50 protein-coding genes and 1 pseudogene (2 of these 51 cut by a window edge) are annotated in these 57,671 nt (G+C 64.4%); 27 read left to right on the top strand and 24 right to left on the bottom strand.

All coding sequences use genetic code 11. The features are described from left to right. On the bottom strand, positions 1–146 hold the start of the coding sequence (locus tag EJ071_RS01345) for an FAD-binding oxidoreductase (RefSeq protein ID WP_245460148.1). The gene continues 922 nt to the left of window position 1, outside the view; 146 of the gene's 1,068 nt are visible here — the first part of the coding sequence; it begins with the start codon at positions 144–146; the stop codon falls past the left edge of the window. Positions 147–263: 117 nt separating this feature from the next. Between EJ071_RS01345 and EJ071_RS01340 the strand changes: the two genes are divergently transcribed. Together EJ071_RS01340 and EJ071_RS01335 are read left to right on the top strand one after the other, a co-directional pair. After that, positions 264–860: a TetR/AcrR family transcriptional regulator gene (locus EJ071_RS01340; protein ID WP_126096459.1), complete on the top strand. Its 597-nt coding sequence runs from the start codon at positions 264–266 to the stop codon at positions 858–860. After that, the gene (locus tag EJ071_RS01335; RefSeq protein WP_126096458.1) at positions 857–1,792 is read left to right on the top strand and encodes a haloalkane dehalogenase; all 936 of its coding nucleotides are present in this window, start codon (positions 857–859) and stop codon (positions 1,790–1,792) included. Before EJ071_RS01340 ends, EJ071_RS01335 begins: the two co-directional genes overlap by 4 nt. 125 nt (positions 1,793–1,917) lie before the next feature. On the opposite strand, the gene EJ071_RS01330 is transcribed toward EJ071_RS01335, so the two are convergent. Then, positions 1,918–3,720, bottom strand: coding sequence for a winged helix-turn-helix domain-containing protein (locus EJ071_RS01330; RefSeq protein WP_126096457.1), 1,803 nt, complete (start codon positions 3,718–3,720; stop codon positions 1,918–1,920). Positions 3,721–3,924: 204 nt separating this feature from the next. Here EJ071_RS01330 and EJ071_RS01325 point away from each other — a divergent pair, with 204 nt between their 5' ends. The 4 genes from EJ071_RS01325 (at position 3,925) to EJ071_RS01310 (ending at position 6,776) form a co-directional block, all read left to right on the top strand. Then, positions 3,925–4,206: a DUF4242 domain-containing protein gene (locus EJ071_RS01325; RefSeq protein WP_126096456.1), complete on the top strand. Its 282-nt coding sequence runs from the start codon at positions 3,925–3,927 to the stop codon at positions 4,204–4,206. A gap of 15 nt (positions 4,207–4,221) precedes the next feature. Further along, on the top strand, positions 4,222–4,737 hold the full coding sequence (locus tag EJ071_RS01320) for a hypothetical protein (RefSeq protein ID WP_126096455.1): 516 nt from the start codon (positions 4,222–4,224) through the stop codon (positions 4,735–4,737). Between the two features lie 78 nt (positions 4,738–4,815). Then, the gene (locus EJ071_RS01315) at positions 4,816–5,058 is read left to right on the top strand and encodes a DUF1127 domain-containing protein (protein WP_189521392.1); all 243 of its coding nucleotides are present in this window, start codon (positions 4,816–4,818) and stop codon (positions 5,056–5,058) included. Between the two features lie 125 nt (positions 5,059–5,183). Further along, complete coding sequence (locus tag EJ071_RS01310) at positions 5,184–6,776, top strand: peptide chain release factor 3 (protein WP_126096453.1); 1,593 nt, start codon at positions 5,184–5,186, stop codon at positions 6,774–6,776. A gap of 163 nt (positions 6,777–6,939) precedes the next feature. On the opposite strand, the gene EJ071_RS01305 is transcribed toward EJ071_RS01310, so the two are convergent. Continuing rightward, positions 6,940–7,410 (bottom strand): VOC family protein, encoded by a 471-nt coding sequence (locus EJ071_RS01305; RefSeq protein WP_126096452.1) that lies wholly within the window; start codon positions 7,408–7,410, stop codon positions 6,940–6,942. A gap of 241 nt (positions 7,411–7,651) precedes the next feature. Between EJ071_RS01305 and ilvD the strand changes: the two genes are divergently transcribed. Beyond that, entirely contained in the window at positions 7,652–9,496 is a 1,845-nt protein-coding gene (gene ilvD, locus EJ071_RS01300) for a dihydroxy-acid dehydratase (RefSeq protein WP_126102440.1), read from the top strand. Between the two features lie 204 nt (positions 9,497–9,700). Here the strand turns inward: ilvD and EJ071_RS01295 are convergent, their stop codons facing one another. Continuing rightward, entirely contained in the window at positions 9,701–11,455 is a 1,755-nt protein-coding gene (locus tag EJ071_RS01295; protein ID WP_126096451.1) for an ABC transporter ATP-binding protein, read from the bottom strand. Positions 11,456–11,622: 167 nt separating this feature from the next. Between EJ071_RS01295 and EJ071_RS01290 the strand changes: the two genes are divergently transcribed. Together EJ071_RS01290 and EJ071_RS01285 are read left to right on the top strand one after the other, a co-directional pair. Beyond that, positions 11,623–12,903: an amidohydrolase family protein gene (locus EJ071_RS01290; protein WP_126096450.1), complete on the top strand. Its 1,281-nt coding sequence runs from the start codon at positions 11,623–11,625 to the stop codon at positions 12,901–12,903. A 357-nt stretch (positions 12,904–13,260) separates the two neighbouring features. Then, positions 13,261–14,181 carry a DMT family transporter gene (locus EJ071_RS01285; RefSeq protein WP_126096449.1) on the top strand — a complete coding sequence of 307 codons (921 nt, stop codon included), beginning with the start codon at positions 13,261–13,263 and terminating at the stop codon, positions 14,179–14,181. Between the two features lie 11 nt (positions 14,182–14,192). Here EJ071_RS01285 and EJ071_RS01280 read toward each other — a convergent pair whose 3' ends face one another. Further along, positions 14,193–15,095, bottom strand: coding sequence for a phosphotransferase family protein (locus EJ071_RS01280; protein ID WP_126096448.1), 903 nt, complete (start codon positions 15,093–15,095; stop codon positions 14,193–14,195). A gap of 101 nt (positions 15,096–15,196) precedes the next feature. Between EJ071_RS01280 and EJ071_RS01275 the strand changes: the two genes are divergently transcribed. After that, a complete protein-coding gene (locus EJ071_RS01275) occupies positions 15,197–15,829 on the top strand; it encodes a class I SAM-dependent methyltransferase (protein WP_126096447.1) in 633 nt (210 codons plus the stop codon). A gap of 325 nt (positions 15,830–16,154) precedes the next feature. Here EJ071_RS01275 and EJ071_RS01270 read toward each other — a convergent pair whose 3' ends face one another. The 3 genes from EJ071_RS01270 to EJ071_RS01260 form a co-directional block, all read right to left on the bottom strand. Beyond that, complete coding sequence (locus EJ071_RS01270) at positions 16,155–18,596, bottom strand: FAD-dependent oxidoreductase (protein ID WP_126096446.1); 2,442 nt, start codon at positions 18,594–18,596, stop codon at positions 16,155–16,157. Beyond that, positions 18,593–19,492 (bottom strand): phosphotransferase family protein, encoded by a 900-nt coding sequence (locus EJ071_RS01265; RefSeq protein WP_126096445.1) that lies wholly within the window; start codon positions 19,490–19,492, stop codon positions 18,593–18,595. Before EJ071_RS01265 ends, EJ071_RS01270 begins: the two co-directional genes overlap by 4 nt. Before the next feature lie 138 nt (positions 19,493–19,630). Further along, positions 19,631–19,888, bottom strand: coding sequence for a hypothetical protein (locus tag EJ071_RS01260; RefSeq protein ID WP_126096444.1), 258 nt, complete (start codon positions 19,886–19,888; stop codon positions 19,631–19,633). Positions 19,889–19,892: 4 nt separating this feature from the next. Here EJ071_RS01260 and EJ071_RS01255 point away from each other — a divergent pair, with 4 nt between their 5' ends. The 8 genes from EJ071_RS01255 (at position 19,893) to EJ071_RS01215 (ending at position 28,473) form a co-directional block, all read left to right on the top strand. Next, a complete protein-coding gene (locus tag EJ071_RS01255; protein WP_126096443.1) occupies positions 19,893–20,657 on the top strand; it encodes a DeoR/GlpR family DNA-binding transcription regulator in 765 nt (254 codons plus the stop codon). 53 nt (positions 20,658–20,710) lie between these two features. Beyond that, entirely contained in the window at positions 20,711–21,622 is a 912-nt protein-coding gene (locus EJ071_RS01250; protein WP_126096442.1) for a LysR substrate-binding domain-containing protein, read from the top strand. 282 nt (positions 21,623–21,904) lie between these two features. Next, positions 21,905–23,059: an ABC transporter substrate-binding protein gene (locus EJ071_RS01245; RefSeq protein ID WP_126102439.1), complete on the top strand. Its 1,155-nt coding sequence runs from the start codon at positions 21,905–21,907 to the stop codon at positions 23,057–23,059. A gap of 193 nt (positions 23,060–23,252) precedes the next feature. Further along, the gene (locus tag EJ071_RS01240; protein WP_126096441.1) at positions 23,253–24,251 is read left to right on the top strand and encodes an ABC transporter ATP-binding protein; all 999 of its coding nucleotides are present in this window, start codon (positions 23,253–23,255) and stop codon (positions 24,249–24,251) included. Between the two features lie 226 nt (positions 24,252–24,477). Further along, entirely contained in the window at positions 24,478–25,443 is a 966-nt protein-coding gene (locus tag EJ071_RS01230; protein WP_126096440.1) for an ABC transporter permease, read from the top strand. Beyond that, positions 25,433–26,248: an ABC transporter permease gene (locus tag EJ071_RS01225; protein ID WP_125001297.1), complete on the top strand. Its 816-nt coding sequence runs from the start codon at positions 25,433–25,435 to the stop codon at positions 26,246–26,248. The genes EJ071_RS01230 and EJ071_RS01225 overlap by 11 nt, the downstream gene beginning before the upstream one ends. A 103-nt stretch (positions 26,249–26,351) precedes the next feature. Then, positions 26,352–27,779 (top strand): gamma-aminobutyraldehyde dehydrogenase, encoded by a 1,428-nt coding sequence (locus EJ071_RS01220; RefSeq protein ID WP_126096439.1) that lies wholly within the window; start codon positions 26,352–26,354, stop codon positions 27,777–27,779. A 208-nt stretch (positions 27,780–27,987) separates the two neighbouring features. Further along, the gene (locus tag EJ071_RS01215) at positions 27,988–28,473 is read left to right on the top strand and encodes an ester cyclase (protein ID WP_126096438.1); all 486 of its coding nucleotides are present in this window, start codon (positions 27,988–27,990) and stop codon (positions 28,471–28,473) included. A gap of 152 nt (positions 28,474–28,625) precedes the next feature. Here the strand turns inward: EJ071_RS01215 and EJ071_RS01210 are convergent, their stop codons facing one another. From EJ071_RS01210 to EJ071_RS01160, 10 genes are all read right to left on the bottom strand, one after another. Further along, the gene (locus EJ071_RS01210) at positions 28,626–28,940 is read right to left on the bottom strand and encodes a hypothetical protein (protein WP_126096437.1); all 315 of its coding nucleotides are present in this window, start codon (positions 28,938–28,940) and stop codon (positions 28,626–28,628) included. A gap of 43 nt (positions 28,941–28,983) precedes the next feature. Next, a complete protein-coding gene (locus tag EJ071_RS01205; protein ID WP_126096436.1) occupies positions 28,984–29,346 on the bottom strand; it encodes a nuclear transport factor 2 family protein in 363 nt (120 codons plus the stop codon). A 75-nt stretch (positions 29,347–29,421) separates the two neighbouring features. Continuing rightward, on the bottom strand, positions 29,422–29,895 hold the full coding sequence (locus tag EJ071_RS01200; protein WP_126096435.1) for a carboxymuconolactone decarboxylase family protein: 474 nt from the start codon (positions 29,893–29,895) through the stop codon (positions 29,422–29,424). Positions 29,896–30,003: 108 nt separating this feature from the next. Continuing rightward, a complete protein-coding gene (locus EJ071_RS01195; RefSeq protein WP_126096434.1) occupies positions 30,004–31,557 on the bottom strand; it encodes an alpha/beta fold hydrolase in 1,554 nt (517 codons plus the stop codon). 121 nt (positions 31,558–31,678) lie between these two features. Beyond that, positions 31,679–31,993: a formate dehydrogenase subunit delta gene (locus tag EJ071_RS01190; protein ID WP_126096433.1), complete on the bottom strand. Its 315-nt coding sequence runs from the start codon at positions 31,991–31,993 to the stop codon at positions 31,679–31,681. Continuing rightward, positions 31,983–32,807, bottom strand: a complete 825-nt coding sequence (fdhD, locus tag EJ071_RS01185; protein WP_126096432.1) for a formate dehydrogenase accessory sulfurtransferase FdhD — start codon at positions 32,805–32,807, stop codon at positions 31,983–31,985. Before fdhD ends, EJ071_RS01190 begins: the two co-directional genes overlap by 11 nt. Positions 32,808–33,189: 382 nt before the next feature. Then, positions 33,190–36,102, bottom strand: coding sequence for a formate dehydrogenase subunit alpha (fdhF, locus tag EJ071_RS01175; protein ID WP_126096431.1), 2,913 nt, complete (start codon positions 36,100–36,102; stop codon positions 33,190–33,192). A gap of 10 nt (positions 36,103–36,112) precedes the next feature. After that, complete coding sequence (locus EJ071_RS01170; RefSeq protein WP_126096430.1) at positions 36,113–37,669, bottom strand: NADH-quinone oxidoreductase subunit NuoF; 1,557 nt, start codon at positions 37,667–37,669, stop codon at positions 36,113–36,115. Next, complete coding sequence (locus EJ071_RS01165; protein WP_126096429.1) at positions 37,666–38,145, bottom strand: formate dehydrogenase subunit gamma; 480 nt, start codon at positions 38,143–38,145, stop codon at positions 37,666–37,668. Before EJ071_RS01165 ends, EJ071_RS01170 begins: the two co-directional genes overlap by 4 nt. 194 nt (positions 38,146–38,339) lie before the next feature. Further along, the gene (locus EJ071_RS01160; protein WP_126096428.1) at positions 38,340–39,239 is read right to left on the bottom strand and encodes a LysR family transcriptional regulator; all 900 of its coding nucleotides are present in this window, start codon (positions 39,237–39,239) and stop codon (positions 38,340–38,342) included. 159 nt (positions 39,240–39,398) lie between these two features. Here EJ071_RS01160 and EJ071_RS01155 point away from each other — a divergent pair, with 159 nt between their 5' ends. Both EJ071_RS01155 and EJ071_RS01150 read left to right on the top strand, forming a co-directional pair. After that, entirely contained in the window at positions 39,399–40,040 is a 642-nt protein-coding gene (locus EJ071_RS01155; RefSeq protein WP_126096427.1) for a DUF47 domain-containing protein, read from the top strand. A 3-nt stretch (positions 40,041–40,043) separates the two neighbouring features. Beyond that, positions 40,044–41,048 carry an inorganic phosphate transporter gene (locus EJ071_RS01150; RefSeq protein WP_126096426.1) on the top strand — a complete coding sequence of 335 codons (1,005 nt, stop codon included), beginning with the start codon at positions 40,044–40,046 and terminating at the stop codon, positions 41,046–41,048. A 28-nt stretch (positions 41,049–41,076) separates the two neighbouring features. Here EJ071_RS01150 and EJ071_RS01145 read toward each other — a convergent pair whose 3' ends face one another. After that, complete coding sequence (locus EJ071_RS01145; protein WP_126096425.1) at positions 41,077–41,454, bottom strand: VOC family protein; 378 nt, start codon at positions 41,452–41,454, stop codon at positions 41,077–41,079. A gap of 219 nt (positions 41,455–41,673) precedes the next feature. On the opposite strand from EJ071_RS01145, the gene EJ071_RS01140 reads away from it, so the two are divergent. After that, on the top strand, positions 41,674–42,861 hold the full coding sequence (locus tag EJ071_RS01140; protein WP_245460296.1) for an Mrp/NBP35 family ATP-binding protein: 1,188 nt from the start codon (positions 41,674–41,676) through the stop codon (positions 42,859–42,861). A gap of 35 nt (positions 42,862–42,896) precedes the next feature. On the opposite strand, the pseudogene EJ071_RS01135 reads toward EJ071_RS01140, so the two are convergent. Continuing rightward, positions 42,897–43,345, bottom strand: a pseudogene (locus tag EJ071_RS01135) (carbon monoxide dehydrogenase subunit G). Between the two features lie 150 nt (positions 43,346–43,495). Here EJ071_RS01135 and EJ071_RS01130 point away from each other — a divergent pair. Both EJ071_RS01130 and EJ071_RS01125 read left to right on the top strand, forming a co-directional pair. After that, complete coding sequence (locus EJ071_RS01130) at positions 43,496–45,301, top strand: IlvD/Edd family dehydratase (RefSeq protein WP_126096423.1); 1,806 nt, start codon at positions 43,496–43,498, stop codon at positions 45,299–45,301. 126 nt (positions 45,302–45,427) lie between these two features. After that, positions 45,428–45,826, top strand: a complete 399-nt coding sequence (locus tag EJ071_RS01125) for a hypothetical protein (RefSeq protein ID WP_126096422.1) — start codon at positions 45,428–45,430, stop codon at positions 45,824–45,826. 4 nt (positions 45,827–45,830) lie between these two features. Here the strand turns inward: EJ071_RS01125 and EJ071_RS01120 are convergent, their stop codons facing one another. Both EJ071_RS01120 and EJ071_RS01115 read right to left on the bottom strand, forming a co-directional pair. Then, a complete protein-coding gene (locus tag EJ071_RS01120; RefSeq protein WP_126096421.1) occupies positions 45,831–47,417 on the bottom strand; it encodes a trimethylamine methyltransferase family protein in 1,587 nt (528 codons plus the stop codon). 222 nt (positions 47,418–47,639) lie between these two features. Next, a complete protein-coding gene (locus EJ071_RS01115) occupies positions 47,640–49,133 on the bottom strand; it encodes a PLP-dependent aminotransferase family protein (RefSeq protein WP_040993852.1) in 1,494 nt (497 codons plus the stop codon). Positions 49,134–49,580: 447 nt separating this feature from the next. Between EJ071_RS01115 and pgi the strand changes: the two genes are divergently transcribed. Then, positions 49,581–51,188: a glucose-6-phosphate isomerase gene (pgi, locus tag EJ071_RS01110; protein ID WP_245460295.1), complete on the top strand. Its 1,608-nt coding sequence runs from the start codon at positions 49,581–49,583 to the stop codon at positions 51,186–51,188. A gap of 5 nt (positions 51,189–51,193) precedes the next feature. Then, on the top strand, positions 51,194–51,919 hold the full coding sequence (locus EJ071_RS01105) for an HAD family hydrolase (protein ID WP_126096419.1): 726 nt from the start codon (positions 51,194–51,196) through the stop codon (positions 51,917–51,919). On the opposite strand, the gene EJ071_RS01100 is transcribed toward EJ071_RS01105, so the two are convergent. Further along, a complete protein-coding gene (locus EJ071_RS01100) occupies positions 51,916–52,629 on the bottom strand; it encodes a methyltransferase (protein ID WP_245460147.1) in 714 nt (237 codons plus the stop codon). The genes EJ071_RS01105 and EJ071_RS01100 overlap by 4 nt on opposite strands. A gap of 2 nt (positions 52,630–52,631) precedes the next feature. Further along, a complete protein-coding gene (locus tag EJ071_RS01095) occupies positions 52,632–54,626 on the bottom strand; it encodes a long-chain fatty acid--CoA ligase (RefSeq protein ID WP_126096418.1) in 1,995 nt (664 codons plus the stop codon). Positions 54,627–55,104: 478 nt separating this feature from the next. On the opposite strand from EJ071_RS01095, the gene EJ071_RS01090 reads away from it, so the two are divergent. After that, positions 55,105–56,703 carry an ABC transporter substrate-binding protein gene (locus EJ071_RS01090; protein ID WP_126096417.1) on the top strand — a complete coding sequence of 533 codons (1,599 nt, stop codon included), beginning with the start codon at positions 55,105–55,107 and terminating at the stop codon, positions 56,701–56,703. A 47-nt stretch (positions 56,704–56,750) separates the two neighbouring features. Beyond that, positions 56,751–57,671, top strand: the 5' portion of a protein-coding gene (locus EJ071_RS01085; protein WP_126102437.1) for an ABC transporter permease subunit. Its footprint extends 87 nt past the window's final position; only the first 921 of its 1,008 coding nucleotides appear in the window; it begins with the start codon at positions 56,751–56,753; the stop codon falls past the right edge of the window.

Raw genomic sequence — 57,671 nt, 5'->3', positions numbered from 1 at the left:
TTGATCCAGGCGAAGGAATTCGGTGTCGCCACACCGCCGGCGCCGCTCCCGAAAACGATCGTCACCCGCGCGCCGGCCTTTGTCAGATGCCAGGCGATCGATGCGCCGATGATGCCGGCGCCGATGACGATGACTTGTTTGGCCACGATATTTTCCTCCTCGGCTTTACGTCCCGGACCTCCCCACTGCCATTTGCCGCGGCTCTTGCCAACGCAAAATTTTTCGTCGCTTGACATAAATACGTACGTACGTATTATATACGCGTGGCTAGACAATCACTCCGCGAAAACCTCCTCGAAGCCGGTTTCCAGACCATTTGGAATTCCGGCTATTCGGCGGCCGGCGTGCGCGACATCGTCGCCGCGGCCGGTGCCCGGCCGGGCTCCTTCACCAATCACTTCGCCTCCAAGGAAGAGTTCGCCGGCGAGGTGCTGGAACGCTACTTCGCCTATGTCAGCGGGCTGGTCGAAAAGGCGCTGGCGCAGGATGGCACGCCTCCGGCCGGCAGGCTCCGCCGCTATCTCGATGTCATCACCTCGAAGCTTGAAGCGCATGACTGGGCGCGCGGCTGCATGATCGGCAATCTCAGCCTTGAGACAGCGGTTCACAGCGAGCCGCTCAGGCTGCGGCTGGTTGACATTTTCGAGCGCTGGCGCCAGCCATTCGCGGCCTGCATTGCCGAAGGCCAGGCGGCGGGCGAGATCACCAACGCGTTCGATGCCGAGGACCTCGCCGATTTCCTGCTGTCGTCCTGGCAGGGCGCCATGCTGCGCATGAAGGTCGAGCGCGATCCGGAGCCGCTCGAGCGGTTCAAGAAAATCATCTTCGGCACCGTGTTTGGGAAGGAGACAGCGCGATGAATTCGAAAACCGACGGACAACAGACCGGCGCTGCCGCGCCGCGGCGTTCAGAGGTCGCGGTGCTCGATTCCACCATGTCCTATCTGGAGGCCGGCACATCCGGCCCGACGGTGCTGTTCCTGCACGGCAACCCCACCTCTTCCTACATTTGGCGCAACATCATTCCGCATGTCGCGCCGGTCGGCCGTTGCATCGCGCCGGACCTGATCGGCTACGGCCAGTCGGGCAAGCCCGATATCGACTATCGCTTCTTCGATCACGTCCGCTACCTCGATGCCTTCCTCGAGGCGCTCGACATCAAAGACCTGGTGATTGTCGCGCAGGACTGGGGCACCGCCCTTGCGTTCCATCTCGCGGCAAGGCGGCCGCAACGCATTCTGGGCCTTGCCTTCATGGAATTCATCCGGCCTTTCGAGCACTGGGAGGATTTCCATCAGCGCCAGCAGGCGCGCGAACTGTTCAAGGCGCTGCGCACGCCCGGCGCCGGCGAAAAGCTGGTGCTGGAGGACAACGTCTTCGTCGAGAAAGTGCTGCCAGCCTCGGTGCTGCGCACAATGAGCGATGAGGAGATGGCCGCTTATCGGGCGCCGTTCGCGACACCCCAATCGCGCAAGCCGGTGCTGCGCTTGCCAAGGGAATTGCCGATCGAGGGCCAGCCGGCGGATGTCGCCGCCATCAGCGAGCACGACCATCGGGCGCTGCGGCTTTCCTCTTATCCGAAACTGCTTTTCGCGGGCGATCCCGGCGCGCTGATTTCGCCGCAGGCGGCACGGCAATTCGCGGCCGGGCTGAAGAACTGCCGGTTCATCAATCTGGGGCCCGGCGCGCATTATCTGCAGGAAGACCATGCTGACGCGATAGGCAGCGCCATTGCCGGCTGGCTTCCTGAAACCGTTCAGGCGAACCGCATGGCTGAGCCGGCCCAAGCGTGATCCGGAAAGCCGGTTTCCCCTGGAGAGCCGGCCCTGATAACGTGACGGCAACCGGCATAGTCCTCGCCGCCGGTCTCGAGAGGTGCCGGGCAGGTCGCAAGACAGGTTTGACAGGGCTTTACGTGCTAGCCAAGCGCTTCTCTCTTCGCGCCTTCGAGCAGTCCGGTCAGCTCTTCATATCGCCGCATGAGACGCGGTGAGTCGACTTTCCTTGCGACAGCAAGCACGGTGCCGAGCTCCAGCTCCGCGCCGGCGCGATCGCCCAACTGGATGAGCAGCGCCGCGAGCGAAAGCCTGGCGTCGGCGACCTTGATCGGCGAGCCGATCTCATTCCAGCGCGAGCATGCGATCTGCAGTTCCCTAGCAGCTTCGGTGAGGCGCTCCTCCTGTATGAAAAGCTCTGCCTTGGCCTCCGCGGTCAGCGCCTGGATGGATGCCATCGGCCAGCGCTGCGGTTGCGTTTCCAGTTCGGCGATCACCTCTTTCGCGCGCTCAGGCCGATTGGTGCGCGCCGCCACCTTGGCGAGAGTGGCAAGGACCATGCCTCGCCGCTGCAGGGTCGGCCAGCCGTTCCCCACCATGGAGCGCTCAAGGGCGCTGAAAGCGGCCTCCGCTTGGCCCTGCTCGAGTTGCAGCAGCGCCAGGCCGGGCTGCGGATCCCAGCCCGCTGCATGCGAAGCGCGGTAGGCCGTTTCCGCTTCCGTGAATTCTCCGGCCGCGAGATGAATGTCGCCGAGCACACGTAAGGCATCGCCCGTCGCCCAGGGCGCGTCGAGCGCGAGCTGGTCGAGTGCCGCGCGCACCAGGGCCTCCGCTTCCTTCAGCGTGCCGTGAACGCCGAGCACCTCGGCGCGATGCAGCCGGCACGAGCCCGACAGTTCTTCCAGCCCGTGTCCCCTGCACCAGTCCTCGTAGCCGGAGGTCCATTGGTTGGCTCTCGCCCAGTCGCCGAAATTCCGGCAGGCCCACAGAATGTTGCAGTAGAGGATTCCGCCGACGACCGGGTCCACGTCGCTGGAAAGACCGAGCGCGGCGGCAAAATCCTGGTCTTCCTGCCCGGCCTTGGTTTCGCCGAGGCAGAGCTTGAAGAAGCCGCGATAGATCAGGCCGAGCGATTCCACGACCGGATCCTCGAGGTCTCTGCCGACGGCAAAAGCCTGCTCGGCGAGCGCAAGCGCCTGCTCCGGCTCGGCTTCCGCGCCCATGATGCGCGCGCCCATCCAGCACCACAGGCCGTGCTCCCTGCTGTCGGCGGCGTTGTCGATCAGCTGCGCGGCGCGCTTGTGCCAGCCCTTGGCGACGGCAAGCTCGCCCCTCTCGAGATGGATCCTGGCGAGGGTGATTGCCGGGGAAGCCGCGCGCAAGCGCTCGCCGGCCACGCCGTAAGCCGTCACCGCGCGCGCCAGGAGCGGGATGGCTTCAGCCGGCCGCCCCATGCATTCCAGCGCCAACGCCCATTCTTCCAGATCGGCAGTCAGCAGCTCGTCGGCGGCATCCGCTTTTGCGAAAGAAGCCGCGGCCTCATGCCATCTTCTGCCCGCAACGGCCGAACGTGCCGACAGGATCGGTGAACCGGGGCTCGAAGGCTTGCCGCCCGCATCGGCCGGCCTGTTCTCCGAAACGGGCGGCTGGTCGAGGCAGATGCGGTAGCCGAAGCGGGGCAGGTTGCGCAGCGCCGTCTCCATGCCGCCCTGGCGCAGAACGCCGCGGGCGAGACTCGCCACGCGCTGCAAGGAGGCTTCGGTCACCGTCACGCCGGGCCACAGCGTTTCAAGCAATTCGTCCTTGCTCAAGGCGCGGTCCTGGTGCCGCAGCAAAATGGCGAGGAAGTCGAAGACCAGGGGCTGCGCCTCGATCTCGCGTCCGGCGAGAAGAAGGGCGCGAGAGTCCTCGTTAAGCTCGAAATCGCCGAAGCGATAAATTCCCATCGGCAGCAATCCCCGAAACAGCAATAGGCAAAGGATCAGAAGAAGATAAGGGCGGCGTAAGGACTGTCGGCCGCCTCTTGCGCAATTCTCCGTCTGCCTGGCGGGCCAAGCTGCAGTTTAGCTCAGCGGCCCCGGGGATGTCACCGGCACCGACCTGGTCGAGCGTCCGGAGGCATTTGAACCTCAGATCAAGGAGATTGCGACATGCAGAAATACATCATCGAACGGGAAATCCCCAAGGTCGGCACCTTCGAGCGCGAACAGCTTCGCGACGCCTCCAAGGCCTCGAACGCCGTTCTGGCCGAGCTCGGCCCGGACATTCAGTGGGTGGAATCCTTCGTGGCGGACGACAAGACCTTCTGCGTCTACCTCGCCAAGGACGAGGCGATCATCCAGCGCCATGCCAAGATGAGCGGCTTCCCGGCCACGAAGATCACTGAGGTCAAGCGCCTGTTCGATCCGACGACGGCCTACGCTCGCGCCTGACCGGGAGGACGGATCGTGAACCGCTTCGCAGATATCGTCCTTGCCATGGGCGTCTCCGTGCTGTTTTGCGGCGCCGTTCCTGCCCATGACATGCCCGATCCGGTGCTCAACCGGTCTCGGGAAATGGCGGCCAAGTACCTCGACATCAAGGTCGCCAAGGCGGAGGGCTACCAGCAGCTTTTCGAATGCACGACGCATGACGAGCATGGCACCATGGGCGTTCACTTCATCCATCCCGGCCGTGCCGGCGACGGCAAGCTGGTGCTCGGCGAGCCGGACGTCCTGACTTACGAGCCCGAGGCCGACGGGTCCATGCAGCTCGTCGGCATGGAGTACATCGTCTTCGAAAAGGACTGGAAGGGAAAGGCCGTTCCCGAATTCCTCGGCCGCACCCTCCAGCGCAAGACGACGGTAGGGATCCACCCGGTGGACCCCTACTATGAGCTCCATGTCTGGCACTGGCGGCACAATCCGGCTGGCATGTTCGCCGACTGGAGCCCCTATGTGAGCTGCGAGCACGACCGGTCCTGACCTCTTGTCGGCACAGCCTTTTGGGAGGGTCATCGAAGGCCCTCCCAATTTCATCGTTCAACTGAAGGAGATATGACCATGACTGCCCTTGGACAGGAGCTTGTGGCCAATCGGTCCGTGCTCGGGCACTTCTTTGCCATAGCCATTGATATCTGCCGTGTCGGCGGAAGTTTCCACGCGCGAATCATCCGTATCCGCAGGGATCGTGCCTGGCTGGACGAGTTGCCGGACCATCTGCTGCGCGACATCGGTATCGAGCGGGCGGAGATACGGTCGAGCACCAGGTTGGGCCGCGAGGGCGGCCGTAGCGAGCGGACCTGAAAGGACGCGGGGCTTCCTTGCCAAGGTCCGCGGCTGAGCCGCTCGGACGACCCGATCTGCCCGAAACTGTCGACATGCCCAAAATGCGCTGCTAGAAGCCCGCGCCACAGACAGGATTCCACGACTTGGCAGAAGACATCGAACAGGCGGTATCGCGCCGCCGCACTTTCGCGATCATCGCCCACCCCGACGCCGGCAAGACCACGCTCACCGAAAAGCTGCTTTTGTTCGGTGGCGCGATCCAGCTTGCCGGCGAGGTCAAGGCCAAGAAGGACCGTATCCAGACCCGGTCCGACTGGATGAAGATCGAGCGCGAGCGCGGCATCTCGGTCGTCACCTCGGTGATGACCTTCGAATATGACGACAACGTCTTCAACCTGCTCGACACGCCCGGCCACGAGGATTTCGCCGACGACACCTACCGCACGCTGTCGGCGGTGGACTCCGCCGTCATGGTCATCGACGCCGCCAAGGGCATCGAGCCGCGCACGCTGAAGCTGTTCGAGGTCTGCCGGCTGCGCGACATCCCGATCATCACCTTCGTCAATAAGATGGACCGCGAGAGCCGCGATCCGTTCGAGGTCCTCGACGAGATCGAGCAGAAGCTGGCGCTGGATACGGCACCCGTCACCTGGCCGATCGGCCGCGGCAGGACGTTTTCCGGCACCTACCACCTGGCGCAGAACGCCGTGCGCAGGAGCGACGACGAGAAAGAGCGCACGCCGGTCCACGGTCCCGATTCCAACCGCGTCGCCGGGCTTTTGCCGGAGAACGAGCGCAACGACTTCATCGAGGAGCTGGAGCTCGCGCGCGAAGCTTGCCGTCCTCTCGATGTCGACGCCTTCCGCGAGGGCCATCTGACCCCGGTCTATTTCGGCTCGGCGCTGCGCAATTACGGCGTGCGCGACCTGATCGAGGCGCTTGGCGCCTACGGGCCGCCGCCGCGCGCGCAGGAAGCCGATGAACGAACGGTCGAGGCGACCGAGGAGAAGATGACCTCCTTCGTCTTCAAGATCCAGGCCAACATGGATCCCAACCACCGCGACCGCATCGCCTTCGTCCGCGTCTGCTCTGGCAAGCTCGAGCGCGGCATGAAGGCAAAGCTGGTGCGCACCGGCAAGCCGATGAGCCTGTCGGCGCCGCAGTTCTTCTTCGCCCGCACCCGCGTCACCGCCGACGAGGCCTTTGCCGGCGACGTCGTCGGCATTCCCAACCACGGCACGCTGCGCATCGGCGATACGCTGACCGAGGGCGAGGAGATCCTGTTCCGCGGCGTGCCGAACTTCGCGCCCGAAATCCTGCGGCGCGTGCGCCTCGGCGACGCCATGAAAGCCAAGAAGCTAAAGGAAGCGCTGCATCAGATGGCCGAGGAAGGCGTGGTGCAGCTGTTTTCGCCGGAAGACGGCTCGCCCGCCATCGTCGGCGTCGTCGGCGCGCTGCAGCTCGATGTGCTGAAGGAGCGGCTGAACATCGAATATTCGCTGCCTGTCGACTTTGAGATGTCGCGCTTCTCGGTCTGCCGCTGGATCTCGGCGGACGACAAAGCAGAGGTGCAACGCTTCATCGAAGGGCATCGCGGCGACATCGCCCGCGACCTCGACAACGACCCGGTGTTCCTCGCTCAGCACGCCTTCTCGTTGAACTACGAGGCCGAGCGCTGGAAAGCGATCCGCTTCACCGCGGTCAAGGATTACCAGATCCGCGACAAGGCGGCGTGAGGCACGGCGCTCCCTTCTCCCCTTGTGGGAGAAGGTGTCGCCGAAGGCGACGGATGAGGGGTGTTCCAGGGAACACCAGCCTCTCATTCCGTCCAGCACCCCTCATCCGTCTCGGCGCTGCGCGCCGATCCACCTTCTCCCACAAGGGGAGAAGGAAAGGCGCTCACCCCCTGGCCGCCGCCTCCAGCTTGTCGATCTCGATCTTGCCCATCTGCATCATCGCCGACATCACCCGGCCGGCCTTCGCCCTGTCTGGATCCTGAAGCAGCCTCGGCAGTTGCTCCGGCACGACCTGCCAGGAAACGCCGAACTTGTCCTTCAGCCAGCTGCAGCGTCCTGGTTCGCCGCCGCCTTCGGTGAGCTTGGTCCAGAAATGATCCACCTCTTCCTGCGTCTTGCAGTCGATCGACAGCGAGATCGCTTCGGTGAACTTGTATTGCGGCCCGCCGTTGAGGGCCTGGAACTGCACGCCGTCGAGCTCGAACGAGGCCACCAGCACCTGGCCTTCAAGGGCGTGGCCCTTGGGCCAGCGCGTGACGCTCAGCACCTTCGAATTCTTGAAGATCGAGACGTAGTGGTTCATGGCCTCCTCGGCCTGGCCGTCGAACCACAGGAAGGTGGTGATCTTCTGCATGTCTTGCTCCTCGGATTTGTTCGGTTTGGTCCCATCTTAAACGGCGCCGGCGCCTTGGTGCCGTCTGCCTCAAGGACGGCCCGGCCAGGCGCGATCCGACAGCGATTTCAAACTTTCCTGAAGAATTGGGGTGCAGCGCAAAACTGTGGCAAGGCCGGACCTTGGCCGCTATAACCGCTGCCGACTGAAATACAGCGCCGTCGCGCCACGCTCAGCGCGGCCAGCCAGCAAGGACAATCCGATGCCTGCCTATCGTTCCCGCACCACCACCCATGGCCGCAACATGGCCGGCGCCCGCGGCCTGTGGCGCGCCACCGGCATGAAGGATTCGGATTTCGGCAAGCCGATTATCGCGGTGGTCAATTCCTTCACCCAGTTCGTGCCGGGCCATGTGCATCTGAAGGACCTCGGCCAATTGGTCGCGCGCGAGATCGAGAAGGCCGGCGGCGTCGCCAAGGAGTTCAACACCATCGCAGTCGACGACGGCATCGCCATGGGTCACGACGGCATGCTCTATTCACTGCCGTCGCGCGAACTGATCGCCGACTCCGTCGAATACATGGTCAACGCGCATTGCGCCGACGCCATGGTGTGCATTTCGAATTGCGACAAGATCACGCCCGGCATGCTGATGGCCTCGCTGCGCCTCAACATCCCGACCGTCTTCGTGTCAGGTGGGCCGATGGAAGCGGGCAAGGTGGTGCTCTCCGGCAAGGCGCAGGCGCTCGATCTGGTCGACGCTATGGTGGCGGCGGCCGACGACAAGATCTCCGACGAGGACGTCAAGGTCATCGAGCGCTCGGCCTGCCCGACCTGTGGCTCGTGCTCCGGCATGTTCACCGCCAATTCGATGAACTGCCTGACCGAGGCGCTCGGTCTTTCGCTGCCCGGCAACGGCTCGACTTTGGCTACCCATGCCGACCGCAAGCGCCTGTTCGTCGAAGCCGGCCATCTGATCGTCGATCTGGCGCAGCGCTACTACGAGCAGGAGGACGGCAGCGCGCTGCCGCGCAGCATCGCTACCAAGGGCGCCTTCGAGAACGCGATGGCGCTCGACATCGCCATGGGCGGCTCGACCAACACGGTGCTGCACATCCTCGCCGCCGCGCATGAGGGCGAGGTCGACTTCACCATGGAAGACATCGACCGGCTATCGCGCAAAGTGCCGGTGCTCTGCAAGGTGGCGCCGGCCAAGTCCGACGTGCACATGGAGGACGTCCACCGCGCCGGCGGCATCATGGCGATCCTCGGCCAGCTCGACGAGGCCGGGCTGATCAACCGCGATTTGCCGACGGTGCACACCGCAACTCTCGGCGAGGCGCTCGACCATTGGGACATCGCCCGCACCTCGGCCGAGAACGTGCGCGAGTTCTTCCGTGCCGCACCCGGCGGCGTGCCGACGCAGGTCGCCTTCAGCCAGGACCGCCGCTGGGACGAGCTCGACACGAACCGCGAGACGGGTGTCATCCGCTCGGCAAGGACGCCGTTCTCGAAGGATGGCGGCCTCGCCGTGCTGAAAGGCAATCTGGCGCTCGACGGCTGCATCGTGAAGACCGCCGGCGTCGACGAGTCGATCCTGAAATTCACCGGCCCGGCCCGCGTCTTCGAGAGCCAGGACGCTTCCGTCAAGGCGATCCTCGGCAACGAGATCAAGGCGGGCGACATCGTCGTCATCCGCTATGAAGGACCGCGTGGCGGGCCAGGCATGCAGGAAATGCTCTACCCGACCAGCTACCTGAAATCGAAGGGCCTCGGCAAAGCCTGCGCGCTAATCACCGACGGCCGCTTCTCCGGCGGCACGTCGGGCCTGTCGATCGGCCATGTCTCACCGGAGGCCGCCGAGGGCGGGCTGATCGGCCTGGTGCAGGAAGGCGACACGATCGAGATCGATATTCCGAACCGCAAGATCCATCTCGCCGTCGGCGAGGCCGAACTCGACGCCCGCCGCAAGGCGATGGCGGCGAAAGGCGCGGACGCCTGGAAGCCGGCGGAAAGGCGCAGGCGCAAGGTGACGACCGCGCTGCGCGCCTATGCCGCCTTCGCCACCAGCGCCGACAAGGGGGCTGTGAGGAAAGTGCCGGAGTAGGAAGCACTTCCCCTTCTCCCCTTGTGGGAGAAGGTGTCGCCGAAGGCGACGGATGAGGGGTGTTGGAAGGATCGCTACGATGAAGAAATCGGCGCTTGAAGCATCCCATTCTTCAACGCCTCATTTCTTCCAACACCCCTCATCCGTCTCGGCGCTGCGCGCCGATCCACCTTCTCCCACAAGGGGAGAAGGGGAGCGCCGGAGTCACGGCATCAGCTGATACTCATAGAGCTTCTGATAGAGCCCGCCCTGCTTGAGCAGGGTTTTGTGCGGGCCGCTTTCCCGCACGTTGCCGTTCTCCAGCACCACGATGGTGTCGGCCTGGTGCACGGTCGACAGCCGGTGGGCGATGACGATGGTCGTGCGCCCGACCGTGAGCTGCTGCAGCGCGTCGCGGAACAGCGCTTCGGATTCGGCGTCGAGCGCGCTGGTCGCTTCATCCAGCAGCAGGATCTCGGCATTGCGCAGCATGGCGCGCGCGATCGAGATGCGCTGGCGCTGGCCACCGGAGAGCAGCGAGCCGTTCTCGCCCACTTCCGTGTCGTAGCCCTTGGCCATGGCGCTGATGAAGTCATGCGCGTTCGCGGCCCTGGCGGCGGCGATCACCTCTTCGTCGGTCGCACTCTCACGGCCGAGGCGGATGTTGTGCATGATGGTGCCGGCAAACAGGAACGTGTCCTGGCTGACATAGGCAATCTTCTGCCTGAGCGAATCGAGCGTGGCAAAGGAGATGTCCTGGCCGTCGAACATAACCTTGCCGCCCTGCGGGTCGTACATGCGCATGATCAGGTTGAGGATCGTCGACTTGCCGCTGCCCGAAGGCCCGACCAGCGCAGTGATTTTGCCGGCCGCGAGCGTCAGGTTGAGACTTTCGAACACCGGCGGGCTCTCCGGATAGGCGAAGCCCACGTCCTCGAAACGGATTTCGCCGGGGCCCGGCTGCAGCGGCCTGGCGTCGGGCTTTTCGGCGAGCGTCAGCGGCCGGTCGGCGAGCTGGAACATCATGCGCACGCCGACGATGCCGGTCTCCAGCGAAATGCGCACGCGCGCCAGGCGCTTTGCCGGCTCATAGGCCAGCAGAAGTGCTGCGATGAAGGCCATGATGTTGCCCGGCATCTGGCCGCCTTCCAGCACCAGGAAGCCGCTGACCAGCACGGCGCCGGCGATCGCCAGCCCGGCGAGCGTTTCCATCACCGGGCTGGTGGCGGCCTCGAGCGTCGCGATGTTGTTGGCGCGGTTCTGCACGTCCGACACGGCCTTGTACATGCGCTTGCGCATCGCGCCTTCGAGATTGAAGGATTTGACGACGCGCACGCCGATCGCCGTTTCCTGCATCACATGCACGATCTGGCCGAGCGAGCGGAATTCCATCTTGGCGATCTTGCGGACGCGCTTCAGGATACGGTTGACGCCGTAGATGGCCACCGGACCGACGACGAAGCAGATCAGCGACAGTGCCGGTTGTTGCCAGACCATGACCGCGACCAGGACAATCAGCGTCACCAGATCGCGCACGTAAGATGTCACGACGAGGTCGAGCACGCTGCGCGCTGCCTGGGCGTTGTTGGTCATGCGCGTGATCAGCTCGGACGACGAGGTCGCATGGTAGAACTCGATGCCTTGCGCCAGGATCCGGTCATAGATCTTGCGTTGCCGGTCGGCGATGATGGCGTTGCCGACCCGGCTCATGAAATAGGCCTGGACGAAGTTGGCGACGCCCTTGAGCAGGAAGATCACCGCGACCGCCGCCGCAATCAGGTTGACCCGGTCGATCCGCTTGTAGATCACGAATTCGTTGGTGATCTCGCGCAGGATCCAGGCGCTGGCGCCCGTCATGGCGGCCACCACCAGCATCGACACTATGGCGGCGCCGTAGCCGAATTTATGCTCCCGGAAAGATTCCCTCACCAGCCTCGCGACGAGGCGCTGGTTTTCCGTCGAGCGGAAGAAGCGAAACAAACGGCCGATCCCCTGCCTGTGAATTTCGGATTCGCCACGAGGGCGAGAGGCGGCTTATAGAGCGAGTTGTCGCCGGAGGAAACCTTTCGCGGCCAAGACAAGGAAACGGCTGCGGCGGATTACTTTTCGGCCACGATGCAGCCGATTCTATGGAGGGATGACGACAGATGGATTTCGACCTCATCGTGCGCGGCGGCACGCTGCCGGACGGCAGGATTGCCGATATCGGCATCACCGGCGAGACCATTCGGGCGATCGAGCCGGAACTGCCGGGCTCGGCGCGAAGCGAAGTCGACGCGCGCGGCAATCTCGTCTCGCCGCCCTTCGTCGATCCGCATTTCCATATGGACGCCACGCTCTCCTACGGCATTCCGCGCATCAACGCCTCCGGCACGCTGCTCGAAGGCATCGCGCTCTGGGGCGAGCTGAAGCCGCTGTTGACGCATGAGGCTGTGCGCGATCGCGCGCTCGCCTATTGCGACTGGGCAGTGTCGATGGGCCTGCTTGCCATCCGCAGCCATGTCGATGTCTGCGACGACCGGCTGTTGGCAGTCGAGGCGCTGCTCGACGTCAAGAAAACGGTCGCGCCCTATATCGACCTGCAACTGGTCGCCTTTCCGCAGGACGGGCTTTATCGCTCGCCGACGGCGCGCGAAAACACCATTCGCGCGCTCGATCTCGGCGTCGACATCGTCGGCGGCATCCCGCATTTCGAGCGCACCATGGCCGACGGCACGCGCTCGGTGACGGAGCTTTGCGAGATCGCCGCCAAACGCGGCCTGATGGTCGACATGCATTGCGACGAGACTGACGACCCGCTGTCGCGCCATATCGAGCAGCTCGCCTATGAAACGCAGCGGTTGGGCCTGCAGGGCAGGGTGGCCGGCTCGCATCTCACCTCCATGCATTCCATGGATAATTACTATGTCTCGAAGCTCCTGCCGCTGATTGCCGAGGCCGGTGTCTCGGCCATCCCCAATCCGCTGATCAACATCATGCTGCAGGGCCGTCACGACACCTTCCCGAAGCGGCGGGGGCTCACCCGGGTGAAGGAAATGCTGGCGCTCGGTGTCCGCGTCGGCTGGGGCCAGGATTGCGTGCTCGACCCCTGGTATTCGCTGGGCACCGCCGACATGCTCGACGTCGCCTTCATGGGCCTGCATGTCGCCCAGATGTCGAGCCCGGCCGACATGGCGCGCTGCTTCGACATGGTCACCAACGTCAACGCCGCCATAATGGGCCTCGACCATCTCGGTCTCGCCGTCGGCAAGCGGGCGAGCCTCGTCGTGCTGGACGCAGGCAATCCGATCGAGGCCGTACGCCTTCGCCCCGAACGCTTGTGCGTCGTCGCCAGAGGCAGGGTGGTGGCCGAGCGGGAGAAGCGGGAGACCAAGCTGTCGATCGCCGGTCGGCCGGAGCAGGTGAACCGACGGCATAAGACGTCGTAGGTCTCTGTACAGCGATCTGCTTGGTTTGGGGCAAAGCATCACGAACGGTTCGCGATTGGCCGGAACGCTCGTGACTTCGTCATTCTATGGCGGAGCAAGGAGCGAAGCGACGCGGCGCAGACCATAGAATCCATGCCGTTACCTCTAAGCGTCGCTGCGGTGTAGAACGATCTCTGTCCTGCGCCGCCTCCGCCCTTCGCGCGAGGTCACGGAATGGATCCTCGGGTCTGCGCGTCCGCTTCGCTCCCGCTCCGCCCGTGGATGACGAAGTTCCGGAGCTTCGGCCAACCTCGATTTCAGCCGCTGGTCTTACGAATTTCCCTCGTCAAAGCGGCGGCTTGCGGCTAGGGAGCCGGCATGGCTCCTCTTGCCCGCAATTTCACGATCAGGAACGTTCTGCTCGCCGGCATCCTTTTGATGCTGGCCGGCGACTTCATGTTCGCGCTGAACGACGCAATGGGCAAATGGCTGGTCGCCTCCTTCTCCGTCGGTCAGGTGGTGCTGATCCGTTCGATCGGCGCCTTCTTCGTGCTCGGCCCGATGATCGCCAACCAGGGCGCGGGCAAGCTGTTCCAGATGGAGCGGCCGATACTGCAGTTCCTCCGCGTCGTGGCGACCACGCTCGACACCGGGCTCTTCTATGCCGCCGTCGTCTATCTGCCGCTCGCCGACGTGATGAGCTTCTACATGGCCGGGCCGATCTATGTCGCGGCGCTCTCGCATCTCTTGCTTGGCGAGAAGGTCGGCTGGCGGCGCTGGCTGGCGATCCTGGTTGGCTTCTGCGGCGTGCTGATCATCCTTAAACCCTCGTCGGCGGCGTTCTCGCTGGCGTCGACCTATGCGCTCATCGGCAGCGTCGCCTTTGGCTTCGCCATCATCCTCGGCCGGCGTTTGCGTGGAACGAGCGACACGACACTGGTCACCTGGCAGACAATCGGCACGCTGATTGTCGGCGGCGTTCTCACCATCGGCGCCTGGCGGACCCCAACCGCGCTCGATTTCGGCGCCATGCTCCTCCTCGGCGTTGTCTCCTGTGCCGCCCATCTGATGATCACCCGGGCGTTGAAGCTGGCGCCCGCCTCGACGCTGGCGCCGCTGCATTACAGCCTGCTTCTGTGGGCAATCGTCTTTGGTTTGGTCTTCTTCGGCGACGTGCCGAGCACGCGCATCCTGGCCGGCTCCGCCATCGTCGTGCTGGCCGGCATCTTCATCTTCCACCGCCAGAAGGTGGTCGAGACCGTCGTGCCGCCGGAAAACGTGCCGAAGGGCGTCAATTAGGTTTTCAGAACTCAGCCGGCCCGCACGGCCGCCAGATGCCGTGAAAATTCGGCCGTCTCCATCAGCGCCTTGCAGCGGGCGAAGCGCCCGTCGGCATAGGCGCGGAAATCGTCGACCGGATTGTTGTTGGCGAGCTGGATCAGCCCCCACAGTGTCCATAAGAGGTCGCACATCGCCTTGTGGATGACGACGCGGCCGCGCTCGGCTGGCCTCGCTTCGCCGCCGAAATAGGCGCGCATCAGCTCCTCGTCCTGGCCGGCGTCGAACTTGCCTTCGACGGAGAGGTCGCCGAGATCCCAAAGCGGATCGTTCATGCCTGAATATTCCCAGTCGACGATCCACATCCGCTCGCCCGTATCGAGGAAGTTTTCGCAGAGCGGATCGCAGTGGCAGGCGGCGAGTTGGATGGGATGGGCGGCAAGCGCCTCGCGCACAATGCCGGCCTCGCGCACCACGTCGTGATAGCCGGGAGGCAGCGCCACATCCTTGGTCGACAGCACCTTCAGATAGTCGTCGATCATCGCAAACAGCTCGAAACGAAACGGGAAGACCGCGCCCGACATATGCAGCTTGCGGAAGGCCTCGCCCGCGCGGGCCGCGCTGCCCGGCCTCGCCTTGAATTTTTCCGGCGACATTGTTTCAGCGCCGGCGATGAAGCGCGTCGCCATTACGCCCGACGCCGGATCGGAAAAGAGCACCTCCGGGCTGACGCCGGCCTTGGCCGCCTCCCGCGCCGCCACCGCCTCGTTGGCGCGGTTGATATATTCCTCCGTGCCCTTGCCGGGAATGCGCAGACAGACGTCGCCGGCCCGGTAGACGCGGTTGGTGAGCCCACCCAGACGCTCGAGCGGACCGTTGTAGCCGGCAAGCACCGGGATTGCGGCCAGCGCCGCGCGCGCCTCGTCCATCGTCATCCCCCTTTTTAACCTTCACGTCATGTTTATGGCGGGACGGTTCCACAGTTTTCGCCGCTTGGCTATCATTCGATGAATAAGATTCGGCGGCGGGAGCGGCAATGAAGGACGGCAAGCACAACAGCGCGCTGGGCGCCGCTTACGCCGCAACACGGCCCGATGAAGTGGCGGCGATCTACGACAGCTGGTCCGAGACCTATGACGCCGACATGTCGGCCGCCGGCTATCGCCACCCGACGATCTGCCTGGCGCTGCTTGCCCGCCATCTGCCGCGCGGCGCCGAACCCTTGCTCGACGCCGGCGCCGGCACCGGCCTGATCGGCGAGTGGCTCACCATCACCGGCTACCCACAAGTCGAGGCGCTCGACATCTCGCAAGGCATGCTGGACAAGGCAGCGGCGAAGGGCGTCTATACGGCGCTGCATCGCCTTGCGCTGGGTGGTGCTTTGCCCTTCGCCGACGGCGCCTATGCGGGCATCGTCTCGGCCGGCGTCTTCACCTCGGGCCATGTCGGGATCGAAGGCCTGGACGAACTGATCCGCATCTGCCGTCCAGGCGGCATCATCGTGCTGACGGTCAAGAACACGCTCTGGCAGGCCGGCTTTGCCGAACGGATTGCCGCGCTGGAAGCGCAGGGCACTATAACCCGCATTGAGGAAACTCGCCCTTACGCTTCGATGCCTGGCGAAGGCGACACGGTGCCGAGCCGAGGTCTGGTGCTGCGCGTCCGCTGAGCCCAGCGCTAACGCTTGTGATTCGAGTCGTTAGTCCACATGGCCGCGCCCCAATCGTGTTGCGGCGTCGCGACAATATTGCCGAACTCAGCGCTGCCCCTCATCCGCCTGCCGGCACCTTCTCCCCGTATAGTGACGGGGAGAAGGTGGCTGGCCGCAGCCTCGGCGCTCTTTTCTGCAACGAGTGGCGATTGGCGAAACCGCCGATGACAGCGTCCTTCTCCCCGTTCTAACGGGGAGAAGATGGCGGCAGCCAGATGAGGGGCAGCGCGACGCTCGGAGGTCTGTTTCTCCGCATTGAACCGAGGTAAGCGGAGCGGAGACGTTACGCTTTGATCTTTTCTCCTAGCGGATCATACATCGGCTCGAGATGGATTTTTGCCGGCGTGCGCTCCATCGCCACCACCAGCTCGTAGTCGCCCGAGGCGAGAAAGTCGTCGCTGATGCCGTCGGCATTGCGCACATAGCCGTAGCCGATGTTCTTGGCCACCGTGTAGCCGTAGCCGCCGCTGGTGAGATAGCCGACCGGCTCGCCGTTGCGCAGGATCGTCTCGCGCCCGACCAGCACGATTTCCGGGTCGTTCACCGTGAAGCCGGCAAACTGTTTTGTCTGCGGCTTGCCCGCCAGCTTCTCCAGCGCACGTCGTCCGACGAAGTCTGTGTTCTTCCTGAGCTTCACCGCCCAGCCGAGGCCCGCTTCCTGCGGCGTGTCGTTCGGCGTGATGTCCGATCCCCAGGCGCGGTAGCCCTTTTCCAGCCGAAGCGACTCCAAGGCCCGGTAGCCGACGGGACGGATGGCATATTTTTCTCCTGCCGCCATCAGCGCGTCGAAGATCTCGCCGGTAGCGGCGATCGGCACATGCAGCTCCCAGCCGAGCTCGCCGACATAGGTCACGCGCAGCGCCCGCACGATGTGGCCGGCAATTCCAATCTCGCGCGCGTGGCCGAAAGGGAAGGCGACGTTGGAGACATCGGCGTCCGTCACCGCCGCCAGCACGTCGCGGGCGCGTGGCCCCATCAGCGACAGCGTGCCGAAATCCTCGGTGACATCTTTCAGCCGGGTGTCGAGTCCTTGGCCGATATGGTCGCCGATCCACGACAGATCATGGGTTCGGAAGCCCGTCCCGGTGACGACGTAGAACCGGTCCTCGCCGAGCCTCGACACGGTAAGGTCCGCCTCTATGCCGCCGCGCGTGTTGAGAAGCTGCGTGTAGGTCAGTCGTCCGACCGGCTTGTTGATGTCGTTGGCGCAGATCCAGTCGAGCGCCTTCAGCGCATCAGTGCCGGTCATCTCGAATTTGGCGAATGAGGACTGGTCGAATATGCCGACTTTTTCGCGCACATGCCGGTGCTCGTCGCCGACCGGTCCAAACCAGTTCTGCCGCCCCATCGAATAGATGTCCTCAGGCGCTGTGTCATCCGGCGCGAACCAATTCGGCCGTTCCCAGCCGAGCTTGGAGCCGAACACGGCGCGGTGCGTCTTCAGCCGCTGATAGAGCGGCGAGACGATACGTGGGCGGCCGGACAGATATTCCTCATGCGGGAAGCCGATCGTGTAGTGCTTGCCATAGGCTTCGAGCGTGCGGTCGCGGACCCAGTCGCGGTCACGGTGCAGATTGGAAAAGCGCCTGATGTCGACCACCCAGAGGTCGAGCGGCGCCTCGCCGTCGACCACCCACTGCGCCAGCACCCAGCCGGCGCCGCCGCCGGACGCGATGCCGAAGGCGTTGAAGCCGGCGCCGACGAACATGTTGGCGCATTCGGGCGCGACGCCGAGGATGAAATTGCCGTCCGGCGTGAAGCTCTCCGGCCCGTTGATCATTTGCTTGACGCCGGCGTTGGCCAGTGCCGGCACTCGCTCGATCGCCTGGTGCATATGCTGCTCGAAGTGATCGTAGTCGTCGTCGAACAGCCGGAACTCCCAATCACTAGGGACATCGCCGGTCGTCCAAGCCTGCGGGTTCGGCTCATAGCCGCCCATCACCAGCCCGCCGACCTCTTCCTTGAAATAGGTGCGGCGGTCCGGGTCGCGGATCGTCGGCGCGTCGTTGGCGAGCCCCTCAATCCTCTCGGTGATGATGTACTGATGCTTGACCGGCTGCAGCGGCACGTTGATGCCGGCCATGGCGCCGACCTGGCGCGCCCATTGTCCGGCGCAGTTCACCACTTTCTCGCAGGCGATGTCGCCCTTCTCGGTCTTCACCGCGGTGATGCGGCCGTCCTTCATCTCGAAGCCGGTGACGCGCACGTCCTCGTAGAGCCTGGCGCCATGCATGCGCGCGCCCTTGGCGAGCGATTGCGTGATGTCGGAGGGGCTTGCCTGGCCGTCGGTCGGCAGCCAGGAGGCGCCGACGAGGTCGCCGGTTTCCATCAGCGGCCACATCCGCTTCACCTCGGCCGGCGACAGGAGCTGCATCTCCATGCCGAAGCTCTTGGCCGTCGTCGCCAGCCGCTTGAACTCGGTCCAGCGGTCGGCGTTGGTGGCGAGCCTGAGACACCCCGTCATCTTCCAGCCGGTCGCCAGCCCGGTCTCTGCTTCCAGCCCCTTGTAGAGCTCGACCGAATATTTGAGCACACGCGTGATCGACGCCGATGACCGCAGCTGCCCAACGAGGCCGGCGGCATGCCAGGTCGAGCCCGAGGTCAGCTTGCCCTGTTCCAGCAGCACAACGTCGGCCTTGTGGTCGCGCGCTAGATGATAGGCGGTCGAGCAGCCGATGATGCCGCCGCCGATGACGACGATCCCGGCATGGCTGGGTAAGGTCATGGGGTTAGTTTTCCATATTTCGTCCGGTAGTTTTCCAGCGCCGCGTCGAGCCGCACCAGGTTCTCCTCGGTATAGGCGACGTAGTCGATGCCGGGCGCGTCGAGATAGAGCTCGGAGACCATGCTCCACATCGCCTCGCGCAGCAGCGATGCGCATTGCATGGCGGCGTGCGACCGGCGGATCTCGCTGTCCGGCTCCTTCATGAAATAGGCGGTCAGGAAGGCGAAAGACTCCTCGTCGCTCATGCCGGCGTTGGAGGCGGCGCCGGCGAGGTCGAACATCGCGGTGTTGAAGCCGGCATATTCGAAATCGATCAGCCACAGCCGCTTGCCGTCGTCGAGGATGTTCGCCGGCAAAAGATCGTTGTGGCCGAAGACGATCGGCAAAAGCTTCTGCGCCCGCTCGAGCTCGTCCGCGAGCGTCAGATAACGCGGCAGCTCATCCTTCTTGCGGCTGCCGCCTTCGTCCAGCGTGCGGGCATAGTCGCGGATGACGTGGAACACCCAGAACATGAAGCCGGCGCCGGAGACATGGTTGGGCATCTCGCGATGGAAACCGCGCAGCAGCGCCGCCACACGCCCGAGATCGGCGCGCACGTCCTCGGCGAGGAAGGTCCTGGCGCCGAGAAATTCCGTCACCAGAATTCCGGGCTCGGCATAATGGACGGCCGGCGCGAAGCCCGCCGCGTGCGCCGCCCGCGCCGTCATCACCTCGCGCTCGCGAAAGACATGATGGAACGGAAAGTCCTGGCCGAAGCGCACGACATGCCGTCCGGCGGCGTCGGTGACGACGTAGTTGGCGTTGCTGAGACCACCCGGCAGCGGCTCGATCTCGATGCTGCCGATCCAGCAGGGCAGGGCACGGATGCGGTCTTCGGCGACTACGGGGGCACTCACGAGCCTGGTCCTGCTTCAGCCGGCTTTCGACAAAGCGCCGGTTTTTGACAAAGCGATGAGAGAGAACAAAAAAGCCTCGTCGGTGCGGGACGCCAGGATCGATATCCCGCACCGCACCGACGAGCCCCTTGGCCAGGTTCAGGATCCCGGCATCCGCCCCCGCGGATTCGAAAAAAGCTCGCGCCAGGCACGTTCCAGAAAATCTGGTCGGTCGATCGCGGCTCTGCCATCACCCTCCCGTGGCAGTTCCGAGCCTGTCACTCCGTCAATCTCACGCCAGCGTGACATTGCTGTCAATAAAAAGCTGTGACCTTTTTTGGGTGTTTTGCCTGAAAATATAAGCAATTCCTTTAAAAGCGTTAGGAATGCCTTAGAATCGGTCAAAATCCCGGACATCCACATGATCCATTCGAAACGGCATGGCGAGATCCTGCGGCTCCTCGGCGAGGAGGGGACCATCACCATCGCCAGCCTGGCAGAGCGGCTGGGCGTGTCGCTGGAAACGGTGCGGCGCGACGTCAGGCCGCTTACCGACGAGGGGTCGATCCTCAAGATGCATGGCGCCGTCAGCCTGCCGTCGATGACAGGCGAAGCGCCGTTCGAGCGCCGCATGCGCGAAAATGCGGAGGCCAAGCGCCTGATCGCCCGCATGGTCGCGGCCACCATCCGCGACGGCGAGTCGGTCATGCTCGACACCGGCACCACCACCTCCTTCCTGGCGCGCGAGCTGCTTGGTCATCGCCGGCTGACGGTGGTCACCAATTCGTCCGACATCGCCCGCACGCTGGCGACCGTGAACGGCAACAAGGTCTATATGGCCGGCGGCGAGCTGCGCAGCGATTCAGGCGCGGCCTTCGGCGTCACCGCGATCGACTTCGTCAGCCGCTTCTCGGTCAGCCACGCGGTGATCTCCATTGGCGCGGTCGACGCCATTGCCGGCCTCACCGACTATGAGCTGGAGGAAGCGGAATTCGCCCGCATGGTGCTGTCGCGCGGTCAGCGCTCGCTGGTCATCACCGATCACACCAAGTTCGGCCGGCAGGGGCTGGTCCAGGTTTGCGGCTTCGACGGTTTTTCCGAGCTCGCCACCGACCAGCCGCCGCCGCGCGACATTGCCGCCGCGCTCAGCCAGGCCGGCGCGCGGCTCAGTATTGCGGCGACCTAGCGCTGGAGCCCGACCGGCTTTCCTTCTACGCCCAGCCAGTGTTTAGTCCGGCCATGGCCTTCACCATTCGCCAGCTCCAGTTCTTCGTTGCCGTCGCCGAGCAAGGCACGGTGTCGGGCGCAGCCCAAAACCTCTCCATCTCGCAATCCTCGGTCACCGAGGCGATCAAGGAATTGGAGAGCGATCTCGGCGTCGAACTGTTCGAGCGTCATCCACGCGGCTTGAACATCACCCACAAGGGCCACCAGTTCCTGCGCCACGCCACCAAGATCCTGGCCGATGTCGCCGACGCGCGCCGCGCTTTCCTCGGCGACCAGCTGACGGCGGGCGGCCGGCTGCAGCTCGGCGTCACCTCGCTGGTCGCCGGCTATGTGCTCTCCGATCTGCTGGCCCGCTACCGCCGCGCCTATCCGAGCGTCGAGGTCTCGGCCATCGAGGACAATGGCGACTATCTCGAGCACCTCTTGGTCGGCGGCAAGCTCGATATCGCCGTCATGGTCACCTCCAACCTGCGCGACCGCACCGCGCTGCAGTCCGAGATTCTCGAGGTATCCGCCTATCGGCTCTGGCTGCCGCTCAGCCACAAGCTTGCCAGCGCCGACATCATCTCGATCGGCGATATCGCGTCCGAGCCGCTGATCATGCTCACCGTCGATGAGATCGAGGAGAACACCGGCAAACTGCTGTCGGCGATCGGTGCCAGGCCGCACGTCGCCTTCCGAACCCGTTCCGTGGAAGCCGTGCGCAGCCTCGTCGCCACCGGCGCCGGCGTGGCGCTCTTGCCCGACCTCGTCTACCGGCCCTGGTCGCTGGAAGGCGACCGCATCGAATCCCGCGATATCTCCGGCTCGTTGCCGGTCGTTCAGGTCGGCATGGTCTGGCGCCGCGGCTCCGGCCTGCCGCAGGCCGCCCGCGACTTCATCGGGCTTGCCCAGTCGCAGCGCATGGTCCGCCAGCGGCTCTGATCGGAGCAATTCCAGGAAAAGTGTGAAACGGTTGGTTCGGCGACTTGGCCGTGGCCGTCCCTCCGGGAATTGCGTCAAAAGTATCGGAAAAACCGATATCGGCTTTCTGATAAATGAATTTGCGAAACCGGACTTTTCACAGCACCTTTCGCCCAGGGAACAAAGCCGCTCGGGAACGCGGCTGTCGGGGCATTTTGAGAGTTCCGGCGTTCAGGTTTGCGCATGATCCTTTCCGAAAACCGATCCGGTTTCGGGGTCATGCGCCAAAATGGGAGATCAATGATGAATGCATTCCTGAAGTCATGCACGGCGTTGACGGTTGCGCTGACCTTCTCGGGTCAGGCGATCGCCCAGGTCAAGGAGCTCGGCAAGGGCGAGGGCGAGCTCAATATCGTCGCCTGGCCGGGTTACATCGAGCGCGGCGAGACCGACAAGAACTACGACTGGGTGACTGCCTTCGAGAAGGAGAGCGGCTGCAAGGTCAACGTCAAGACCGCCAACACATCGGACGAAATGGTCTCGCTGATGAACGAGGGCGGCTTCGATCTCGTCACGGCTTCGGGTGACGCCTCGCTGCGCCTCGTCGCCGGCAAGCGCGTGCAGCCGATCAACACAGATCTCATCAAGAGCTGGAAGACGGTCGACGACCGCCTGAAGGAGGCGCCCTGGTTCACCGTCGACAAGGTGCACTACGGCGTTCCCTACCAGTGGGGCCCGAACGTCCTGATGTACAACACCGATGTCTTCAAGGAAGCGCCCAAGAGCTGGAACGTCGTCTTCGAGGAAATGAAGCTGCCCGACGGCAAGTCGAACAAGGGCCGCGTGCAGGCCTATGACGGCCCGATCCACATCGCGGATGCCGCCAACTATCTGATGTTCCACAAGCCGGAACTTGGCATCAAGGACCCGTACGAGCTCAACGAGGACCAGTACAAGGCTGCGCTCGATCTCTTGCGCACGCAGCGCACGCTGGTCGGCCGCTACTGGCATGATGCCGCCATCCAGGTCGACGACTTCCAGAACGAAGGCGTGGTCGCCTCCGGCTCCTGGCCCTATCAGGTGAACACGCTCGTCGCCGCCAAGAAGCCGGTCGCCTCCACCGTGCCGGAGGAAGGCGTCACCGGCTGGGCCGACACCACGATGATGGAGGCGGACGCCGCCCATCCGAACTGCGCCTATATGTGGCTCGAGCACTCGCTCTCGCCCAAGGTCCAGGGCGATGTCTCGTCGTGGTTCGGCTCGCTGCCGGTCGTGCCCGCCGCCTGCAAGGGCAACGAGTTGCTCGGCGACGAGGGCTGCAAGACCAACGGCTACGACAATTTCGACAAGATCAAGTTCTGGAAGACGCCGGTGTCGAAATGCGCCACCGAGAACGACCAGTGCGTGCCTTACTACCGCTGGGTGTCGGACTATATCGGCGTCATCGGCGGGCGGTGATCTCGCTCAGCTTTTAGACGTTTGGCGCTGCCCCTCACCCTTACCCTCTCCCCGTGAAGAACGGGGAGAGGGGGATAGCCAGCGCTGGAGCGCTTCCTTCTCCCCGTCACTATACGGGGAGAAGGTGCCGGCAGGCGGATGAGGGGCAGCACTGCCGCCCGAATATTAAGAGCCTGACACATCAGGACAGCCCATGACCTCCGCCGTTTCCTTCAAACAAGTCTCGCGCCACTTCGGCAGCGTGCGTGCCGTCGACGCGGTCGATCTCGACATCGCGCCCGGCGAGTTCTTCGCCATGCTCGGGCCGTCCGGCTCTGGCAAGACGACCTGCCTTCGGCTGATCGCCGGCTTCGAGCAGCCGACGGCGGGCTCCATCTCCATCTTCGGCGAGCGCGCCGAGGGCGTTCCGCCCTACCGCCGCAACGTCAACACCGTCTTCCAGGATTATGCGCTGTTCCCGCATCTCAACGTGCTGGACAACGTCGCCTACGGGCTGATGGTCAAGGGTGTCGGCAAGGCCGAACGGTTGAAGGCGGCGGAAGAGGCGCTGTCGCTGGTGCGCCTGCCGGGCTACGGCGCCCGGCGCCCCGGCCAGCTTTCCGGCGGCCAGCGCCAGCGCGTCGCGCTGGCCCGCGCGCTGGTCAACCAGCCCAAGGTGCTGCTGCTCGACGAGCCGCTCGGCGCGCTCGACCTCAAGCTGCGCGAGAACATGCAGGAAGAATTGAAGTCGCTGCAGAAGGTGCTCGGCATCACCTTCGTCTTCGTCACCCACGACCAGGGCGAGGCGCTGTCCATGGCCGACCGCGTCGCCGTCTTCAACGACGGCAGGATCATGCAGGTCGGCACGCCGGAGGATATCTACCAGCGGCCAAGGACGCGCTTCGTCGCCGACTTCGTCGGTTCGTCCAATGTGCTGCCGCCGGATTTCGTTCAGCGCTATTCCGGCCAGCACCGCTGGGGCAGCCTTCGGCCCGAATCCATCCGCGTGTCGAGTGCGGCAAGCGGCGACGGCGTCGTCGCTCGCCTGGTCGGCACGAATTATCTCGGCGCCACCACAAGGCTGGCACTCGATGCCGACGGTCTCAGGCTGCATGCGATCATACCCGCCGGCGGCCCGATGCCGGCTGAGGGCGAAGCCGTTATGCTCACTTTCAACCGCGACAGCCTGCATCTGATGGACGAGCCGACATGACGACGGTTTGCGCGCGGCACCCCCCTCTGTCCTGCCGGACATCTCCCCCGCAAGGGGGGAGATCAGCAGCTTGTCTGTCCCGCCAGTTCTGCAACGTCGAAAATTGGCGAAGCCATTGGCGACGGCCAATCTCCCCCCTTGCGGGGGAGATGCCCGGCAGGACAGAGGGGGGTGTGACGGAACTCGGCCTCGCCGCGATCGATCCAATCGACATGGCGGCGGTCCCATGACCATCGCCGCGGTCAACTCCAATCCTCCGCCCGCCATCCTGCCGGGCAGCGGGGGCCTGCGCGGTGCGCTCTCCGACCTCTTCTGGCGGCGGCCGAAGCTTTTGCTTTTGCTGATGCTGCTGCCGCCGGTGCTGTGGCTGGGCATCGTCTATATCGGCTCGCTGTTTGCGCTGCTCTTGCAGAGCTTCTTCTCGATCGACGAATTCTCCGGCCTCATCAACCGCGAATTCACGCTGAAGACCTATGGCGACCTCCTCCAGGCCGCCAATCTCGACATCATCCTGCGCACGGTGACGATGGCCGCCCTCGTCACGCTCGCCTCTTCCGTCATCGCTTTCCCCATCGCCTATTACGCGGCGCGCTATGCGCGCGGCCGCTGGAAGGCGCTGTTCTATCTCGGGGTCATGCTGCCGCTCTGGTCGAGCTACCTGGTCAAGATCTATGCCTGGAAGCTGATCCTTGCCAAGGAAGGCATCCTCACCTGGCTGCTCGCCAAGCTTAATCTGCTTTGGCTGCTCGATGCCTGGCTGTCGCTGCCGGTCGTCGGCGGCAACTCGCTCTCGGTCTCCTTCACCGGCACCTTCATCGCCTTCGTCTATGTCTGGCTGCCTTTCATGATCCTCCCCGTCCAGGCAGCGCTCGAGCGCGTGCCCGGTAATCTGGTCGAGGCCTCGTCCGATCTCGGCGCCTCGCCCGGCCAGACCTTCCGCAACGTGCTGTTTCCGCTGGCGCTGCCAGGCATCGTCGCCGGCTCGATCTTCACCTTTTCGCTGACATTGGGTGACTACATCATTCCGCAGATCATCGGCACCTCGCGGCTGTTCATCGGCCAGGCCGTCTATTCGCAGCAGGGCACCGCCGGCAACATCCCTTTAGCCGCCGCCTTCACCGTCGTGCCCATCGTCATCATGGGCTTCTACCTCTGGGGCGCCAAGCGCATGGGGGCTTTCGATGCGCTCTGATCGCGGCCAGTCCGCTCCGCTCGGCCTGAAGATCGCCGCCGCCTGCGGCCTGCTCTTCCTGCATCTGCCGATCCTGCTGATCTTCGTCTATGCCTTCACGACGGAGGAGAAGAGCTTCGTCTGGCCGCCGCCGGGGCTGACCACGCAGTGGTTTGCCGTCACCTGGAACCGGCCGGATGTGTGGCAGGCGCTGTCGCTGTCGATCCGCGTCGCCGCCATTTCGACGGCGATCGCGCTGGTGCTCGGCACGCTCTGCGCCGCCGCCGTCTCGCGGACGCGTTTCTTCGGCCGCGAGACCATCTCGCTGCTGGTCATCCTGCCAATCGCGCTGCCCGGCATCATCACCGGCATCGCGCTGCGTTCGGCCTTCGCGCTCGCCGACATCCCGTTCTCGTTCTGGACGATCGTGCTCGGCCACGCCACCTTCTGCGTGGTCGTCGTCTACAACAACGCCGTCGCGCGCTTCCGCCGCACCTCGGGCTCGATGATCGAGGCCTCGATGGACCTTGGCGCCGACGGCTTCCAGACGTTTAGGCATGTCGTGCTGCCCAACATCGCAACCGCGCTGCTTGCCGGCGGCATGCTGGCCTTCGCGCTGTCCTTTGACGAGGTCATCGTCACCACCTTCACCGCCGGCCAGCAGCAGACCGTGCCGATCTGGATGCTCGAGGAACTGATCCGCCCGCGCCAGCGCCCGGTCACCAATGTCGTGGCGATGGTCGTCGTGCTGGTGACGCTGCTGCCGATCCTTCTTGCCTATTACCTGACCCGTGACGGCGACCAGATCGCGGGCAGTGGAAAATGAAAACAGCGAATAGGGAGTAGCGAGTAGCGAACAGGGGACATCGACGGTCAAACCCTACTCTCTACTCGCTATTCGCCACTCGCTCCTGATCAAGGAGAACCCCATGGACACCCAGATGCTGATCGGCTCGAAATTCGAGAAGGGCACCGAGACCGAGGAGCCGATCCTCAATCCCAAGACCGGGGCGACCATCCTCAACTTGGCCGAAGCGAGCCCGGCGCAGATCGAGGCGGCTGTCAGTGCCGCCGAACAAGCGTTCGTCGGTTGGTCGCGCACCACCCCGGCGCAGCGGTCGGGCTATCTGTTGAAGATCGCCGACCGCATCGAGGCGGAGGCGAAGGAGTTCGCCGCGCTCGAGGCGCTGAACTGCGGCAAGCCGATCAATTCCGTGCTCAACGACGAGATCCCGGCGATCGTCGACTGCTACCGCTTCTTCGCCGGCGCGGTCCGTTCGATGCCCGGCCAGGTCGCCGGCGAATATCTGCCCGGCCACACCTCGATGGTCCGGCGCGACCCGATCGGCATCGTCGCCTCGATCGCGCCCTGGAACTATCCGCTGATGATGATGGCCTGGAAGCTGGCGCCGGCGATCGGCGGCGGCAACACGGCCGTCTTCAAGCCGTCGGAGCAGACGCCGCTGACGGCGCTGAAGCTGGCGAAAATCCTCTCGGAGATCCTGCCCGAAGGCGTCGTCAACGTCGTGCTCGGCCGCGGCGACAGCGTCGGCAACACGCTGATCAACCACCCCAAGGTCAACATGATCTCGATCACCGGCGACGTCGCCACCGGCAAGAAAGTGCTGCAGGCGGCAGCCAAGTCGGTCAAGCGCACGCATCTCGAGCTCGGCGGCAAGGCGCCGGTCATCGTCTTCGACGATGCCGACCTCGGCGCGGTGGTGGGCGGCCTGCGCGCTTTCGGCTATTACAATGCCGGCCAGGACTGCACCGCCGCCTGCCGCATCTATGCCGGCAAGAAAATCTATGACAAGCTGGTCGCCGACCTCTCCTCGGCGGTCTCCACCATCAAATACAATCAGGCGGACGACACCGAAAACGAGATCGGGCCATTGATCTCGCGCCGCCAGCGCGATCGCGTGTCGAGCTTCGTCGAGCGTGCCTCGGAATTGAACCACATCGAGATCACCACCGGCGGCAAGCCGGGCGATGGCTCAGGCTTCTTCTATCAGCCGACGGTGGTTGCCGGCGCGCTGCAGGAGGACGAGATCGTGCGCCGCGAAGTCTTCGGCCCTGTCGTCTCGGTCACCCGCTTCTCGGATGTCGACGAAGCCGTGAACTGGGCCAACGACAGCGATTACGGCCTTGCCTCGTCGGTATGGACCAAGGACGTCTCGCGCGCCATGACGACGGCGGCCCGCCTGCAATATGGCTGCACCTGGATCAACACCCACTTCATGCTGACCAACGAGATGCCGCATGGCGGGCTCAAGCAGTCCGGCTATGGCAAGGACATGTCGCTCTATGCGCTGGAGGACTACACCGCCGTCCGCCATGTGATGGTGGCGCACGGCTAGCACCCTTTACCTCTCCCCTTGTGGGAGAGGTCGGATTGCCCCGATTTGCCCTTCGCAAATCGGTTGGCAATCCGGGTGAGGGGTAGTCAGCGCCAGGCTGGAACACCCCTCATCCGTCTTGTCGCTACGCGACAAGCCACCTTCTCCCACAAGGGGAGAAGGGAAGACGAGTGCGCATGCAAGCATTCAACCAGGGAGGAAAACAACAATGCAACGCCGCCAGTTTCTGACATCCGCAGCAATCGCCGCCGCGCTTCTCGCCGTGGCGCCGTCCTTCGCCGAAGACTCCGCGCAGTCGGTGGTCGAGGCCTATGTCGCGGCCTGGAATGCGCATGACTCGGCCAAGGCCGCCGGTTATTTCGCCGACGACGTCAGCTACTACGACGCTTCGGTCGGCAAGCCGGTGGCGGGCAGGGAAGCCGCCAAGACCGGCGTCATCGACAACTTTCTGAAGGCTGTTCCCGATGCAGTCTGGACGATGAAGGGCAAGCCGTTGGTCGACGGCGACCGCGTCTCGTTCGAATGGGAGTTCTCCGGCACCAACACCGGCGCCTGGGGCGACGGCACGGCGGCGACCGGCAAGAAGTTCTCCATCACCGGCGCTTCGATGTTTTCCGTCAAGGGCGGCAAGATCGCCACCCAGAGCGACTATTACGACGCGCTCGGCTTCTACAAGCAGCTTGGCCTGATGTAGGGCGCGGCGATCTTTCCTTCTCCCCGTTCCACGGGGAGAAGGTGGCCCGAAGGGCCGGATGAGGGGCAGCGCCAAGTTCTGAGAAACTGGCGCCGACCCTCATCTGCCTGCCGGCATCTTCTCCCCGTGAACGGGGCGAAGAAAGCAGACCACTACTCCACCACCCTCAAGATCTGCCAAAGGCTGGTGCCGGACACGACATACGGCTCCAGCTCCTTGCCCCATTTGGCGTGCGCGTCGATCTTGGCGATCTTGGCGAAGAATTCCTCCAACTGGGCCAGGCTCTGGACCTGGTGATGCGTCTCGACGGTGGCTTCGCGCGCGCCGATCGAGCCGGTCATGATCTGGAACCCGAGATCGGCGATGCCGGCCTGCGAGCCGATATCGCGTTCCCATTGACGCATCATCTCGAGCACCCTCTGCTTGTGACCGAACTTGGCGTCGATCTGCCATCTGGCGCTGAACATTTCGTTCTCCTCCCTGATTTGCGGTTGAGACCGCGGTTGAGCTCTATTCGTCCCAGGCCTGCACGACCGTCTGCCGTGCGATGCGGCCGTTCTTCAGCTCCAGCATCGCCGCGCAGAACACTCTTGTGCCGTCCGGATAGGCGCAGGCTTGCGTGAAGGCGAGGCTGTCACCCTCGGCGATGGTGGTATCGACCTTGTGGATCATCGCCCGGCTGCAGATGTCGTCCCAGAAGATGCTGATTGCCGCGCGGCCGCGGATCTCGCGCGGTTTGCTCGGCGGATTGTTGCGGTCGATCACCCGCACCAGCGCATCGTCATTGTAGAAGCTCGACAGCATCTTGCCGTCACGGCCTTCGATCGCCTTCTTGATCGCCGCGCCGTCCACTGTTTGAGTCTTGGTCAGCATTTCATCCTCCCTATACCCGGCTGATCGGGCGTTCGATTTGAAGGCTGCCCAGCAGTGGCGCCGGGCAGCGGGTCGTCACTGCGACTTCGCCTTGACGGCGGCGAACACGTCATCGGTCTGCTTCTTGAAGGTGGCGAGGTCGACCTGGCTGCCGTTGAGCATGGTCGACCAGTGACGCACGATCGCCGCCATCGCCACCGCCTCCTTGATCTCCTCGTCGCTCGCGCCGTTGAGCTTGGCGGCCTCGGTGTGGAAATAGATGCAGTACTGGCAGGGGATTTGCGCGGCGACCGCAAGGCCCAGCAGTTCCTTGGTTTTGCCGTCGAGCGCGGTGTTGGGATTGAGCTGCACGCCCTTGATCTCGGCCCAGGCGCCGGCAACGGCCACGTCCGGCAGCGTCTTGAACATGTCGGGCACCGAGCCGAGCGTGGCCTGGATGTCCTTGTAAGTGGCGGTTGCCGAAGCGTCTTCGGCCTGCGCCGGGGTGATGGCCAGCAGCGCGCCCGCAGCCAATGCGACCAGTCCGATCTTGCCTTTTAGTGTCAGCATTTCATCCTCCATTTGCAGTGCCGTCTCGGCGACATCGCCCGGCCTGCACGGGAAGAATTCGTAACCCTCGAGGTGCCTTCGCCGCTTCGCTCGAAAGCGCCATGGCTCTCATGGCCCGTCCGGGCCAGCGTGCCTGGCCGAGAAAGCCGCCGCCGCCGCCCGCGACGGCAGGTCGAGCTTGAGCAATATGTTGGCGACGTGCCGCTTGACCGTATGCTCGCTGAGCTTCAGCTCAGCTGCGATCGCCGCATTGCTCTTGCCGTCCGCGATCAGGCTCACCACCTCGCTTTCCCGCGCCGTCAAGGCCGCCGGCTCCATCGGTTTGGATTTGGGGCGGCAGGCCGGTTCCAGATGCTGTTCGGACGTGGCCTGCACCACCGGCAGCGGCTCGCCCAATTCGTCCAGGCTGATGCGGCCGGCATCGACGAAGCGCAGGCCGGAGCCTATCGCAAGTTCGGCGACCAGCCGCGAGGCAAGGATGTCGCCGCGCCCGGCATGGACGGCGAGTTGCATCGTCACCCGCGCCGTCAGGCCGACCGGCGCGCCGCGCATCTCGATCTCGCCGACATGCACCCCTTGAGCGCTAGCCACGCCGATCTGCTGCGCGGCGTCGCGCAGCGCCGCCGCGCAGCGTATGGCGCGCGCCGGCCCATCGAAGCGCGAGATCATCAGCTCGCCATGCGTGCCGGCGACGCGCCCGCCATGGCGGCCGACCAGCAGCCGCCACGTCTCCTGGAAGCGCTGGCTGCGTTCGCTCCACATCCGGTCGCCGAGCTTGGCCGTGTCGTAGATGCGCGTCACCAGAAGTGCTGCCAGCACGCGCTCGGTGTCGGCGACCGCCGGCTGGCCGGTCAGGAACTCCTCGATCAGGTCGGCCACCCGGTCGACGTCCCCGGTCCAGATCGGGTGGTCGCGCCCGGGTAACTCGACCAGCCGGGCGCCATGGATCTTCCTGGCGAGGAAGCGGCTGGCCTCCGGGTCGACGCGCGCGTCGTTGCGGCGATGAATGAGCAGCGTCGGCGCGCTGATTGTGGAGAGAATGCCGCGCACGTCGATCCCGGCATTCATGCGGGCAAGCGCGGCCGCGGCGGTCGGGCTGGCCGACAACCGCTCGAACCGTCCCCACCACTGGGCGAAGTGCGTGTCGTCCACTCGGCCCGGCGCGAAGTTCGGCAAGGTCGCGCCGGTGCCCCAGGACGTCTCCACCGTCTCGATGAAGGCTTCCAGCCGCTCCGGCGCCATCACCCATTTGTGGAAATGCGCATAGCCGCCATAGAGCGCCAGGGCCCGCGTCCGCTCAGGGTAGGTGGCGGCGAACAGCATTGCCATCGGCGCGCCTTCCGAGGCGCCGAGGATCGCCGCGCGGCCGCTGCCGGCGGCATCCATCACCGCGCGCACGTCGTCCATGCGGGCCTCCAGGCTGGGCAGATGACGGGTATCGACGCGGTCGGAAAGCCCGGTGCCGCGCTTGTCGAACAGGATCAGCCGCGAGAAGGCGGAGAACCGTTTCAAGAGGCGGCTGTAGCCTTCGTCCTCCCATTGCAGGTCGAGATTGGAGATGAAGCCGGGAACGAAGACGAGATCGAACGAGCCCTGGCCGACCACCTGATAGGCGATCCGCACATCCCCGCTACGGGCGTATCTGGTCTCGATCGGCCTCACGCAACTGCCCCGCCGGCCAGACGATTTCCTGTCGCCGACCATAGCAGAACGCCGCCGCGCGCGGCAGACAAACTTTAGAGATTGAAAATGTAAGGAGCTTTGGAACCCGCGGCCCCCGCTCCTATTCGTGCGGAACGGTGCCCCCGGCCGCCGCGGGTTTGGCGTAACCGAGGCTCTTGTCGGCCTGTTCCGGTGTCAGCGGCCGCTTGATCCTGGCCGAGGCGGCGATCACCAGCTCGTCAAAATCCTCCGGGTCGCCGTCGAGCAGCTCGAAGAACTGCCGCCGCATCCGCGGCTCCCAAAACTTGTTGATATGCTCGGCAACACCGGTAATGCCTTCCTCGCGCGGCTTTGAATGGAAGAAGGTGGCGATCTGGTTGGCCATGCGCACCAGCTTTTCCCTGGTGCTGGCGATGTGGTCTTCGTCATGCGACATGCTTGGCAACTCCGCAAGCCACCCGTTCCGGGTGGGTAAAAATATCGAAATCGTCGCCGCGCACCAGCGCCACCAGCGTCATGCCGGCGGCCTCGGCCGTGCGGATGGCAAGTGCGGTCGGCGCCGAAACGGCCATGATGATCGGGGCGCCGATGGCGGCCGTCTTCTGCACCATCTCCACCGACACGCGGGAGGTGACCACGACGGCGCCGGTCGCGCCGCCGATGCCGGCTTTCGCCAGCGCGCCGGCCAGCTTGTCCAGTGCATTGTGCCGGCCGACATCCTCGCGCGCCATGACGATGCCCTTGCCGGGAACATAGAAGCCCGCGGCATGCACCGCGCCGGTCTCCGTGTGCAGCGGCTGCAGCTTCGACAGCAGCCTGACCGAACGGGTGACGTCCTCGGCGTCGAGCGTAAGCTTCGACGAGCCGACCGCGTCGACCGAGCGCATCGCTTCCTCGATCGATTCGATGCCGCACAAGCCGCAGCCGACCGGTCCGGCGAGCCGGCGCCGCCGCGCCTGGAAGCGCGTGTTGGCCTTGTCCTTCAGCTTGATCTGGATGTCGATGCCGGCGCCGAGATCCTCGACCTCGATCCCCTCGATCTCTGCCGGGTCGGCAATGATGCCCTCGGTCAGCGAGAAGCCGAGCGCGAAATCCTCGAAATCGGCGGGGCTTGCCATCATCACCGCATGCGTGGTGCCGGCATAGGAGAACGCCACCGGCGTCTCCTCCGGCACCATGCGGTTCGCGGCCGTGGTGTCACCGGCGCGACGCGCGAGACGAGAGATTGGAGAGATGGGAGGGCGGGTCACGAGGCGTGCCCCTCTATACTGCCTGTCTTCCGCGACAGCTTTGGACGCACGCGCCTTTCCTCTCCCCCGTCGATCGGGGGAGAGGTGTCAAGCGAAGCTTGACGGAGTGGGGGTCGACTGCTCGCCAGATACGCCGGATTGCCTGCTCTTTGGCTTATGCCCGGATTTCGGCGGCTGCGTGTTGCGGGACCGGCTTCCCCCACTCCGTCGCTGCTGCGCAGCGCCACCTCTCCCCCCTCCGGAGGGAGAGGAAAGGAGCCGAGAGTTCGCGCGCTTTCCTTTACCCCGTCGACCGGGGGAGAGGTGTCGAGCGAAGCTCGACGGAGTGGGAGTCGACCAACCGTCAAGATTGAAGCTCTTGTTGTCGAATGCCTCGACACAACTACTCCGCCGCTTGCAGCGGGGCGATCCGCCGGCTCTGCTTGGCCTGCTCGTTATAGTCCTTCTGCCAGTCGGTCGGGCCGTTGGACGGCGCCACCTGCACGGCGGTGACCTTGTATTCCGGACAGTTGGTCGCCCAGTCGGAGAAGTCGGTGGTGATCACGTTGGCCTGGGTGTCCGGATGATGGAAGGTCGTGTAGACGACGCCCGGCGAGACGCGGTCGGTGATCAGCGCGCGCAGCGTGGTCTCGCCGGAACGGCTCGCCAACCGCACCCAGTCGCCGTCGCGGACGCCGCGGTTCTCGGCGTCGTGCGGATGGATCTCCAGCCGGTCCTCGGCATGCCACGCGACGTTTTCAGTGCGCCTGGTCTGCGCGCCGACATTGTATTGCGACAGGATCCGCCCGGTGGTCAGAAGCAGCGGGTAGCGCGGGCCCGTCCGCTCGTCCGTCGCGACATATTCGGTTCGGATGAACTTGCCCTTGCCGCGCACGAAGCCGTCGACATGCATGATCGGGGTGCCGAGCGGCGCCTTCTCGTTGCAGGGCCACTGCACCGATCCGACGCGGTCGAGCAGCTCGAAGGAGACGCCGGCGAAGCTCGGCGTCGTCTTGGCAATCTCGTCCATGATCTCGGAAGGATGCGTGTAGTTCCAGTCGAGGCCGATGGCGCGGGCAAGAACCTGCGTCGCCTCCCAGTCGGCGTAGCGCGCCTTCGGCTCCAGCACCTTGCGCACCATGTTGATGCGGCGCTCGGCATTGGTGAAGGTTCCGTCCTTCTCGAGGAAGGTGGAGCCCGGCAGGAAGACATGCGCGTAGTTGGCCGTCTCGTTGAGGAAGAGGTCGTGCACGACGACGCATTCCATCGCGGCCAGCCCTGCGGCGACATGCTTAGTGTCCGGGTCGGACTGCAGGATGTCCTCGCCCTGGATGTAGATGCCCTTGAACGAACCGTCGACGGCGGCGTCCAGCATGTTGGGGATGCGCAGGCCCGGTTCGTCGTCCAGCTTCACGCCCCACAGGCTTTCATAGATGTCGCGCACCGCTTCGCCGGAGATATGGCGGTACCCCGGCAGCTCATGCGGGAAGGAGCCCATGTCGCAGGAGCCCTGCACGTTGTTCTGGCCGCGCAGCGGATTCACACCGACGCCTTGCCGGCCGATATTGCCGGTGGCCATGGCCAGGTTGGCGATCGCGATCACCGTGGTCGAGCCCTGGCTGTGTTCCGTCACGCCGAGGCCGTAATAGATCGCGCCATTGCCGCCCTTGGCGTAGAGCCGCGCGGCGCCGCGGATAGCCTCCGGATCGACGCCGGAGAGCTTGCCGACAACTTCAGGGCTGTTTTCCGGCAGGGCGACGAAGGACGCCCAGTCCTGGAACTCGGCCCAGTCGCAGCGCTCGCGGATGAAGGCTTCGTTGTAGAGGCCCTCGGTGACGACGACATGCGCCAGCGCTGTCAGCACCGCCACGTTGGTGCCTGGCTTCAAGGGGAGGTGATAGTCAGCTTCGACATGCGCCGACTTCACCATCTCGGTGCGGCGCGGATCGAGTACGATCAGCTTGGCGCCCTGGCGCAGCCGCTTCTTCAGCCGCGAGGCGAAGACCGGATGCGCGGAAGCCGGGTTGGCGCCGATGATGACGGCGACGTCGGTGAATTCGACCGAGTCGAAATCCTGCGTGCCGGCCGACGTGCCGTAGGTCTGGCCGAGCCCGTAGCCGGTCGGCGAATGGCAGACGCGCGCGCAGGTATCGACATTGTTGTTACGGAAGCCCTGCCGCACCAGCTTCTGGACGAGATAGGTCTCCTCGTTCGTGCAGCGCGAGGAGGTGATGCCGCCGATGGAGCCGCGTCCGTACTGATACTGGATGCGGCGGAATTCCTTCGCCGTATGGGCGATCGCCTCCTCCCAGCTCACTTCGCGCCACGGATCGGTGATCTTGTCGCGGACCATCGGCGACAGGATGCGGTCCTTGTGCGTGGCATAGCCATAGGCGAAGCGGCCCTTCACGCAGGAATGGCCGTGGTTGGCCTTGCCGTCCTTGTAGGGCATCATGCGGATGACCTCGTCACCCTTCACCTCGGCCTTGAACGAGCAGCCGACGCCGCAATAGGCGCAGGTGGTGACGGCAGAGCGCTCCGGCATGCCCTTCTCGAGCACCGTCTTCTCGCGCAGCGCGTCGGTCGGGCAGGCCTGCACGCAGGCGCCGCAGGAGACGCACTCGGAAGCGATGAAGTCCTCATGCATGCCGGCGACCATGCGCGACTCGAAGCCGCGGCCCTCGATGGTCAGCGCGAATGTGCCCTGCACCTCTTCGCAGGCGCGCACGCAGCGCGAGCAGACGATGCACTGGGCCGGATCGTAGGTGAAATAGGGGTTGGATTCGTCGCGGGCGATGTAGTCGACGGCTAACGAGCCATGGCCTGGCGCGACGCCACCTTCTTCCTTGACGTGGTTGCGGCCCTCGACGCCGTAACGGTTCTCGGCGAGGCCGACCGATTTCGCCACCGCGTCGAACTCGCTGGCGCCGGTGCCGGCCTTCTCGTTCCAGCCGCTCGGATGGTCGGAGACATAGAGCTCCATGACGCCGCGGCGGATCGCGTCGAGCCGGTCGGACTGCGTGCGCACCACCATGCCTTCGCCGACCGGCGTCGTGCAGGAAGCGGGCGTGCCGCCGCGGCCTTCGATCTCGACCAGGCAGACGCGGCAGGAGCCGAAGGAGTCCAGCATGTCGGTGGCGCACAGCTTCGGGATCTCGACCCCGCCTTCCATCGCCGCGCGCATGATCGAGGTGCCTTCCGGCACGGTGATGCTTTGGCCGTCGACCGTCAGCGTGACCTGCTTCGTCGCTTTCGACTCGGGCGTGCCGTAGTCGATTTCTTCGATGAGTGTCGGGAAGTCGGCTTTGATGTTCATCTGCCAGCTCCTATTCAGCAGCCGCGCGCGCCGGCGCCGGCTTGAAATCCTCGGGGAAGTGCGTGATCGAGCTCATCACCGGGTAGGGCGTGAAGCCGCCCAGCGCGCAGAGCGATCCGAACTTCATCGTGTTGCAGAGGTCGGTGACCAAAGCGAGGTTCTTCTCCGCCTCGATGCCGGCGGCGACCTTGTCGAGAACCTCAATGCCGCGCGTCGAGCCGATGCGGCAGGGCGTGCACTTGCCGCAACTTTCGATGGCGCAGAATTCCATGGCGAATCGCGCCTGCTTCAGCATGTCGGCGGTGTCGTCGAAAACGGTGATGCCGGCATGGCCGATCAGCCCGTCGCGCTTGGCGAATTCTTCGTAGTCGAACGGCGTGTCGAAAAGAGCGCGCGGGAAATAGGCCCCGAGCGGGCCGCCGACCTGCACCGCCTTCACCGGACGGCCCGAAGCCGTGCCGCCGCCGATCTCGTCGACGATCTCGCCCAGCGTTAGGCCGAAGGCCGTCTCGAACAGGCCGCCATGCTTGACGTTGCCGGCGATCTGGATCGGGATCGTGCCGCGCGAGCGGCCCATGCCGAAATCCTTGTAGTAGGCGGCGCCCTTGTCCATGATGATCGGCACGGAGGCTAGGCTGATCACGTTGTTGATCACCGTCGGCTTGCCGAACAAGCCCTGGATGGCCGGCAGCGGCGGCTTGGCGCGCACCACGCCGCGCTTGCCTTCGAGGCTGTTCAAGAGCGAGGTTTCCTCGCCGCAGACATAGGCGCCGGCGCCGACGCGGATTTCCATGTCGAAAGCGTTGGGAGAACCCAGCACGTTGACGCCGAGCACGCCCGCCTTGCGGGCGATCGCGACGGCCTTGTTCATCGTCGCGACGGCGTGTGGATATTCCGAACGGATATAGACAAAACCCTTGGTCGCACCGGTGGCGATGCCGGCGATCGCCATGCCCTCGATCAGCACGAAGGGATCGCCTTCCATGATCATGCGGTCGGCGAAGGTGGCGCTGTCGCCCTCGTCGGCGTTGCAGACGATGTATTTTTGGTCGGATTTGGTATCCAGCACCGTCTTCCACTTGATGCCGGTCGGGAAGCCGGCGCCGCCGCGGCCGCGCAGGCCGGATTCGGTAACTTGGTTGACGATGTCGGCGGGCGCCATGGCGACCGCGTTCTCAAGGCCCTTCAGGCCGCCATGCGATTTGTAGCTGTCGAGCGACAGCGGATCGGTGACGCCGCAGCGGGCGAAGGTCAGCCGCGTCTGCTTGGCGAGGAAGGGGATCTTGTCGGGCGCGCCGAGCCAGCGCTTGTGATGGCCGCCCTTGAGGAAGCCGCTGTCGAACAGGCTTTTGACGTCCGACGGCTTCACCGGCCCATAGGCGACGCGGCCCTCGGCGGTCGCCACCTCGACCATCGGCTCGAGGAAATAGGCGCCGCGCGAGCCGTTGCGCACGATCTTGGCCTCGACGCCGCGCTCCTTGAGCTCCTTCTCGATCGCCCTGGCGACCTTTTCGGCGCCGAGCGCCAGCGCGCCGGAATCCGCGGGGATATAGATGCGCGGGATCATGAACGCACCTCCGCGACGATCTCTTCGATCTTCTCGTCGTCGAGCCGGCCGATCACTTCGCCGTCGAGCATCGCCGACGGCGAGCAGGCGCAAAGCCCGAGGCAGTAGACTGGCTCCAGTGTAACCGATCCGTCACGGGCGGTCTCGTGAAAATCGATGCCGAGCAATTGCTTGACCTTGGCGGCGACAGCATCCGAGCCCATCGACTGGCAGGCTTCCGCCTGGCATAGCTTCAGCACGTGCCGGCCTGCGGGTTGCGCGCGGAAATCGTGATAAAAGGTGACGACGCCGTGAACTTCGGCCCTGGAAAGGTTCAGCCCGTCGGCGATGACCGGCAGTGCGGCCTGCGGCACGTGTCCGAACTCTTCCTGGATGCCGTGCAGGATCGGCAGCAGCGGACCTTCGAGGTCCTTCAACTCCTCGATGATCGCCGCAATGCGTGACGCGATCTCGGTACTTGCAGGCTGCACCGTCATGCAGCGCCCTCCCTGGTCATGGCGGCCCGATATATGTCACCCCAAGATATAGAGCGGTTTTGGGGCAACGACATGCACAGGGCGCATTATCGCTAAGTCCTTACGAAATCAGAGGAAACCCCCGAGATCAATAAAGCCGTTCCGTTGCTTGATAGAAAATTTCTATCAAAAGCGACCGGTCAGCATTGTCTAGCCTAGCGGTGGGCGCGGAAATCGTCTGCCAGCGCCATCGCCTCGTCCAGCAGCGCCTGCACCAGCGGCGTGTGCGGCTCGCGCGGCGCCGCCACCAGCCCGACCGTGTGGCTGGCATCCGGCTCGACGATCGGAATGGCCCGGATAGGCTCGGAAAAACCGAACGTTTCCGCAAGGTTGAGCGGCATGATCGACGACCATTTGCCGGTCCGGATATGCGAGAACAAGACGATCATCGAGTTGGATTCCAGCGTCGGCCGCACCTGCACGCCGGCTTCCGCCAGATGCTGGTCGATGATGCGCCGGTTCTGCATGTCCGGCGTCAGAAGGCAGAGCGGCAGCTGGCTTATCTCGGCCCACGTCACTTTGTCGCGGTCGGAATAAGGGTTCCCGACCGCCGTGATCAGTTGGTAGCGCTCGTCATAGAGCGGCACGCTCGTCACCCGCCCCAGCGGCTCGTTGTCGAGATAGGTGATGCCGGCATCGACATCGAGATTGCCGAGCAGCGTCAGCACCTCGATTGAGTTCCGCGACAGGACAGAGAAGGTGACGCCCGGATGCTTTTCGCGGAACGGCGTCGTCAGCCGCGCCACCATGGCGAGCGCTGTCGGCACGGCCGCGATGCGGATGCGGCCGGACAGACCGTGACGCGCCGCCCGCATTTCCTCGCGCATGGTCCGTGAGTCGCCGACGATGCGGCGCGCCCACGTCAGCACCTGCCTGCCTTCCGGCGTCAGGCCCTGGAAGCGCGAGCCGCGCAGCACCAGCATCACACCGAGCTGCTCCTCGAGCTGCTTGATGCCGGCCGACAGTGTCGGCTGGGTGACGCCGCACACCTCGGCCGCGCGGCCAAAATGCTCCTCCTTGGCTAAAGCGATGAAGAATTCCAGCTTGTCGATCATGCCATTCGATCCACCGCGATTTGCCTAAGGTCAGGGAAATCGCCTTGCTTCGCAAGACACACGCAATCGAACCTCATCCACATTTTTAAGCCGGCTCACCTGTTTTCCCGTGCTGCGCTTGGGTTTATGTGGTGGAGACGCGGACGCATGGAGGACCAGATGCTGGGTTGGTTTCGCAAACTGTTGCCGCGCGAGGATCGCTTCTTCGAGCTGTTCGAGCGGCATTCGCGCGCGGTGGTCGGCGGCGCCGAGGCCCTTGAGCAGCTTCTCCAGGGCAAGGACATCGACCGCTGGTGCCAGAAGATCGTCGATCTCGAGGACGAAGCGGACGGCATCACCGCGGAGGTGCTGCTTGCCGTCAGGCGCTCCTTCATCACGCCATTCGACCGCGGCGACATCAAGGATCTGATCCAGTCGATGGATGACGCCATCGACACGATGCACAAGGCCGTCAAGACGGTAAAACTGTTCGAGATGCGGGAATTCGATCCGCTGATGCGGGAAATGGGCGGCGTTATCGTCCAGGCCGCCCGCCTGGTCGCCGAGGCGATACCGCTGCTCGGCAAGGTCGGCGCCAACGCCGCGCGCCTCAACGCCATCGCCGAAGAAGTCATGCGCGTCGAGGGGCGGGCTGACGACCTGCATGAGCAGGGCCTGAAAGATCTCTTCAGGAAGCACGGCAATAGCGATGCCATGGCCTATCTGATCGGCTCGGAGTTCTACGGCCAGCTGGAGAAGGTCGTCGACCGTTTCGAGGACGTCGCCAATGAGATCAGCGGCATCGTGATCGAGAACGTATAGGCGATGGACGCCGCGATCGCCTTTCCCCTGCTGGTCGGCCTCGTCGCCGTCGCGCTGTTCTTCGATTTCCTCAATGGCCTGCACGATGCCGCCAACTCGATCGCGACCATCGTTTCCACCCGCGTGCTCAGGCCGCACTACGCGGTGATCTGGGCGGCGTTCTTCAACTTCATAGCTTTCCTGTTCTTCGGCCTGCATGTCGCCGAGACGGTGGGAAAAGGCATCGTTGATGCCGAGATCGTGACGCCGGCGGTGATCTTCGCCGCGCTCGTCGGCGCCATCATCTGGAACATCGTCACCTGGATCGCGGGCATTCCGTCGAGCAGCTCGCATGCGCTGATCGGCGGGCTGGTCGGCGCCGGCGTCGCCAAGGCCGGCACGGGGGCCATCGTCTGGTCCGGGCTGGGCAAGACGATAGCGGCGATCGTGCTTTCGCCGGCAACCGGATTCGTGCTGGCGCTCGTCCTCGTTCTCGTCGTCTCATGGCTGTTCGTGCGCCAGACGCCGTTCGCCGTCGACAACGCCTTTCGCGTGCTGCAGTTCTTCTCCGCCTCGCTCTATTCGCTGGGGCACGGCGGCAATGACGCGCAGAAGACCATGGGCATCATCGCCGTGCTGCTCTATTCGCAAGGCATGCTCGGCCAGAGCTTCTACGTGCCGCTCTGGGTGGTCATCACCTGCCAGTCGGCCCTGGCGCTGGGCACGTTGCTCGGCGGCTGGCGCATCGTCCACACCATGGGCTCGAAGATCACCCGGCTCAATCCCATGCAGGGTTTTTGCGCCGAGACCGGCGGCGCCATAACCCTCTTTGCCGCCACCTGGCTCGGCGTCCCGGTGTCGACGACGCACACGATCACCGGCGCCATCATCGGCGTGGGCGCCGCCCGCCGCATTTCCGCCGTGCGCTGGGGCATTGCCGGCAACATTGTCGTTGCCTGGGTGATCACGCTGCCGGCAACGGCGGCGATCTCGGCGCTCACCTATCTCGCCACGCGGTTGGCCGGATGAGGCGATCCGGATCCGCCTGACCGCGCAGCTATTTGCCCACCAGGTTCAGGATGTTGCCGTCGGGATCCTTGAACCAGGCGACCTTCATGCCCGAGCCGACGTGGATGTCGCCCTCGAGCGACAGTCCAGGCATATCGTAGTGCTCGAAGGTGACGCCCTTCGATCGCAGCGCTTTGACGATAGGCTCGATCTGGTCGCCGACCGCCCAGGTCGCCGCCGTCGCCTTGTTGGTGCCGGCATATTGCGAACGATAGACATTAACGACGGTATCGCCGCTTTTGTAGACGATCAGTTCGCCGTCCATATCGTCGACTTGGCTGAGGCCGAGCGTGCCTTCATAGAAGGCTTTGGCCTTCTCCAGGTCCTTCACCGCGAGATTGGCTGTCGCATTGCTGTTTTCGAGCATGACCCGTCTCCTTCTCCGGCTGTCGTTTGATAGCAATCGAAATAGCGCGGGCGGCCTGCTTGGCCATGATCAAGCTCGAAGCCTAATTCAGGTTCCGGATCCCGATCGGCAAACCCGACACCATCCGTCGTTTTCCGGAGCACACCGGGCCAGCCATTGCTCCACGGCTTGGTTCTTGGGGGAAACTGCACTATCTGGACGCCAAAGCCCGAGGAAAAGATCATGGCCGTCACCAAAGAAATCGTCATCGAGCGCCTGAGGACGGTGAACGGGCCGGACTTCACCGGCAATATCGTCGACCTCGGCCTGGTCTCCGAAATTTTCATCGCCGATTCCAAGGTGTTCTTCTCGATCACCGTGCCCGCCGCCCGCGCGCAGGAGATGGAGCCGCTGCGCGCCGCCGCCGAGCGTGTGGTCAAGGCCATCCCGGGCGTCGCCAATGCCATGGTCGCGCTGACGGCGGAGAAGAAGGGCGGCGGCATGGAAGCGCCGGTGCGGCCGCGCCCGGCTCCGCAGCCAGCGCCGCCAAGGCCGGCTCCGCAGGCGGCACCACAGCGTGCCGCGCCGCAAGCGCCGGCCTCGCACAGTCACGGCAAGCGTGGCGTGCCGGGCATCGATGCGATCATCGCCGTCGCTTCCGGCAAGGGTGGCGTCGGCAAGTCGACCACCGCCGTCAACCTGGCGCTCGGCCTTGCCGCCAACGGATTGAAGGTCGGCGTGCTAGATGCCGACATCTACGGACCGTCGATGCCCCGGCTGCTCAACATCCATGGCCGGCCCCAGACCGTAGACGGCAAGGTCCTGAAGCCGATGCAGAATTACGGCCTCAAGGTGATGTCGATGGGCTTCCTCGTCGATGAGGAGACGCCGATGATCTGGCGCGGCCCGATGGTGATGTCGGCGCTCACCCAGATGCTGCGCGAGGTCGAATGGGGACCGCTCGACGTGCTGGTCGTCGACATGCCGCCCGGCACCGGCGACGCCCAACTCACCATGGCCCAGCAGGTGCCGCTCGCCGGCGCCGTCATCGTCTCGACGCCGCAGGACCTTGCCCTGATCGACGCCCGCAAGGGCCTCAACATGTTCAAGAAGGTCGACGTGCCGTTGCTCGGCATCGTCGAGAACATGAGCTATTTTCTCGCGCCGGACACCGGCAAGCGCTACGACATCTTCGGCCATGGCGGCGCGCGCCGCGAGGCCGAGCGCCTCGGCGTCACCTTCCTCGGCGAGGTGCCGCTCGAGATGGGCATCCGCGAAAGCTCGGATGCTGGCGCTCCCGTTGTCGCATCCAAGCCGGACGGCGCTGAGGCCAAGATCTATCGCGAGATTGCCTCGAGGGTCTGGGAAAGGGTCCAGGAAGAACGCGGCGCGGCGGAAGCCGCGGTGCCAAGCATCGTGTTCGAGTAGCGCGGATATCCCTCCCCTCAAGGGGGAGGGGGACGTCAGCCGCCCACCTTCTCTCCGAACGTCGAAAAAAACTGCCCGGCGAGCTTCTTCGAGGTCGATTCGATCAGCCGGCTGCCGAGCTGCGCGATCTTGCCGCCAACTTCGGCCTTGGCGGCGTATTTCAGGATCGTCGTGTCCGCTCCGTCGGCGGCCAAGGTGACGTCGGCGCCGCCCTTGGCGAAGCCGGCAATGCCCCTTTGCCTTCGCCCTGGATCGTGTAGGAGTGCGGCGGCTTGAGATTCTTTAGCGTCACTTCGCCGTTGAAGGTCGCCTTGATCGGCCCGATCTTCAGCACCACCGTCGCGGCCAGCTCGGTATTGGATTTCTTCTCCAGGGCCTTGCAGCCGGGGATGGCGTCCTTGAGGATGTCCGGGTCATTGAGGGCTTCCCAAACTTTCTCGACGGGTGCGGCGATCCGCTCCTCGCCTTCGATCACCAAAGCCATCAAGACCTCCCGGGTTGCTGATGCCGATTGGTCCTAGCGCGCGGCCCTTAATCTGTCTATCGCACCAAAGTGCGGGTCTGCGGCGCTCGTGCCCCTTGCTTGCATTCGCGCATTGTCATATCGATTTGTCATACAAATACGGAGACCACGATGGCCGGCGCCCCCACCAAGAAGAAGAAATTTCGCTCGCAGGAGTGGTTCGACAATCCCGATAATCCGGGCATGACGGCGCTCTATCTCGAGCGCTACCTCAATTACGGACTGACGCGCGCCGAGCTGATGTCGGGCAAGCCGCTGATCGGCATCGCGCAGACGGGCTCCGATCTCTCGCCCTGCAACCGGCACCATCTCGAGCTGGCCAAGCGTGTGCGCGAAGGCATCGTGTCGATGGGCGGCATCCCGTTCGAATTCCCGTGCCATCCGATCCAGGAGACCGGCAAGCGCCCGACCGCGGCGCTCGACCGCAACCTTGCCTATCTCAGCCTCGTCGAGGTGCTCTACGGCTATCCGCTCGACGGCGTCGTGCTCACCATCGGCTGCGACAAGACCACGCCTGCGTTGCTGATGGCGGCGGCCACCGTCAACATCCCGGCGATCGCGCTTTCGGTCGGCCCGATGCTCAATGGCTGGCACAAGGGCAAGCGCACGGGTTCCGGCACCATCGTCTGGGAGTCGCGCCAGCGCCTGTCGGCCGGCGAGATCAATTATGACGAGTTCATGGACATCGTCGCCTCCTCGGCGCCGTCGACCGGCTATTGCAACACCATGGGCACCGCCACCACGATGAACTCGCTGGCCGAGGCGCTCGGCATGCAACTGCCCGGCTCGGCCGCCATCCCTGCGCCCTATCGCGAGCGCGGCCAGATCGCCTACGAGACCGGAAAACGCATCGTCGACATGGTGCATGAGGACCTGAAGCCCTCCGACATCATGACCCGCAAGGCCTTCGAGAACGCCATCGTCGTCAATTCGGCCATCGGCGGCTCGACCAACGCACCGATCCACCTCAACGCGATTGCCCGTCATCTCGGCGTGCCGCTCGACAATGACGACTGGCAGAATGTCGGCCTCAACATCCCGCTCCTCGTCAATCTGCAGCCGACAGGCGAGTATCTCGGCGAGGATTATCACCATGCCGGCGGCGTGCCGGCTGTGGTGGCCGAGCTGATGAAGGGCGGCCTGCTACCTCATCCCGATGCGATCACCGTCAATGGCAAGACCATGGGCGATAATTGCAGGGATGCCGTCAACGAGAACCCGGACGTGATCAGCAGCGCCGCCAGGCCGCTCAAGGCCAATGCCGGCTTCATCAACCTCAAGGGCAATCTGTTCGATTCCGCTATCATGAAGACCAGTGGCATCTCGTCGGAATTCCGCGAGCGCTACCTCTCCAACCCGAACGATCCCGAGGCCTTCGAAGGCAAGGCTATCGTCTTCGACGGCCCGGAGGACTACCACGCCCGCATCGACGATCCGGCGCAGGGCATCGACGAGCACACCATCCTGTTCATGCGCGGCGCCGGTCCGGTCGGCTATCCGGGCGGCGCCGAGGTCGTCAACATGCAGCCGCCCGCCTACCTCATCAAGAAGGGCATTCATGCGCTGGCCTGCATCGGCGACGGCCGCCAGTCCGGCACGTCCGGCTCGCCGTCGATCCTCAACGCCTCGCCGGAAGCCGCCATCGGCGGCGGCCTGGCGCTGCTCAAGACCGGCGACCGCGTCCGCATCGACCTCAAGAAAGGTACCGCCAACATCCTCGTCAGCGACGAGGAGATCGCCAGGCGGCGGGCCGAGCTGCAGGGCAATGGCGGCTATCACTACCCCAAGCACCAGACGCCGTGGCAGGAGATCCAGCGCGGCATGGTCGACCAGTTCTCGGCCGGCATGGTGCTGAAGCCGGCGGTGAAATACCAGGACGTGGCGCACACCAGCGGCGTGCCGCGCGACAATCACTGAGTTTTCCTGCTTCGGGAAATCGAGGGGCGGCTTGCGCAGCGCGGGCCGCCCTTTTCTTATGCCCTTGTTTCGGCCGCTTGGCGCATCCAGATAGCGTCATACCAGCTGAGTGAGGAGACAAGCATCATGGCTAAGAGGCGCTCTTCCCTCGGCTTTCTCGGCATGTTCGGCCGCTCGGGCGACCTGCGCCAGCTCGACGAAGCGTTGCGCCGGGCGGACCTGCATCCGGCGCTGGTGCCCGAGGGCGTAAAACTCACCATCGTCAATCTGATGAAGGATCATTGGTCGGAGGAGCCGCCGCCGCAGGCCTATCAATCGGTGGCGCAGCTTTGCAGCTATTGCGTTGCCGGACCGGAGATGTTCGAACAGGCCAACGGCCGGGAGTCGACGCTGGAAGCCGAGCGCCGCATCGAGGCGGCGCTCGAATCCGGCGACAGCTTCGATGCGCAGATCGTGCTGATGACGCTGCATGCGAAGCTGATCAACGCCGAGGTCGTCGAGCGCTACGGGCTGAGTGCAGAGTAGGACCCTAGCCGCCTATCTTGTTGCGCGGCAGCTTGATCATCTCGCCGAAGCGGGCGCGCAGCTTGTCGTCGACGAGCCGCGATACATGCCGCGGAAAACGCTCGGCCAGCACCCGCTTCTTCTCGGCGATCGCCCGCTGCAGGATGTCGGGCCGGCCTTTCTCGTTCCATTCCTTCGGCGAGAACCGGTCGCCGACCGCGGGATAAAAATATTCGGTCTGCATCAGCTTCAGCGTCTGCTCGTTGCCGAGATAGTGGCCCGGCCCCTTTAGGCAGACATCGGTGATGGTGTCGATCGACAGCGCCTCATCCGTCACCTCGATGCCGCGCACGCAGCGCAGGCAGTGGCCGAGCATGTCGTTGTCGATGATGAGGCTTTCGAGGCAGAAGCCGAGCAGCGAGGCATGCATGCCGGCCGATTCATAGACGAGATTGAGGCCGGAGAGACCGGCCATCACATTGGTGATGCCCTTCTCGTAGCCGGCCTGGATGTCGGGCAGTTTCGAGTCCGTCATGCCGGCGGCCGAGCCTCCCGGCAGGTCGTAATATTGCGCCATCTGCGCGCAGGCCGCGGTCAGCACCGATTGCTCGGCCGATCCGCCGGACATGGCGCCGGTCCTGAGATCGGAGACGAACGGCCAAGTGCCGAAGATCGCCGGGTGGCCGGGCTTGATGGCATTGACGTAGACCAGGCCCATCAGCACTTCGGCCACCGCCTGGACGACGGCGCCAGCAATCGCGGCGGGAGCCGTGGCACCGGCCTGGCCGGCCGAGAGGAGCAGGATCGGAATGCCGCCCTCGACGCAGGCTTCCAGCACGCCGCAGGCATCTTCGGCGAACTTCATCGGCGGCACGACAAAGCAGTTCGAGTTGGAGACGAACGGCCGCGCCCGGAAGTTCTCCTCGCCGCCGGCGATCGCATAGAGCATTTCCAGCGCCGGCTTGACGTTCTCGCGCACCGTGAACGAGGTGCCGACATGCTTGGACGTCCCCATCACGCAGGCGTAGAGCGTGTTGAAGTCCATCTCGAGCGGATCGGGGATGTCGCGCGGCACCATGGTGCGCTGGAAGAAATGGATGTTGTCGAGCCCGTCGACGAGGCGGGCGGCGTCGTAGATGTCCTGCAGCTGCGATTCGCGGTACTCGCGCTTCTCGACGTCGACGAGGTGCACGGCCGCGCCCGCCGTGCCGTAATGCACGCGTTTGCCCTGGATCACCATGTCGTGCTTGGGGTCCTGGCCATGAAGCGTGAAGTGGCGCGCCGCCTTTTTGATCGTGTCGAGCACCAACGTGCGCGGCAGGCGGACGCGGCCGTCATCGCCATAGGTCGCGCCGACCCGGATCAGCGCCTCGATGCAGGAGGGGATGGCGTTGGCGAAGCCCACCGTCTCCAGAAGCGTCAGCACCGCCTCGTGGATGCGCTCCTGGTCGTTCCGGCTCAATGGGCCGTAGCTGCCGCCTTCGAGGCCCGGCCGCACCGGACGGATGTCGTCGGCTAAAGGCGCCGCCCGCATCGCGCGGCGCGCTTCGCGCCCGCCGGATCGCCGCGAACGCTGGTCCGCCGCTTCCTGCTTCTCAAGAGCCACTGACATGGAAAGCACTCCACCTTGTTTTTTCAGGGGCAGGGTGCGTGGCGGTTGGTCCACCATCGGCCTGCCTCGTCCCCTATAGGTCCCGACTATGCCGCCGGCATTGGCACAGCCTATGGGCCAACCAATCCCGTCGAATATGCCAGGACGCTAAAACAGGCGAGTCGTGCAAAAGAAAAAGGGAGCCGGCTCACGCAGGCTCCCTTCGAGAAATTCAGTCCACGATCAGGCCGCAGCGGGCCGGCGGCCGGCTGCCGTGGCGAGCTCGCGGATACCCGGCTCGATATGCTGCAGCGAGATCGAGGAGATGCCCAAGCGCATGAAACGCGAGGGCTTTTCGCTGCGGTCGAAGAAGCGGTCGCCAGGTTCGATGATGACGCTGCGCGATGCGGCCGCTTCAGCCAGGCCGCGTGAATCCGTGCCACGCGGCCCCTCCAGCCAGAGCGATGTGCCGCCTGCCGAGTCGGTCGAACGCCACTCTGGCAGGAAAGCGGAAATCGCATGGACCAGACGCTTGCGCCGCTCGTCGAAGGCGGCGGAGAGCCTGCGCACCAGCGCCTCGTGATGGCCGAGCGACAAAAACAGCGCGACGGCGCGCTGGTTGTTCGCCGGCGGGTGCCTGAGCATGAAGCGGCGCAGCGCGCGAAGCTCGGCGATCAGCCCGGCCGATGCAACGATGTAGCCAAGCCTCAAGCCCGGAGCCAGCGTCTTCGACATCGAGCCGACATAAATGACCCGGCCCGAACGGTCGAGGCTCTTCAGCGCCTGCTGCGGCGCCTCGTCGAGAAGCTGGCTGTCATAGCCGTCCTCGATGATGATCTGGTTGTTGCGGTTGGCCCGCGCCAACAGATCTTGCCGCCGCTCGGCCGACAGCGGCACCATTGTCGGGCAATGGTGGCTGGGGGTGACGAAGACGAAGCCGGAATCGCTGGGGATCGCCGAGGTGACGATGCCGGACTGGTCGACAGGAACCGGCTGGATATCGGCGCCCGCCAGCCGGAAGATCGAGCGGGCGTCCGGATAGCCCGGATCTTCCATCGCCACCTTCGAGCCCTTGGTCATCAGCAGCGAGGCGAGCATGTAGAGCGCATTCTGGGCGCCCAGCGTCACGATGATCTCGTCCGGATTGGCGAAGATGCCGCGCCGCGGCAAAAGCCGGGCCTGGATCTGCTCGATCAGCAGCGGATCGTCGCGGTCGACCATGTCGGACGCCCAGTTGCGGATCTCCAGAACGGCCAGCGCCATGCGGTTGCATTCGCGCCATTCGGCGGTCGGGAACAGCGCCGGATCGAACTGGCCGTAGACGAACGGGTAGGAGGACTTGATCCAGTTGTCGTGCTTGGCCGGCGGCGGCATGTCGCTGGCCGCGATCTGCCGGCGCGCCTTCCAGTCGATCTCGTTCTGCTGGTCAGGCGCTTTCTGGTGCGGCTTGGCGGGTGTCGCCAGCACGTCCGGGTTGACGAAATGGCCGCGCCGCTCGCGCGCCACCAGGAAGCCCTGGTCGACCAGCTGCTGGAACGCAAGCACCACCGTGCCGCGGGCAACCCCAAGTTTTTCCGCCAGAATCCGGCAGGACGGCAGCGGCATCGAAGCGGCGATTTGTCGGTCGAGGATGGCTGCGACGATCGCCTGGCGGATCTGTGCCTGGAGGGTTTGTCCGGATTCGGCCGAAATCCGGAACAGGCCGGACCATATGGCCGTGTCATTGCGCTGTGGCATGGGAGATCTTCCTCGGATGGCCAGCTGTTTTCACTTGGCTGGACCAGTCGAGTGTAGGGGTGGCACAAGGGGTTGCGCCAATCAATTTTTCTGATCGCTGGGATTTATGCCAGTGATCTATAGGCGCGACGCGCAGCGTCGTCGCCGCGCGATACGCAAGCGCGATGCGCAGCATCGTCGCGGCACCACCCAAGCGCGATGCGCAGCATCGTCGCCCATGCCGTGCAGCATCCTCGCGGTGAAATTCTCGGGTCCTCACCGTCCAATACCGCGCATCATAAAAGCGTGACGCACTTGCGTCATCGCCGCGCTTGAATGAAATGGAAATAGGCTAAATAGAATGACGCGCCGACATGCGCCGGAAACAACCGGCTTGTTAAAATGGTCTAAAAACCCGCCAGGAGCCCGCCATTGGATCAGTCAGCCTTCGACAAGCAGGTCACCGCTCTGCGCGATCAGCGCGCGGCAGCCAAGGGCACCATGCGCCAGGCGTTCGCTGCCGATCCCAAGCGCTTCGAGAAGTTCTCTGCCACCGATGACGACCTTCTGCTCGACTGGTCGAAATGCGCGGTCGACGCCGACACGATGGCGATGCTGGAGAAGCTCGCCGGCGCCGCCGATCTCGCGGGACGCCGCGCCGCCATGTTCGAAGGCAAGAAGATCAACATCACCGAGAACCGCGCCGTGCTGCACACGGCGTTGCGCAACCTCACTGGTAAGGGCGTCGTGGTCGATGGCCAGGACACGAAGGCCGATGTGATTGCCGTGCTCGACGCCATGGGCGCCTTCGCCGACGCCATCCGCTCGGGCAAGGCGGCCGGCGCCACCGGCAAGAAGATCACAGACATCGTCAATATCGGCATCGGCGGCTCGGATCTCGGTCCGGCGATGGTCACGCTGGCGCTGGCGCCCTATCATGACGGCCCGCGCGCGCATTATGTCTCCAATGTCGACGGCGCCCACATCCACGACACGCTGAAAGGCCTGTCCCCCGAAACGACACTGTTCATCGTCGCCTCAAAGACCTTCACCACGGTCGAGACGATGACCAACGCCGAGACGGCGCGCAAATGGGTGGAGAAGGCGCTGGGCAAGGAAGCGATCGGCAAGCATTTCGCCGCCGTCTCGACCGCGCTCGATCTGGTGGCGAAGTTCGGCATTGCCTCGGACCGCGTCTTCGGCTTCTGGGATTGGGTCGGCGGCCGCTACTCGGTCTGGAGCGCCATCGGCCTGCCGGTGATGATCGCCGTCGGTCCGCGCAACTTCCGCGCCTTCCTCGACGGCGCGCACGAGATGGACGAGCATTTCCGCTCGGCACCGCTGCAAAGGAACCTGCCTGCTTTGCTGGGACTGATCGGCTGGTGGCACCGGGTCGTCTGCAAATATCCGGCCCGCGCCGTCATTCCCTATGACCAGCGCCTGTCGCGCCTGCCGGCCTATCTGCAGCAGCTCGATATGGAGTCGAACGGCAAGAGCGTCACGCTGGACGGCGGCGCGGTCACCACGCCGACCGGCCCGCTGGTCTGGGGCGAGCCCGGCACCAATGGCCAGCATGCTTTCTTCCAGCTCTTGCACCAGGGCACCGATTTCATCCCGGTCGAGTTCCTCGCCGCGGCGATAGGCCATGAGCCGGAGCTGAAGCACCAGCACGATCTGCTGCTCGCCAACTGCCTGGCGCAGTCGGAAGCCTTCATGAAGGGCCGCACGCTTGAGGAAGCGCGCGCGCAGATGCTGGCCAAGGGCATGAAGCCCGCCGACGTCGACCGCATCGCGCCGCACCGTGTGTTCTCGGGCAACCGCCCGTCGCTGACGATCCTCTACAGGAAGCTTGATCCGCGCACGCTCGGCCGGCTGATCGCGCTCTACGAGCACCGCGTCTTCGTCGAGGGCACGCTGTTCAACATCAACTCGTTCGACCAGTGGGGCGTCGAACTTGGCAAGGAATTGGCGACGGGCCTGCTGCCTGTCGTGGAAGGCAAGGAGACTGCCGCAAAACGCGACGCCTCGACTGCCGGACTGGTGGCTCATATCCACCAATTGCGCGGCGCGGAGTGACAGGTTTGGCGGACATCAAGGGCATTCTCTTCGACAAGGACGGCACGCTTGTCGATTTCAACGCAACCTGGCTCGGCATTGCCGATTTCATGGCCATGGACGCCGCCGAGGGCGATCGCTGGAAGGCCGACCGGCTGCTCGCCGCGGCCGGCTTCGATTTCGTCAGCAAGCGCTTCAAGCCCGATTCGATCTTCGCCTCCGGCTCGAACATGGATGTCGTCGAGCTGTGGTTCCCACGTCTGTCCGACGAGGACCAGATGCTGGCCGTCTCCCGCTTCAACGAGATCACCTCGGTGCAGGGCTCGTCGATGGCGGTGGCACTTCCCGGTATCATCGAATCGCTGCGGATGCTGCACAAGCGGTCCTACCGCATGGGCGTCGCCACCAACGATTCCACCAGTGGCGCCGAGAAGACGCTCGCCACGCTGGGTGTCGCGCAGCTCTTCGACGCCGCCTTCGGCTATGATGCCGTGGCCAACCCCAAGCCTGCGCCCGATACGGTCGTCGCCTTCTGCGATCTGACCGGACTGAAGCCCAGTGAGATCGCCATGGTCGGCGACAACCGTCACGATCTCGAAATGGCGCGCGCCGGCGGCTGCGGGCTGGCGGTGGGCGTTCTTTCCGGCACCGGCACGCGCGACTCGCTGTCGCCGATGGCTGACGTCATCTTGGATTCGGTCGCCGACCTGCCGGATTTCCTTTCGGCGCGGGTAAGCGTAGCGGCGAGTTAATCAGCGTCTGCCACGACGAAAGCAAACACTCCGCTCGGCTTCGGCGCGCCGCCGCCGTTTCCGCCGACATCGGGCACCTGATACTCAGCCAACGGACAAAGCCGCCGCCTGGGCAGCCAGGCGCGGCCCGGGTCGCCGACCAGCACCTCGATGCCGGCGGCAAGGCACCGGTCGAGGAACGGCACCATGCGCTGCCCTACCTCCTGCGCGTAGAAGACGTCGCCGGCGAGCACCAGATCGACGCCGGGCGGCGGACCGGCAGTGATGTCCTCGCCGAATATGGTCATGGCGACGCCGTTGGCCGCGGCGTTGAGGCCAAGCGCGACAATGCCGTTGCGGTCGATTTCCGCCGCGACCACCTCGCTCGCCCCGGCCTTCGCCGCGGCGATGCCGACAAGGCCGGAGCCGGCGCCAAGGTCGAGCACGCGGCGGCCCGCGACGGTCGAGGGCCGGTCGAGAATATAGCGCGCCAGCACCGTGCCGCCCGCCCAGGCATAGGCCCAGTAGGGCGGTTGCGGCTCGACAACGCTTTCATCGGCGTCACCATCCGGCTCTAGCAGCCGCCGCAGCCCGCTGCCGGGATGGGCCATGTAGAGGCGGATTTCGTGAAGCGACGGCACCGGCAAAAGCCGCATGTTCGCCGTGATGAATTCCGCCGGATCGAGCCTTTCGCTTGGTTCGCGCGATGCGCTGGCAGCGTGGTCGGCCAAGTCTACTCCCGCAATGCGCGCCGCAGGATCTTGCCGACCGGCGTCTTCGGCAGCTCGGTGCGGAATTCGATGTATCTCGGCCGCTTGTAGCCGGTCAGGTTCTCGCGGCAATAGGCGGTCAGCGCCTCGATGGTCAGCGCAGCGTCCTTCCTGACCACGAACAGCTTCGGCACCTCGCCGGAATGCTCGTCTGGCACGCCGATCGCCGCCACCTCGAGCACGCCGGGATGCTGCGCCACGACCTCTTCCAGCTCGTTCGGATAGACGTTGAAGCCGGAGACCAGGATCATGTCCTTCTTGCGGTCGACGATCTTGGTGTAGCCGCGCTCGTCCATGAAGCCCATGTCGCCCGACTTGAAGAAGCCGTCCTTGGTCATCACCTTGGCGGTCTCGTCCGGCTGGTTCCAGTAGCCGGCCATCACCTGCGGCCCGCGGATGCAGATTTCGCCGACTTCGCCGAGCGGCACGTTGTTGCCGTCGTCGTCGCGGATGGCGATCTCGGTCGAAGGGAGCGGCAGGCCGATCGTGCCGGTGAACTCGCTGGAGCTGAACTTGTTGGAGGTGGCCACCGGCGAGGTTTCGGAAAGCCCGTAGCCTTCGCTCACCGGACAGCCGGTCAGCGCCTTCCAGCGTTCGGCCACGCCCTTCTGCACCGCCATGCCGCCGCCAAGCGTCAGGATCAGCGGCCTGAAGTCGAGCTTGCGGAAATCCTCATTGTTGAGCAGCGCGTTGAACAGCGTGTTGAGGCCGGGGAAGATGTGGACCGGGTATTTCTGCAGTTCCTTGACGAAGCCCGGAATGTCGCGCGGGTTCGGAATGAGCACGTTCTGCGCGCCCTGCTGCATGCCCATCAGCGCGTTCACCGTCAGCGCGAAGATGTGGTAGAGCGGCAGCGCGCAGACGAAGTTGAGATGCGCGGGCTTCGGCTTGACCGTATAGGCATCCTCCACCCAGAGCGAATTCTGCGCCACGTTGGACAAGACGTTCCGGTGCAGCAGCGTCGCGCCCTTCGAAATGCCGGTCGTGCCGCCCGTATATTGCAGGAAGGCGATATCGTCGGCCCAGACGGCCGTCGACTTGAAGGCGCTTGCCGAGCCGGCCTTGAGCGCGGCATTGAACTTGACATGGCCGGGCAGCGACCAGGCGGGAACCATCTTCTTCACCCGCCGCACGACGAGATTGACGATCGTGCCTTTGAGGCCGCCCAGCATGTCGCCCATCGCCGCAACCACCACATGCTTGACCGGCGTCCGGGCGATCACCGCCTGCAGCGTGTTGGCGAAGTTTTCCAGGATGACGATGGCCTGCGCGCCGGAATCCTTGAGCTGATGCTCCAACTCGCGCGGCGTGTAGAGCGGGTTGATATTCACCACCGTGAAGCCGGCGCGAAGCACCGCCATCATCGCCACCGGATACTGCAGCACGTTCGGCATCATCAGCGCCACGCGCGCGCCCTTCTCCAGCCCCTTCGACTGCAGATAGGCGGCGAAGGCGGCCGAAAGCCGCTCTAGCTCCGCATAGGAAATCGACTTGCCCATGCACACGAATGCCGGCCGGTTGGCGAACTGCCTGCAGGCGCCGACGAGGAAGTCGCCGATCGAGTTGTGAGGCAGGGGGCCGATCTCGGCCGGCATGTTCTTCGGATAGTTTTTGAGCCACGGCTTTTCCGGCAGCCCGGCGGTGAGTTCCGTGATCGCCTTCGGCAGATGCTTGGCCGGAGCGGATGCCGGCTTTGCGGCGCCCGCTGCCTTTGTGGCGGCGGGCTTGCCGGCAGGCTTGTCGGTTTTTGCGGTTGCAGCCTTGGTGGCGGACTTGGAGCTCGTCTTCGCGTGAGCAGCAGCTGGCTTGGCCTTCGGCTTGGCGGCGGCCTTGGCCGGTGGCGCGGTCTTGGCAGGTGAAGCTGTCTTGGAAGGTGAAGCCTTGGGCGCGCCGGCATCGCCAGTCGCGGCCTTGGCTTTTGCCTTCGCCGGGGGCGTCGTCTTTGCTGCTTTTGCCACCAAATCCCTCCCTGGTGTCCTGGTCGTGCTGCCGCGCGCCGCATTCGCTTCCGATACCGGAAACGTCCTCCGCCGCCGCCGATCGCGGATTCCCCAAGAAATCCCGCATGGCGTCTATGTATTGCCTCTATCGGCGGCCGTGCAAGTCTTGCCCCAGCGGCAGCGGCGGAAAGATTTGCCGCCGAAATCTCTTCGCCCGACCGTTCCGCGAAAGGTGTGCCGACAGGGAGCAGGGTCGCAAGCGGTGAGCTTCCGGGCTGATTTCGGGAGGCAGCCAATCAATAAAAAATGCAGTCGTTAACAATGTCGTGAGCGAAAAATTCTGCTCATATTTTCCATCATTTGAGGAAAATATGGATTCTTTTCCTGCTTACCGTGGGGTACGCAAACGGGGTGTTCCAAAGCCCGAAAAACGGTGCTTATATGCGCGCTTCGCGAGCCTGATAGAGGGGCTTGGAAGAACATCAGGGAGTGCTCAATGAAAAAGACAATGACTTTTGCAGCCGCGTTGCTGGCTGCAAGCGTCCTGGGTGGCATGGCCAATGCAAAGACGCTTGTCTATTGCTCGGAAGCGTCGCCGGCCAATTTCGATCCGGGTACGACGACCGGCGGTAACGACTTCGACGCCTCGTCGCGCACCGTCTATTCGCGCCTGGTCGAATTCAAGCATGGCGGCACCGAGATCGAGCCCGGCCTCGCCGACAAATGGGAGATCTCCGACGACGGCCTGGTCTATACCTTCCACCTGCATCCGGGCGTGAAGTTCCAGACCACCGACTATTTCAAGCCGACGCGCGACCTCAATGCCGATGACGTGGTCTTCTCCTTCGACCGTCAGTTCAACAAGCAGAATCCGTGGAACGGCGAAAAATATCTGCCGAACCTGACCTGGGACTACTACACCGGCATGGACATGCCGAAATACGTCGCCAAGTGGGAGAAGGTCGACGACCTCACCGTCAAGCTGACGCTGACCGAGCCGAACGCGCCCATGCTGGCCAATCTCGGCATGGACTTCGCCTCGATCGTCTCGAAGGAATATGCCGACCAGCTCGAGAAGGACGGCAAGATGGCCGACTTCTCGACCAAGCCGATCGGTACCGGCCCGTTCCAGTTCGTCGACTACCAGCTGGACTCGGTCATCCGCTATGCGGCGAATCCCGACTACTTCAAGGGCAAGGAGAAGATTGACGATCTGGTCTTCGCCATCACGCCCGACGCCACCGCCCGCATCCAGAAGGTGCTGGCCGGCGAATGCGACGTCGCGCCCTATCCGAACCCAGCCGACATCGGCACGATCAAGGCCAACCAGGACGTCAACCTGCTCGACCAGGCCGGCCTGAACATCGGCTACATGAGCTACAACACGACGATCCCGCCGCTGGACAAGCCCGAGGTTCGTCATGCGCTCAACCAGGCGATCGACCGGGAAGCGTTGATCAAGTCGCTGTTCCAGGACGCCGGCGCGACGCCGGCTCAGAACCTGATCCCGCCGACCATGTGGTCGTGGAACAAGGATGTGAAGTTCGATTCCTACGATCCGGAAGCGGCCAAGAAGGTGCTGGCCGATGCCGGTCTGAAGGAAATCCAGCTCTGGGCTTCCGACCGCGTTCGTCCTTATAACCCGAACTTCCAGCGCGCGGCCGAGCTGATCCAGGCCGACTGGGCCAAGGTCGGCGTCAAGGCTGAGATCGTCAACTACGAGTGGACGAAGTACCGCGAGGAAGGCAAGAAGAAGGAGCGTCCCGGCGCCTTCCAGATCGGCTGGACCGGCGACAATGGCGATCCGGACAACTTCTTCGCAACCCTCTTCGCCTGCTCGGCCATCGGTGTGTCGAACTACTCCAGCTGGTGTGACAAGGACTTCGAGGACCTGATCCAGAAGGCCAAGAAGACCAGCGACCAGGGCGAGCGCACCAAGCTCTATGAGCAGGCGCAGGAAATCTTCGCCAAGCAAGCGCCCGCCTTCCTGCTGGCGCACAGCCAGGTCTATGCCGTCGTTCGCAAGAACGTCAGCGGCTTCATGATGGATCCGCTCGGCATTCATCGCTTCGACGGCGTCGACAAGGCCGAATAAAACCTCTAGGGCGGGCGGCGCGATGATGCGCCGCCCCCTTGTTCAAGATGCTCCGATATCTCCTCAACAAAATCGCCCTGGTCATCCCGACGCTCGTCGGCATCACCATCTGTGCCTTCGCCTTTGTTCGGCTGCTGCCCGGCGATCCGATCCTGGCCATGGCCGGCGAGCATGGCGTCACCCCCGCGCGCTACGAAGAGCTCAAGGAACAGTTCGGCTACAACCTGCCGATCTGGGAGCAGTATGCGCGCTATGTCGGCGAAGTCGCCACCGGCGACTTCGGCGTCTCGATTTCATCCAAGCGCCCGGTTCTCCAGGAGTTCAAGACGCTCTTCCCGGCGACGCTGGAGCTCTCCTTCTTCGCCATGATCTTCGCCATGGTGATCGGCATCCCTGCCGGCATATTCGCGGCCGTCAAGCGCGGCTCATGGTTCGACCAGTCGTTGATGGGCACCGCGCTCGTCGGCTATTCCATGCCGATCTTCTGGTGGGGCCTTTTGCTCATCATCTTCTTCTCCGGCTATCTCGGCTGGACGCCGGTTTCCGGCCGCATGGGCCTGCAGTTCTTCCTGAAGCCGATCACCGGCTTCATGACCATCGACAGCATCCTCTACGGCAAGTGGGACGCGCTGCGCTCAGCGTTCAGCCATCTCGTCCTGCCCGCGATCGTGCTCGGCACCATTCCGCTGGCAGTCATCGCGCGCCAGACGCGCTCGGCCATGCTCGAGGTGCTGGGCGAGGATTATGTCCGCACCGCGCGCGCCAAGGGCCTGTCATCGGCGCGTGTCATCGGTGTGCATGCCTTGCGCAACGCGCTGATCCCGGTGGTCACCACTATCGGCCTGCAGGTCGGCACGCTGCTTGCCGGCGCCATTCTCACTGAAACCATCTTCGCCTGGCCGGGCATCGGCAAGTGGATGGTCGATTCCATCTTCAAGCGCGACTATGTCGTCGTGCAGTCAGGTCTG

The sequence above is a fragment of the Mesorhizobium sp. M1B.F.Ca.ET.045.04.1.1 genome (assembly GCF_003952465.1).
GTDB classification, from domain to species: Bacteria; Pseudomonadota; Alphaproteobacteria; order Rhizobiales; family Rhizobiaceae; genus Mesorhizobium; species Mesorhizobium shonense.
The sequence above is the reverse complement of the archived record's forward strand: the minus strand, read 5'-3'. Positions and strand labels throughout refer to the sequence as shown.

Coding starts and splice junctions, on each gene's coding strand:
- EJ071_RS01245 (WP_126102439.1), top strand. CDS start 21,905: ATGAATGCATTCCTGAAGTCATGCACGGCGTTGACGGTTGCGCTGACC.
- EJ071_RS01225 (WP_125001297.1), top strand. CDS start 25,433: ATGCGCTCTGATCGCGGCCAGTCCGCTCCGCTCGGCCTGAAGATCGCC.
- EJ071_RS01205 (WP_126096436.1), bottom strand. CDS start 29,346: ATGCTGACCAAGACTCAAACAGTGGACGGCGCGGCGATCAAGAAGGCG.
- EJ071_RS01115 (WP_040993852.1), bottom strand. CDS start 49,133: ATGCCACAGCGCAATGACACGGCCATATGGTCCGGCCTGTTCCGGATT.
- EJ071_RS01160 (WP_126096428.1), bottom strand. CDS start 39,239: ATGATCGACAAGCTGGAATTCTTCATCGCTTTAGCCAAGGAGGAGCAT.
- EJ071_RS01325 (WP_126096456.1), top strand. CDS start 3,925: ATGCAGAAATACATCATCGAACGGGAAATCCCCAAGGTCGGCACCTTC.
- EJ071_RS01290 (WP_126096450.1), top strand. CDS start 11,623: ATGGATTTCGACCTCATCGTGCGCGGCGGCACGCTGCCGGACGGCAGG.
- EJ071_RS01275 (WP_126096447.1), top strand. CDS start 15,197: ATGAAGGACGGCAAGCACAACAGCGCGCTGGGCGCCGCTTACGCCGCA.
- EJ071_RS01330 (WP_126096457.1), bottom strand. CDS start 3,720: ATGGGAATTTATCGCTTCGGCGATTTCGAGCTTAACGAGGACTCTCGC.
- EJ071_RS01210 (WP_126096437.1), bottom strand. CDS start 28,940: ATGTTCAGCGCCAGATGGCAGATCGACGCCAAGTTCGGTCACAAGCAG.
- EJ071_RS01170 (WP_126096430.1), bottom strand. CDS start 37,669: ATGATCCCGCGCATCTATATCCCCGCGGATTCCGGCGCGCTGGCGCTC.
- fdhF (WP_126096431.1), bottom strand. CDS start 36,102: ATGAACATCAAAGCCGACTTCCCGACACTCATCGAAGAAATCGACTAC.
- EJ071_RS01145 (WP_126096425.1), bottom strand. CDS start 41,454: ATGCTCGAAAACAGCAATGCGACAGCCAATCTCGCGGTGAAGGACCTG.
- EJ071_RS01240 (WP_126096441.1), top strand. CDS start 23,253: ATGACCTCCGCCGTTTCCTTCAAACAAGTCTCGCGCCACTTCGGCAGC.
- EJ071_RS01315 (WP_189521392.1), top strand. CDS start 4,816: ATGACTGCCCTTGGACAGGAGCTTGTGGCCAATCGGTCCGTGCTCGGG.
- EJ071_RS01155 (WP_126096427.1), top strand. CDS start 39,399: ATGCTGGGTTGGTTTCGCAAACTGTTGCCGCGCGAGGATCGCTTCTTC.
- EJ071_RS01280 (WP_126096448.1), bottom strand. CDS start 15,095: ATGACGATGGACGAGGCGCGCGCGGCGCTGGCCGCAATCCCGGTGCTT.
- EJ071_RS01260 (WP_126096444.1), bottom strand. CDS start 19,888: ATGTCCGGGATTTTGACCGATTCTAAGGCATTCCTAACGCTTTTAAAG.
- EJ071_RS01270 (WP_126096446.1), bottom strand. CDS start 18,596: ATGACCTTACCCAGCCATGCCGGGATCGTCGTCATCGGCGGCGGCATC.
- EJ071_RS01165 (WP_126096429.1), bottom strand. CDS start 38,145: ATGACGGTGCAGCCTGCAAGTACCGAGATCGCGTCACGCATTGCGGCG.
- EJ071_RS01215 (WP_126096438.1), top strand. CDS start 27,988: ATGCAACGCCGCCAGTTTCTGACATCCGCAGCAATCGCCGCCGCGCTT.
- EJ071_RS01190 (WP_126096433.1), bottom strand. CDS start 31,993: ATGTCGCATGACGAAGACCACATCGCCAGCACCAGGGAAAAGCTGGTG.
- EJ071_RS01255 (WP_126096443.1), top strand. CDS start 19,893: ATGATCCATTCGAAACGGCATGGCGAGATCCTGCGGCTCCTCGGCGAG.
- ilvD (WP_126102440.1), top strand. CDS start 7,652: ATGCCTGCCTATCGTTCCCGCACCACCACCCATGGCCGCAACATGGCC.
- EJ071_RS01125 (WP_126096422.1), top strand. CDS start 45,428: ATGGCTAAGAGGCGCTCTTCCCTCGGCTTTCTCGGCATGTTCGGCCGC.
- EJ071_RS01120 (WP_126096421.1), bottom strand. CDS start 47,417: ATGTCAGTGGCTCTTGAGAAGCAGGAAGCGGCGGACCAGCGTTCGCGG.
- EJ071_RS01220 (WP_126096439.1), top strand. CDS start 26,352: ATGGACACCCAGATGCTGATCGGCTCGAAATTCGAGAAGGGCACCGAG.
- EJ071_RS01250 (WP_126096442.1), top strand. CDS start 20,711: ATGGCCTTCACCATTCGCCAGCTCCAGTTCTTCGTTGCCGTCGCCGAG.
- EJ071_RS01230 (WP_126096440.1), top strand. CDS start 24,478: ATGACCATCGCCGCGGTCAACTCCAATCCTCCGCCCGCCATCCTGCCG.
- EJ071_RS01305 (WP_126096452.1), bottom strand. CDS start 7,410: ATGCAGAAGATCACCACCTTCCTGTGGTTCGACGGCCAGGCCGAGGAG.
- EJ071_RS01090 (WP_126096417.1), top strand. CDS start 55,105: ATGAAAAAGACAATGACTTTTGCAGCCGCGTTGCTGGCTGCAAGCGTC.
- EJ071_RS01150 (WP_126096426.1), top strand. CDS start 40,044: ATGGACGCCGCGATCGCCTTTCCCCTGCTGGTCGGCCTCGTCGCCGTC.
- EJ071_RS01130 (WP_126096423.1), top strand. CDS start 43,496: ATGGCCGGCGCCCCCACCAAGAAGAAGAAATTTCGCTCGCAGGAGTGG.
- EJ071_RS01335 (WP_126096458.1), top strand. CDS start 857: ATGAATTCGAAAACCGACGGACAACAGACCGGCGCTGCCGCGCCGCGG.
- EJ071_RS01200 (WP_126096435.1), bottom strand. CDS start 29,895: ATGCTGACACTAAAAGGCAAGATCGGACTGGTCGCATTGGCTGCGGGC.
- EJ071_RS01285 (WP_126096449.1), top strand. CDS start 13,261: ATGGCTCCTCTTGCCCGCAATTTCACGATCAGGAACGTTCTGCTCGCC.